Consider the following 57,671-nt stretch of genomic DNA (forward strand, 5'->3'; position numbering starts at 1 on the left):
AAAAAAAATATTTTCCAGAAAATAAAGAAAAAATACCTCAGAATATTGGTGAAAGTTGGGAAGTATCGACAGATGAGCAATTTCCTTCATTTGTTTATTTAAAAAACAATGAAAAAGTAACATTGAAAAGCCTCTTACAAAATAATGCTGAAGCGATATTAGGAAAACATACTTCTTCTAAATATGGGGCGCATTCGCCACTTCTCTTAAAATGGCTAGACGCAAACGATCTCCTCTCTGTCCAACTCCATCCAAATAATGAAAATTCACTTTTAAAAAGTAATGAATGTGGTAAACCAGAAAGTTGGCTCGTCCTTGATACCGATGAAGCGGGTTTTGTTTACTTAGGGTTTCAAGAAAATTTAACAAATGAACAAATTATTCAATTTCTTTTGAATGATGAACCTGAAAAATGCCTCTATCGTTATGAACCAAAGATCCTGGATTATATTTCTATTCCAGCTGGTTGTGTGCATGCTGTTGGTGCGGGTGTATTTGTTGCTGAGCCCCAGTATGTTTTACCAGAAAAATCTGGAAAAACTTGGCGAATTTCTGATTGGCGCAGACTCTACGATGAAAACGGAAAGAAATCGAGCAATGGTTTCCCGAGAGAGTTGCATGTTGAAGAGTCGTTACAAGCAATTGATTGGAATCTTCCGCGCGGAAAAAAATTAGAAGAAAAACTCGTGCGAAATATGCAAAGTAATAATCCCTTTTATGGTGATGATAACAATCCATTTGCTTTGCAAGTTTTTTGTGAAAAGGGTAAATTTCAGTATGACCCGCTCATAAAAGATACATTTTCTGTAGTCACAGTTTGGGCGGGTGAAGTGATTTTAAAATGTGATTCAGATACTCTCATAATGCATGGCGGTGAAAGCGCGCTTGTTTCTTCTGAGGCAAGGCAAGTAACAATACATTTAACTCAAAATAGCAATGATAAGTCTTGTGCTGCTTTTTTTGCTTTCAATGATGAGGTCTTTTGATGGCATTTATTAATGAAGCCACAGGTGATATTCATTTTAAAATTCTTTATATTGGCAGTCAAAGCTCTGGTAAAACAGCAAACATTCAATCACTTTATTGTGAAACTCATGCAGACCTGAGTTTGAAAGATCACTCAACACTGTTAGAAAATATGCCAAGGAATACTTTTTTTGATTTCTTGCCACTTTCATTTGGTGATGTTGCTGGGCGTAACGCAAGAATGCATCTCTATACAATGCCAGCACATTCTTTATGGCCGACTGTTAATATTAATTTAATGCTAGGTGTAGATGGAATTGTGAATGTCATAGACAGTCGCGTTCGCTTTTTAGATAAAAACGAAACACAAATTCAATATGTAAAAAAACTAATTGATTCACTGCAAATCGATTTTAATAGCATTCCATTTGTTTACCAATTTAATCATTCGGATGCCCCCGATGCATTGACTTATACAAATTTGACAAAAAACTTTTTTTTAAAAGAGGAAGATTGTTTTGCAGCTATTGCGCATCAGGGAATTGGTGTAATGCAGTCTTTCCATCGTATTACCAATAAAATCATTCAAAAATTTGTTTAATTTTCGCCTATTTTAAAGGCTGATTTTGTAAAGAAACTTATATCTATGAATTTAGAAACTTTTAACTCAAGGATAAATATCTACTAAAAAAATAGCTAATAGATATTAAGTCTATTTTAAGATGTTTCGCAATAAAATTATCTTGCTTTATCATTGTTATTTTCTTTCATAAATAACTTAATTGTGTATAATGAGAGGAATAAATTAAATATCAAATAAATTGATATTTAATTAAAGCTATTAAAGAATTTTTTTCAATATCACCTTGTTAAAAAATACAATAAATATTATTTTTAATTTGAAAGATTTTATTTAAAAGAATCTTTCTAGGTTACTTTGTTATAACGTAATTTAATAATATTATATAAATTTATTCTTATGTTTTTTGTAATTTTATATATTTTAAATAAAGGAAACAGAAATTGTCATTAGGAATGAGCGGAAAATCTTCTTCGACGGATATTAAATATGATTTTTCTAGAGGATTTGGTGCACAAGATTTTAAAACAATAGATACATCTTTATGGGAATCCTTAATCGATTGGATAAATTCTTTAGCTAAAATAGAGTATAAAGTCATTGCTAAGTATTACAATAAACTTAAAAGATATTGTAAAGAAAATCTTTATTTGGATAAAACTCTCAAGCTTTATTTTTTATTTAGGATAAGATTGGAGTTTGGCATACACCCAGAGAGGAATATTGAAAGCATTTGCTTCAATGTCTATATTATTACGTCTAACTTATCAAAATTAAAATCCATAGATCAAGTTATGACGAATCTTTATAAGTGTTCAAATTGTATCGATCCAATTGATATTCATAAGTTAAACAATTGGGATACAAAATTTTTCACAGATCCAAAAACTTATCTAAGTTTACAGAGTTTAGATAGTTTTATTTTTCTAGTACATCCGATCGATAATGAAAATTTTAATAAAAAAGAATTCATTAAAATTGAGGAAAGTTTTAAAAATAATGATGCTCTATTAACAAGTGTGGTATCTTCAAAACATAGGTTTTTTTATAAAAATGTTTCGCTTATATTAGCGGTCCCGAAACAGAATGTAATTTCTACTTATAATTGTAAAGATAAATCATCAAAACTTATGACTCCTACAGAAGTTATCGATAATACCGTTTTGCAGAATACAGAAGTCATCGTTTGCGGTAGAGTTGGTGTAAGTATTCATCCAAGATTTCCAGTATCGAGTGAAATAAAAGTGATAGGAGTTATAAATGTTATTGATAAAAATTCAGTATTAAGTGAAAATGAATATCAAGCTATTGAAAAATATTCACATAAAATTAAGAGAAAATATAACGTTCCCATTATTAAAATCGATGGATTTTTAGAAAAATCCAAGCAAATTAATTAGAAAAGCCAACCAATTTTTAAAATATTCCAATAGGGTATAGGATATTTATTTAAATTATCTACTAAACTTGATTGAAGTTGATTGCTTAGCGCTATGTACTCTGAGCTAGCTTTAATTGTATCAATGGAACTGGTTACGCCTGGGTCAGTGAATGTAGTTGTTAAAGTAACTGTATTTTTAACTGGAAATTGTAAACCAAACTCGGTACCAACAGCAAACCACCCATATCTTCCCCCCCAAGTTGCAAGCCAACCGATTTGGGGAGTCAAGTAGATTGTAGTGATTTCAATAAGTTCTTTCACTGGAGTCGATGCGCTTAATCCTGAAATGTTTACAATAACGTCGGCATTGGCGTTTAATGAAATGTTGCGTTGTCCATAAGCAACTCCAAGAAAAAATGATGTGCCAAAGGGAAAAATACTCAGTTTTCCTTCTAATTGGTTGTATTTCATCTTTAATGCATTGATAGTAAAACTACTACTTTGATTATTTAAAAGAGATTTTATTTGTGAAATATAAAACAAGTTAATACTGTTAAATCCGCTGTAACTAATCGATAAGCCAATGTATTTAAATATTTTTGATTCAATACTGAAATTCGGACCCATAAATAATCCAAATCCTACCATAGGACCAATGCGAAAAGGTCCAAACAGTCCATTATCAACATCGGGCTTTGATTCTTCTTTTTTCTCCGCAATTTCAGATTTTTTCTCTTCTTTCTTATCGGGCTGTTGCTCGTTTTTTTTGGCCTCTTCAACGGTTTGATTTTTAGTTTCTGTCTCAATTTTTTTCTGTGGATTTAATGTTTCATTCGGTTTTAAATTTTTATTATTTGTCTTTTGCGAACCTTGGGATTGTATAAAAGGATTGTTGCTTGGAATTGGATTTCGAGTTGCATCGTTGATCAATGGATTGTTAAGATATCTTTGCGAAATAGGTACGGTTGGATCTTCCTGAGCAGAAACTTTTGAGAAAAAACATAATAAAAATATGATTATAACTGTTTCCAGTAACTTCCTCATAAGGGCTCAAATCTCCAGGCACTCCCATAAATTTAATTTCTAATAAAGATTATATTTTATTTGTTTATTTTATCAAGCTAATAAATTCACTCACCCATAAATCGCCTCTTATTTTTTCTTCATCAAAGAGAAAAATTGAATCATTTTCTAGGATAATTTTACCCTCTTCTATGCCACGCTTAATTTTAGCATTTGCAAGAATTTCCTGAGAGATTGTTTTATTTTCTGTTACTTTTTCTAACCATGATAAAGAAATTCCATTCGGAGTTCTTAACAAAGTAAAAATCATTTCTTCTAAATATTCTTGTTTAGTGCGCAGTGGTTCAGAGTGAATGGAAAAATTTTTCATCCTATGTTCTTGTTGGGAAAAAATAAGTTCATCGTTTCCAGGAGCATAGCTCTTAATTTTTTCTTCACCTATCCGGTAACGAATGCCAAATGGATGCTCTTCAGAAGGAGGTAACAGTCCATGCGCCCCTGTTCCAATTCCAAGATAAGGCAATCCATACCAATAAATATTATTATGAAATGTTTCCTTTTTGGAAAAATTACTCGTTTCTAATTGCTTAAACCCAAGTGATTTGCACTTATTTAAGATTAATAGATATTCGGATGCAGCATTTTCATCGCAAGCAAAGTCTTTATTAGCAAAAAGAGTTCTTTTTTCTATAGAAAGAGCATAAGCAGAAACCCCTGACGCTCCTGCATCATTTAACTCCTGTATTTCATCAGCAACATTTATTGTGCGAATTTCCTTTTTTAAACCATAAATTAAGTCAACTTGTATATTATCAAATCCAGCTGTTCTTGCCCATTCTATATTGTTGAGAACTGTATCGCGTTTGTGTTTTCGCCCAAGAATTTTTAAAGTTTCTGGGCATAGGGATTGGGCACCAAGAGTTATGCGATCAAAACCTACTGATAAATAATCTGAAAATCTCCGTTTGATATTCGTGAGCGGATTTGTCTCGAGGGTTGTCTCTTCAATAAAGTAACGGTCGCGAATTTTATCTAAGAGTGGTTCATAATAAAAGGCGTCAAATAAACCTGGAGTTCCTCCACCAAAATAAACAGTTGCGTACTCTTTGTTTTGTGAATGAGGTATTTTTTCTAGAAAAAAATCAAGTTGAGCAGATAATTCTGAAAAAAAAGCATTGACATCTTTTTTTGTAAACTTAGATGTTTTAACAAAATCACAATAGGGACAAATATGAGGACAAAATGGAATATGCAGGTAAATACCAATCCTTGATTTTTGCTTGGGAAGAGAAATCATTTTTTTAATAACCACTTTCTTTGTGAAGAATTTTTCCAAATTGTAAATACAGTTGCAAGTGCATTGTAGGTTTCTACTGGTTCTAGAGTTGAAAAATTAATGCGCATTTCATCACTATGAGTTCCATAGGGATAAAAAATATGACCAGGGGCTATGGATATTTGTTTTTCGAGTGATCGCTGATGTACTTTTTGTAAATCTCCACCCTCAGGAAATTTAAACCATAAAAATATTCCTGCTTCTGGATGACTCCATTGAGAGTTTTGCGGAGCAAGTTTCTTTAACATTGCTATAAGTGTATCTCGTTTAGAGCGATATTGATCTCGTGATTTTTGAATATGTTTCTTGAGTACGCCTCTAATAATCATTTCATAAAGGAGTTGTTGATCAAAAATAGATGATGAAATATCTGTTTTTAATTTTGTCAGTATAAATTTTTGAATATTTTCTTCACTGGCTACTATATATCCTAACCGTATACCGGGGGCAAAAGTTTTTGAAAAACTTGAAATGTAAATTGTTTTTTTTAAGCCATCCATAACGGAGAGAAGAGGAGGTAAAAATTCATCGAAATTAAGACCTTTATAAATATCTAATTCGATAATAATAGCATTTATTTCTTGCGCCAGATTTAATAATGAGTGTCTTTCAATTGAACTGAGTATTCCGCCTGTTGGATTGTGGCAATTGGTATAGGTCAAAATTATTTTAGGTTTTTTTCTACGAATTTCATTTTTTTTGTTTTCATCTAAAATAAGTTGCATTTGAGTTCTTTTAATTTCTATTATATCCAAGCTTCGAGCGGATAATACTGGAAAAAGTAAAGCAAAATTAGGTACTTCTATGGCAATGCTGTCACCCGCAGTTAAATATGTGTCTAAGACAATATTTAAAGCATGCAATGCACCATTTGAAATGAGAATTTGTGCAGAATTTAAAACAGGCATACCAATCTGTTCAAGCTCAAATGTCAATGCTTCCCTTAAGTTTGTGAGTCCCTGAATAGATGAATAGGAAAATATTGCAGTGTGTGAACTTGACAGAATAACCCGGGAAATAGCTCTTAAATCTTCCATTACAGTTAGGTTTTTAGGTGGTTCACCATTTCCTAAATACGTTATATTTTCATTCGTTGAGTTGGAAAAGGGCAATATTTTTGGGAGACATTCTTGTATTTGTAATTGAGCCAATGAGATTGTTTGATCTAAAACATTTTCTTTTTCCACAAAAGAAAAGCGCTCATTTGAATTATTTAAATTCTTACTTTCAAAAAAATCATTTAAACTTTTTTGCTCGCTCTTATAGTTTCTTTTCACTTTATAACTGACAAAATAACCGCTTCCACGCTTTGCAGTGATATAGCCTGAATCACATAATTTCTCATAAGCAGAAATCACGCCGATTTTATTTATATTTAATTGAAGTGACAAATCTCTAATACTAGGCAATTTTGTACCAATAAGAAGTGTACCGCTCTTTATTGCTACTTCGTATTGTTCGGCTATTTGGTCAGAAAATGACAGCTTCCTATTGCGATCAATTTGAATTTTTTGAAAACCGACCATCACCTTAAACTCCATATTTTCTAAGGATAATTATAATGAGCGTTCTATTATAACTTGCACCTTGTAGCATTTTTGTAAATATCTGACCAGTACAGTTGCAATAAAGTCATCGGTACAGTTTGAGATTCTTTGATTGAGGTGTATCTAACTCTTTTCTGCAAATAAATTTATTCTATCTTTATGATTAAGTGTCGCCAAAGAATGAAACAAAATTGACTCTTAATTATTGGTATAAAGATATTTTAGGAGGAGAAGAAAATGAAAGAAAGAAATATTTTTGATATACACTCAGTTTACCTAAAATCGCGAGTGAACGATACGTCTCAATGGGAGCGTATTGAAGGGGTGAATGACGGACAGGCTCGTTTGGACAATAAAATGGAGCAAAATATTATTGTCGAAAGTCCAAAACTAAATAAAGCATCCAAAGCTAAATTAAAAAATATAGATTTTAATGGTGCTGTTAGAAGAGTCATTAAATTTTTGAAATAGATTACTATAAAAATTTATTTTCTGATTTAAATTTCTCACTCCGCTCCACTTAGGTCTGTCTAGGTGGTTTTTTTTTGCCTGAGTTTCATTAAGTATAGCATTTGGCTGCATTGCGATAAATTGTGCGATAACCTGTTCTTTTCCATAAATTCTGCATAAGATAAACTAACTTGGGATTGTGCTCTTCACTTTCTTTAAGTGCCCTTGCTATGGTTTCACTCCATTTTGTATTTTCTAAATTTTCCCATGCTGTATCGTATGAATTTTCATAAATTGCATGTAAATCTACTAAATCCTTTCGTTTGGGAAAATCGGCTTTAGAAAATAAAATACAGAGCATTCCTACCCAGTAGTTTTTAATGGCAAAAAATTGATATTCCAGTGTTAGTTCATTAGCAATTTTTTCCATTGCATACAATGAAGTGAGCAGATGGAGAATGACAAAATCACCTGGCTTTGCTAAGTAAACAATTGTCATTGCATAATAAAGCTGCTCCCAAGTTAAAGATATTTCTTGCCGCATAATCCAATCAGGTTCTTGATAGATTAGGGGATGTCCCTCATTTAATATTCTTACAATTCTATATTGCAAAGATTTATCTAGGTCTGGATGAATTTTTTGCGCTGCACGGGAAGATTTATCAGAAATTAAATTTTCTGCCCAATTATGAAGTTCATCATAATTGCTTTCCCATTTTTCTGCTATTCGCAATATGGATTTTATGACGGATTCATCTTTCAGGAGTTGGCTTTGTTTGGCAAAAAGACATTCTGGCCGACATGAGATAAAAGAAAAAGCCATATACGCAAGACCTTCAATCTTCATACAGCGATTGTTTACGCTCAGACCCCACCCCAGGTGAATGGTTGCATGGGCTAAGGAGCCTGCCCAACCTGGCAGTAATTCCGGCAGATATTTTTTTAATAATTGCTCTCTGCCCAATTCTTTTTCTTGTTGGTCAAAAAAGTTAAAATAGGAAGAATAGCTCGTGCGCTGGCCGAAAAAATCTTTCCAATTATTTTCTGAAATAGAATAAAGAGAAGGTTTAGATGTCTCAGAAACGAGATCAGTCTTAGTTATGTACGCTTTAAGGTATGCTTTAATAATTTCTGTATCTGCCCCTAAACCTGAGAGGGCAATGACTGCATGTTTGGCATGATTCGTTGCATATCTGGAATACTCAATATAATATGTCCTGTCATTTAGCAGTTCTTCTATTTCTTTATTTTGTTGCATGTTAGAAACCTTTCTAAAAATTAGAATTGATTATCATAAATATTCAATAGCTATCTAGAACAAAAATTAAAGCTCTTATATTCTTAATTTTTGACTGTGTTTCTTTATAGGCATCATTTTTTGCTAGATACGAAACAAATTAATTTATTGCTACAACTTTTCATAGTTCCAAAATTATATAAAAAAATTTTACTGTCAATTTTTATTATATAATTAATATATTTTCAAAAAATTTACTTTATATTATCTGAATTTTTAGGGTAAGTTTTATGCTAAATTATTATTATAGTCAGCTTTCATCAATAAATATCTCTCACCGCTCCATGTGGTTTTTAACCATGCTGAGTTATTTTTTATATCCCAGACACTCACTAATTTTGCTTGTCTTCTGTCCACATGATCTTGAAAAAAAGCTGCTTTTATATACTCTGGAGTGATTACAATGAGTGGTTCCGTACCTGCTGTTTTGTTTTGTATATTTTGTGTGCTTACGTTTTGAATGTCTAAATTTGGAAATTCAGTATGCGCGGCCATAATTTTTGTTTTTATGCCATTTTCGAAATCACTTTTAACTTCCCAATAAAATATACCTCCATGTTGAGCTTGAAATCTTTTTGATTTTCGCAGCCTCTCGTACAAATTTTTATTTTCTGTGATAAGTGGTTTTTCTCCATTATAATCAGCAAAGCAAAAGAGGTCATGATCTCCGTATATTTTTTTATTTGGAACTATTTTTAAATATAAGAATGGTTCTTTGACGAGAACAATATCTTTATATTTTGTCTTATATTCTCGATCTTCTTCAAAAAACTCATAAGTTCTACTCTCAAAAGTGTTTTTTAATTTCACTGCAAGTTGATTGTCTATAAAATGCTTTTGTTTTATTTTTTTTAAAGTATTATCCCAAATTTCCTCTTTGAGCGGGAGGAATGATTTCTTAAATTCTGCGAGTGATTTAATTTCAAAACCAAACTTAATTCTTTCATCAGCAAAAGGTTTATAGTGCACTACAGCGCCAATATCTAAAGGAAGAATTTTTGGATTGAGAAGAGTATCCTCATATTTGCAGGTTTTATTTTTTATTTCTCTGGGCTTTGTGGGATGACCAACCTCGTTGGCCCAAAAAGCACTGCAAATTGTTGGACGTATGACTATCGATAGTCTAAATTGTCGTGCAATATAATAAGCTTCTAGTAAAGCGCCTTTGACCATATTGTTAATAATATATTCTTGTTCTGCATCTTTTTGTAGTGGGTTCAAAATATTTTTTTTCTTAAGATTATAGAGACGATTTAAAAATAAATCACGGTCATATATTGGTGAAAGATCGGCTTCATTATAAGCAAAAACTTCATCTTTAAAATAATTTTTCCTTAGCAAGAAGTCTTTAAACATTTTTTTTTGTAGGAGGTCAAAATTTTTGAGACGAAGCATAAAAAGATCTCCTTTTTAAGATTTTAATAATAATTATAAATAAAATAAAAATTTATTTTTTTATTGAATCTACATTATACATCATAAAAAACGAATTATGTAGATTCAAAAAAAATATAAGCAAAAAACGTACCATAACTTAACAAATAGAATTTAAGGTTGTTAACTTAGAATAAAATGGGTTTAAAAATTTAAAAAAATGTATTTCACTTTTTAAAAGGCGCCCATAAATATGAATTTTTATGTATTCAATTATGAATACATAAGTTTCTCCTGGGCTTGATTGACAATTGGGGTGAGGCATGACAGTTTTCAACTGTTGATGGTTTTAAGAACTTTAATATTATTTTTGCAAATATTTTAAAGTTACATAAATGAAAAGGGAATTTAGTGCGAATCTAAAACTGTCCCGCAGCGGTATGAAAGAACGAAATCTGCGTTATAGCACTGGATATCTGGGAAGCTGCAGAGATTAGGAATCATATAGAACGTATATGTGTGCTTTTAAGTCCGAAGACCTGCCATCATGCACTCAATGTAGGTGCTTATAGATCAAGATCCGAGGGGATCTTACTGTAAAAAAGAATAAAGTTATGTTCAAAATAATAAGTGTATATTGTTGCACTTTGTCATTTGCTGTTTTGGCGCAAAATTCAATTCCGCATCCTTCTGCTTTTGAAAGTTCACAAAATCCAAAAGCTATCTCTGATACTCTTGAAAATAAGCAAAGCTCAATAGTGATCCCTGTCATTCCTGAAAGTGACAAAACGGAAATATTATCCGAAGCACAGAAAAAAAATCAAATTGCGCAGGAGTCTGTTGAAAATCCTGCGCAATTAAATGTCAATCAAGAAAATGTTTCGTCGCAAATCGTGCCTGGCAGTGCTGCAGTTCCTAAATCTATTTCTGACCTCGTTGATAAAGTAACAACTGCACAGGTGGAACACTTTGGTGGAGAAGCAGGAGCACTCAGGGTTCGCTTACGCGGTGCACGTGCTTTTGAACCGACTTACTATTTCAATGGATTTGTTTTAACAGGGGCTGGCAGTGGGGAACAGAATTTAAATTTATTGCCTGTTACCTTTATTGGTCGATTGAATGTTTATCCCGACTCTCCACCTTTTTGGCTCAGTTCAATGGGCATTGCAGGAGATATCAATGTTCAAGCATGTCGTAGGCTAGATTGTTTTTTTTATGGGAAAAGTAATATTAACAATTTATACAAACTTGAAACACGTATAGGTTCTTTTGGTTATAAAGAAGTATCCACCTCACATTCACTTAAGCTTGGGCAGAAGAGTGAAATATATTCGACGCTCGATTATACAACCAGCCAAGAAAATTACTCAGTATTTAACAATAGAAATTCTAATTTAAATGCAGATGTTGGAACTTATGAAAAACTACAAAATAATGATTTTTCAAAAACAAGCGGTGGTTTAGGCTTTACGAGTTATCATGATTTATTTGGCAAAATAAATTATGATTTTATTTTTGGCTTGCAGAATAAAGGCGTACCCGCTCCTGTTGGCAGTCAAGCGGGTATACAAAGACTTGAGCGCAATATATTTTTAGGTTTGCTCCGCACTGAAAAATTTTTCGCTGAAAATGGTTTGCTGTGGAATAGCCAAATTGGTTTCCTTTACAATACAAGTGAAAATAAAAGTTTTAATTCTACCACAAATTACGTTGCTCAGGCTGAGTCTTCATCTAATACTTCTTTGCAAGCAAAAACTTATTTTATTTTACCCTCAAGTCTTATCAGCCAAGAGCAGACAGGTCTGAGTTTAGATATTATTTATGCGACTCAATCAACAAATACGACCGTGCCGAACTCTGCTTCTTCCATGAATAGTCATGTGCAGGTTGAGCGCGCTGAAATTCGTCCAGGTTTGTTTGAAGCGGTTATTTTTCCAATGCATAGAAATTGGACTCTGTCAGTCAATGCCAATACATGGATCTCAATGGCAAATTCCAATGTGAATATGAATTCAAATTATCCAAGTATAAGTAATATATCATCATATGAAAACACAGAGCGTGAAAAGCCTACTGTGGGGTATACTTTTTCCTTGCAAAATAAAATTTTTAATACCGTTCAATATATTCGTTATGTTAAGTCACAAAGAAGACCTTATTTATCTGAAATATATGGCTCACCAGAGGGAGTTATACCCAATGTCAATCTCATAGCAGAAAGCAGTCAGAAAATAGAAACGGGATTTAATTTTCCATTGGGCGAGTTTGGTTATTTTTATGCAAAAGATAGCGATCTTATTTTTCTTATTCCTGTTTCCCAAATTTTTTTTCAATACAATAATATTGAAGACAGTTCGCGCAATGGATTCTTTTTAAATCTAGACACGAACTTAACTCGTTACTGGAATATTGGTTTTTCCTATCAATATTTGCTTGCAAAAATGCTTTATAATGGCGAAGAAACCGACGTTCCTCGTTCTGCAATCCATTCTGTAAATACCGCAACTGCAGTTGAAAATATTCCACTTGGGTCGATTTTTAATTATGAAACGCAATTGGGTGTTTATGCAAATGTTAATTGGCAGAGTTCTTTTTATTTGGATTACACCAATGGCAGTCAGATGGATATACCGCCTATTTATAACTCTGGTTTGGCTTTTTCTTTTTATAATTATTTATCTGCGCAAAAATTATCTCTTTCCTTTGATATTTATAATTTAGCCAATGAGTCATTTGCAACCTTAACAAGTTCTTCTGGTTCAGTGCAAAGTGTTCAGTCAAATGGTTATCTTGGTTATCCTCCCCCTGGTCGGCGTATTTATTTAACTCTTTCGGGAGAATTTTAGTATGAAAAGATATTCATTTTTAATGCTCATGTTATCTTTTAATTTAGCTATTGGCTGTGGTACGAAAAAACAAAATGTTGTTCCCACTATAAATTTGACTTCGGATCAAGTTTTTTTTACGAGTTATGATTATACTGCTAAATTTAATGAACTTTACTCAATTGATTTGATGACAAAAAAATTTAAAATATTGCGGCACATAGATGCTTCCTCCGATACAGAAGCTTATCAAATAAACGATGGAGCTGGAAACTTAGAGCATTTTTATCATGTGGAAAAATTTTCTCAGAAGTTTAACACGCGGGTGACAAATTATACAAGCATTTATCGGCAAAATGAAAATGTTAATTTCCCTATGAATAATCGAGATATTATTCTCCATAATGGAAAACTACTAGGGATTGGTTATGATGATCAAAAAATAATTAAAACCGATTTGAAGTTAAATGAAGAAATTCGAGCTACTTTTATCAAAGGACTTGAACGGGGGACTGAAGATGTTGCTTCAACCGATAAAAATATAACTTCAATTTTGATTGCTAGAGAACGTGTGTTTATCGTATCTGGCGGTTCTTATGACGATAATGATATAGGAAAAGAAGATAAAAAACCAAAAATATACTTATTAAACGAAGAGTTAAATGCTGTGGAAAAATCATGGTCCATGCAGCATTGTTTTAATGCATTTTCTATGCAAAGAATCGAAAATAATAGTAAACTATTAGTATCATGCAATCCTGATTATGGAGCTAACAAAAAAATTCCGTCCTTTGTCTTAATTAATGCTAATGAGATTGATTTTAACATTCCAAAACTTTCAGATCAGGCAGAGAAAAAAATTCTTACACAACAGTATAATTCTGCAGAAAGCTATATGATTTCTCTTAATGGTATTTCTGCAGACAAGAAAAGTGTTTTAATTACAGAATATAGCGCTTGGCAAGTTGTTAAAAACTCCTACTGGTATAACATCGAAACAGAAGCAATTTCACCCACTAAAAATGTTGCTGGTCACGTTATTTATAATAAAAAATACAATTCATATTTATATAGCTGTCACCTTAAGGGCAAGGAGTGTGAGAACGGTGTGTGTAAAACTGTTGAATGCGAAAAAGATAAATTTGTCCTCGCAAAAGATATGTATGGAACGGACCCAGAATTAATCGACGTGAAGGTAAAAGGAAGTTTTTCTGGCTTTGCCAAAGTATTGAACTGATCCTTTGTGCAGAGATATTTTAAATCCCTGCGTGCAGCCGATTTTGCTTGCTAAGGGTGCTTAAAAGCAGGTAATCCTGAGCACGGATATCTGCCATCGTGCAGGACGTGGGTTTTATTTAAAATATGAAAGTTTAAACAATGTCTTTATCTCTCCTTTTTTACTGTCGTGCAGGTGTTGAGAATGACTGCGCTGCGGAAATCATGGCCTACACAGCCGCTAAGAATGTACAAGGCTTTGTTAAAGCTAAACAAAATACTGCACACGTGTTATTTCAGGCACACAGTCGAGAGGAGTTGATGGCTCTTTGGAATGACATTCAGATTCGCGATTTTATTTTTGTCAGACAAATCTTATTGGCATCTGAACTTATGAGCAATCTGCCAGATAAAGGCAGAACTGTGCCTATCCTACAGGCTTTTGAAGAAAATTTTTCTTCTGTTTTAGCAGGTAAAAAGTATTTAGATGATCTTTTTGTTGAGGCTCTTGATGTTGAAGTGCATAAAGAAGTTTTAACTTTTTGTAAGAAATTTACGAGTCCCATGCTCTCGGAGTTGCGCAAAAATGGATATGTGATTGGCGACAAAATGCAGAGAGCTCTTCGCTTACATTTGCTTTTTTTAACAGGACAATCATGCTATATTGCACTTTGTGCGCCGAAAAAGGCCTCTCAATGGTTTATGGGTATACCTCGCCTTAAATTTCCAGCCGATGCCCCCAGTCGTTCAACTCTGAAACTGGAGGAGGCCTTCTTTGCTTTTATCAACGAAAATGATCGGGAAGAACGATTGAAAGCAGGAATGACAGCTGTTGACTTAGGAGCTTGCCCAGGTGGCTGGACTTATCAGTTTGTCCGTAGAAATATTTATGTTTTCGCAATCGACAATGGCGAAATGGATTCAAAGCTGATGAGAACAGGGCTAGTAGAACATCTTAAAGAAGATGGCTTTAAATTTAGAACGAAAAAACCTGTTGATTGGCTTGTCTGCGATATGGTCGAGCGACCTTCTAAGGTAACTGACTTGATGATTGAATGGGCTACTTTAAAATTAGCCAATGAATTTATTTTTAATTTAAAATTACCTATGAAAAAGAAGTACCAAGAAGTCACGGCATGCCTTGAAAAAATTCGCTGCGAACTTGATCAAGAGGGTATTGCTTACGAGCTGAAGAGCCGCCAGTTGTATCATGACCGTGACGAAGTCACAGTTTGGTTAAAACTTAAAAGAAAGTAAGAAATTTTATTTGCTAGAAAAAATAAAATATGTCACTTTGCTTTAAATAAAAGAATTTTGCAAAGGGGTTTTTATGTTTTTGCGAGTGAATGAAAGTATATATTTCGATCATTTAAATTTCAATTTAGCGAAAGATCTTGCAGATATTATCGAGAAAAATCGCAGTTATTTAAAACAGTGGCTTCCTTGGCTTAACCATTCAAATTCAACATCTGACAGCGAACAATTTATTAAAAAATGTATGCAGGATTACGGGGACAAGAAATCATTAACTCTCGCTATTTTTTATGAAAATACCTTGGTCGGCCTAATCTCTTTTAATGAGATTCATTTAGAAAAAAATACAACTAAAATAGGTTATTGGCTCGTTGAAAGTCATATGGGACAAGGGATTATGTCAGCCGCTTGTAAAACATTTATCCAATATGGTATGGCGGAATTAAATTTAAAAAAGTTTATCATCTGCTGTGCAAAACAAAACCATAAGAGCAATGCAATTCCTTTGCGCTTAGGATTTACAAAAGTTGAGGAAGTGAAGGATGCTGAATGGCTGTATGATCACTTTGTCGATCACAATGTGTATGAGCTGCAAAGCTATTAATATATTAAATCTCCGAATTAAACCCGTTTAAATAATTTTAACGGGCCGGTAATAATTATTTTAAATAATGAATTTCAGCTTTCTTTAATTCAGAAATAAGTGCTTCAACGTCATCAGAATTGGTATTAAAGGAAGTAACCAAACGAATGAGTGAAGTTTTTTCCATTAAATCTTCAGCAAAGACATAGAAATAATATTTTTTAGCGAATTCATCTTTCATGGATGTTGGTAATTCAATAAATATTTCATTAGCATCGACTGGGTAACAAATTCTTAAGCTTTTTATTTCTTGAATTTCATTAACAATTTTCTTTGCCATGTTATTTGAATTCTTTGCGCATTCCAGCCAGAGATCATTTTTTAAATATGCTAAAAATTGCGCAGGAATAAAGCGCATTTTTGAGAAGAGTTGCATAGATTGCTTATGAATATATTCAAAGTCTTTAATAAGGGATTTATTAAAAATAATAACCGCTTCTGCAAGCAGGGCACCATTTTTTGTCGCACCAAAAGAAAGGATATCGATACCAACATCAGCAGTTAATTCTTTTAGGGATTTATTTAAGGCAGCTGCAGCATTGGCTAAGCGTGCTCCATCCATATGGACAATCATGGATTTAGCATGGGCAAAGTCACAAATTTCTTTTAACTCTTCGGTGGTGTAAACAGTGCCATATTCTGTTACCTGAGTTAAAGAAACAATCTTAGGATAATTGTGGCGGATCGGATGTATGGAATTAAAGTATTTTTTAAGACTGTCTAAACTTATTTTTCCATTATCATTCTGAATAGTAAAGAGTTTTGCACCTGTAAAGTTTTCAAAAGCTCCGCATTCATCTTGGGCAATATGGGCAATATCCGAGCACAAAACGCCATCTATAGACCTGAGTGCAGCCTGTAAAGCAACGACATTTGAGGCGGTTCCAGTGGCAAAGAAATAAACTTCACATTCGGTTTGAAAGATACGTCTAAACTCTTCTTTTGCATGGACTGAGTATGTGTCTTTTCCATATGGAAGCTCAGTCACAAGCATGGATTCATTAATAATTTTAATGATTTCAGGATGAGCTCCAACGTAATTATCACTCGCAAATTGCGTAATTTTGTATTCTTGCATGAAAAAACCCTAATATATAAAGAAGCCGCTTGCCAAAGTGAAGTCAAATTTGCTAGCTTCATTTTTGGTTTGGGCATCTTAAGCACAAATCATATGTAAAGGAAACTCTTTTATAGGAATTCCCTCATGAATTTCACTCTAAATATTAGCATAGTCGAAAAGTTTTCAAGATTAATTGCAAATCGTGCGTTGCCATCCTGCCATCCTTCTTCTGCTCATCATTCTTTCCATCATTAAAATACTTTCTGTTAAAATTTGATTGAATTATAAATAAAGTCTTTTAATATCTGTTTCTTTTTTAAGTCTGAAACTGTATATACAAAAAAGTATTAAATGTTTAAAAAATAAATTGCTAAATATTTTATTTTTTATTTTATAAAAGGATGAAATCTTATGAAATTATGTAAAAAATTAGCTACTGTCCTCATCTCACTTTCTATGTGCGGAGTATCTTTTGCGGATGAAAAAAAAGACAATAGTTTTTTAAATATTCAAAAAAAAGGAGAAATTCGAGTTTGTTCTCAAGCGGGTTTCATTCCATTTGAAATGAAAGATAAATTAGGTGAATGGAAAGGTTTTGATGTAGATATTATGCGGAAATTTGCTGAGTTACATTCAGTAAAGTTAACAATGCTCGATACAACTCTTGATGGTCTTATCCCGGCATTGATGACAAATAAATGTGATCTGATTGCTTCGGGTTTGACTGTTACCGAAAAGAGAGCCAAAGCTGTTCTTTTTTCAAAACCTGTTTTTAAAGTGAAAATCACTGCAGCATTTTTAGACACTGCTGAGAATAGGGTCAAATTTAAAAACTTTTCAGATATTGATAAAAGCGGTATTAAAATCGCCTCACACACCGGTTCAGCAGCAACCTTGTACTTAAGAAAAACAATTAAAAATGCAAATCATTTACAATTTGATAGCGAAAGTGCTGAAGTCGATGCTCTCAAGCAAAAGAGAGCGCATGTCTTTGTCGATGATAATGTTTTTATCGAACAAGCTTCGAAAGAAATGAATATTAAATTTTATACCCTTGACTCGCAGCAGGAAGGAGATCTTGCAATAGCAGCAAGAAAAAATGATGTTGCACTCATTGAGAAGTTTAATAATTTTTTAGAGATGATTGATAAAAATGGACAATATGAGAAAATCAAAAAGGTCTACTTTAACTGATTCTGCTTTTTTGGAGAAATCTATGACTACAACTCATTTTTATGAATATCTTTCTCAACCGCCTCAATCGAATGAGCAAGAATTTGCAATAAAAAATTTGTTTCGCATAGCTCGTACTAAGAACCCCTCCGATGCGGAAGGTATTTTGCAAAGTTTAAAAGCACTTGATTTGAGTTCTTTTCCTGAAACAAAAAAAAATTTAATGGATTCATCTTTTTTTAAATTCATGCCCCATTTGACTTCTTTAAATTTAGATTACCAAAGTATTACAAATGTAAATGATATATTATTTTTAAGCTCTCTCCAAAGAATCTCATTTAAGGGAGTAGGGCTTAATGAATTTTCATTTTTATTTCCCCTTGAAAATATAGAAGAGCTTATTCTCGAAGAAAATAATATAACGAGTTTAATTGGTATTGAAAAATTCACAAACCTTAAACTTCTTTCTTTAAAGAAGAATAAATTGCGGAAGATTGATGAAGTCGCAAAAATAGAAAAATTAGTGAGTTTGAATGTTTCAGAAAATGATATTTCAGATATTTCTTTTATTAAATTAATGTCACATCTGAAGTTTTTCTCTGCGAATAAGAACATGATTGAGGATGTGAGTTCTGTTGAAAAAGTTAAAAATTTAAATACTTTGAGCCTGGCTGAGAACCAAATTAACAACGTCGAACCCTTGCAATATTTAATTAGTCTGACAAAACTTGATTTGCGCAAAAATAAGATTAGAAATATAAAATGTCTCAAAGAACTGAGGAATTTGTTTGAACTGGGTTTATCAGGAAATCCTCTTTATGATGATGACTACGATTTATTTCCGAGATCATTAAGGATTGAATAAATATGCATGGGAACAAAGTCATTAATCATAGGATTATTTTTTTGGTTATTCTCTTTTTAGTTCCCATTTCACAAGTCTCAATAGATATATACTCCCCATCTTTGCCCAAAATCGTTACATCTCTTTCTACAGATTCAAGTGCAGTGCAAAAAACGGTTTCATTATTTTTAATTTCTCTTGGCTTGGGGCAATTTTTTTATGGACCTATTTCAGATAGGTTTGGTCGCAAAAAAGCACTGCTGTATGGTATGATTATATTCACTATCAGTAGTATTATGTGCGTATTTGCAGAAAGTATAGAATTTTTAATACTTGCTCGATTTATTCAAGGCTTTTCCTCTGCCTCTATTGCTGTGCTCTCAAAAGCAGTTTCAGTTGACTTGTATACAGGCGTTGAGCTTATGAAAGCGACAGCATGGGTCGGATTGGTTTGGGGCGTTTCACCCATTATTGCTCCTGTCATTGGTGCTTATCTCGATAAATTTGGCGGATGGCGTTTGCCTTTTATTGCCCTAAGTATTTATGGTTTTATTTCCTGTATCGTTATTCTTTTATTCATGCAAGAGACGAACACATCGCCGCAAAACTTAAATATTAAGAAAATTCTCATTAATTCTCTTAAAGTTGTGAAGAATAAAGATTTTTTATGTTCAACTATAATTGTGGCTGCAACAAATTTAGGGATCTTTTCATTTACCATGATGGGCCCCTTTCTTATTCAAGATATTATGGGTAAAAGTGAGGTTTTTTATGGACAAATGGCTTTATTAGTTGGCCTTGTATATATGTTAGGTGCATTTGCGAGCCGTTTTGTGATAAAGTATTTTGAAGGGCAAAAAATCATTCATTTGATTTCAACCCTTTTGCTCATAATGGGAATATTAATGGTTCTTCTTTCGTTTATTTTTCCACTTTCCATTTTTTTATTTATGCTTTCATCTTGCATGGTCGCATTCGCTTCAGGTATTCTATATCCCTATTTAGTTTCGATTATGTTTGCTCCATTTAAAAATTTAGCTGGGACAGTCAGTTCAAATTATGGAGTTATCTCATATACATTTTCAGGACTTGTCACAATATTTACAGGTTATCTTGTCATCACATCCATTCGTGAAATTGCATATACTTATGCAATGGTTGGAATTATAACTTATATCGCTATGAAAGTTATGTATTATTTACCTTCAAGAATTTAACAGTTTTATAAAAAAATTTATTTTTAATATAGTATATTAATTAACGCTGGGAAAGAAAAAATATATGTGTAATTATATAAATTTTCGCAATCTATCGTAAATAAATTTATAATTTCACAAATTTTTTAATAATTATTACTTTTTGCGCTGAATCTGAATCTAATACAAATAATAGTTTTTCTAAACTTTATTTTTCAGAACAAAATGGATTGCATATTTTGTCAGAAGTGGAACAGCAAAATGGAAATAAATATTTCATTTTGTCTGCCGAAGTGAATCCTTACAAACGCTCCATATCAATCGTTCGTTCTGAGTATGATTTTTCACGTAGCTAAAAAGTTTCTGTTGCGGCAAAAAGTGAAAATGCCATGTTTGCTATTAATGGTGGTTTTATTAAAATATTTAATGAACAGAGTCATTCTCTACTAAATAAGTATTTACAAACGAATAATTTAAATTCAAATAGATTTTCATATTATGCATTGCCCAAAAAAACTTTAAAAATAAACAATACTTGGTATGGTACGAATACATCTTGGCACAGTGCGGTGGGGTGGAATATTATTGAAAAATATTAAGTTCTTTTCCAAATAAATATTTCTTTGTGCAAAAATTTGCACGCAGCGCTATGTGCCAACTTAAAAATTGTAATATTCTATTTGTGACATTGGGTGAAAGAGATGTGACAGAAAAGGAAAACATGGTGCTTCCATTCAGACTTGGGCAGAAATATTACACCAAAAAGGCTGCGAGAATGCAATTAATTTAGATGGAAGCGGCTCTTCCGCGCTTTATTTTTAGATGTTATTGTTGTTAAATTATATATTAAACTTTAATTAAGTTTTTATTTATATTGGATTATGTTCAAAATTATTGAACATATTTATGCTCTTTATCCAGTGCCTTGATATCGGATCATCAAAGGCACATAGATTAGGATGAAAATAATTAAAATTAAATACGCGACCAATCATATTTAACTCTTTACTAAGGGCTATAGATTGAAAACTTTGTTGATTACAAATAATTTGAGTTGGTTTTGGTTCAACCTGGTATTTATTATCAAGTGCACTTAAAAAACCGGGAATATTTGGATTGAAATTTATAGTGCAAAGAGCATTTAAAATTGCGCTTTTAACAAAATATTCCCCTGAAATTTTTTCTTTGGCAGGATCAAAACCAAAGTCATAGGGTTGAGTTGGAACAGTGTTATATATGCTTGCTGGGATAAATAAGAATTTATCATTCCCCATATTTTCTGCTTGAATTATGCTTTTAATTGAATAAACTTTTCTTAGATTTCCTTCGTTTGCAAAATTCTGGTGAGCTATTTTCACTCCTTCAACAAAAGAGAGGCATTTTTCATTAGCATCTCCATTAAAGCAATTACTTAAGCTTTTTGTACTGTAATCCATCAGTTTTTCATATTTTGAAATTAAAGTTTTTATATCTCCTCTGAGCGACATAGGAACAAAAATTTGTAATTGTTTGTCAGAAATTACATTTTCATAAAATTTGGTTAAATAGATTTTATTTTCTAAGTCCTGATGATATTGATTATTAAGATAATCAATGGCGTTTTTTGTTTCAGGAGTTAAAGGTTTTGTCCCATCATTTATCCCGTAGGAAGAATACTTTTCGATAGCTGGGTTAAAATAATATAAACTGTTTTGATTGTTGATATCGATTCCGCTCTGGAAGTCTCCCTGTGCATAAGAAATAATACTATCGATGATTTGATTGCAGGCTTGAATATTGTCTTTGCTGCAATTGTTAATGGGATATCCTGCTTCACTAGGCTTACCAAATATATGTGCAAGCTTTCTTGGGTCGCCGCCATTTTGTATGGCTCTCACAGTTAAGGTTGCGGATATTCCTTTTTGGGAAACGGCACTCTTAAATGCTTGAGTTATGCTTGCAATTCCAGATATACTTGCCTTAAAATTTGTATCAAACTCTGTTTTATCTTGAGCAGAATTGAAATTTAGCGTTACAGTTGTGATTAAACTAGCGCCAGCCTTACTATTTATTATAAATGAATCTCCACATATTTCAATAAATTTTTGTTGCGCAAGCGCTTTTGCAGCAGTCTGATTTAATAGATCGGTACCGTAGTCATCGGGTAGATCATAATTTGCATCTGCGGAGTAAGTTTGAATAAATGTAAAATTGTCTGTGTAACGTGAGTCAGTAACATCTTTTAAATAACTTGCATTTGCAGTTGCTGAAAACGATGCGTAAGAAATCTCAGCTCCAGCAGAAATATTAAGTACGGAAGAGAGATCTTTCAGTGAAACAGATCTTGAGAAATTAATTTGTCCTGATAAATTTCCGAATTTTATATTTTTGGGATCTTTATTGTTTTTAAAGCAATTAAACGACATAGGCATGCCAAAAACTTTTATCATACCGTTTCCAGGGGTCGAGTTATCAGTATTTGATGCTCTTATTTCCCCTATTTTTTTTATTTGTGTTTGCTCTTTTGCTAAAAGGGATAGTGGCAGAAACATGCAAACGGGAATATAAAGCTTTTTAAGCAGCTGCATCGCTATAATTCCTTTCAATATTTAAATTCAAGTTTGACGCTTGCTCTATTTAAAATTATTATTTGCCATGTGTCCAGAATTGTATTAATAATAAACAAAGTTTTATTTTAATATAAATTACTTATATATTGGTCGCTTTATATAAAACATATTTATAAATCAGAATTAAATCTGAAAAATGTTGCTTCTTTTTTATATATAATGTATTTAATTTATCTATTTTTTATTATGAAGGGGATTCTCAGTGAATGTGTCTGCTCAACTTGAAGTTTTAAAAAGACAAAAACAAAACCTTATCCAGAAAATTCCTGTAATAAAACATTTTTTTGTCGATCTTCAGTTTCCGCAGTCTGGTGAAAAAGTTTCTTTTTTGCCTATCCGCTGTTTTAGAGATTTTATCTTACATGAGCAATATTCGCATGAAAATTCAAATAATTTTAAAATATTTAACTCGAGCGGGAGTACAGGCAATAAGCCTTCACAACATATCTTTTCACATAAAGCATTGATTGATTATGAGCAAAATACCTGTGAAGGTTTTTTGTCTTTTTTAGAGCGAAACAATTTAAATAAAAACACGCCGATTGTATCTCTTGTACCATCTGTAAAAGATTGGCCGAATAGTTCTCTTTCTGCAATGATAAGTATGTTTGAAAGGAAAGGGCTCAATATCCTATGGTGTGATCTTGAGGAGTCTTTAGAAAATATTGTAAAATGTTTAAAAGATATTCAAACCCACTCTGCATGCGTTATTTTTGGCACTTCTTTTCATCATTTTATGCTTGCTCACCTGTCAAACTCTGAATTGAAAGAGCGTATGCAAGTTGAATTCTCCCGCCTTAAGCTATCGATCATAGATACAGGTGGAACCAAAGGCAGAACGCAGGCATTTACTCTCGAAGAAGGCTTAGCCATTCTAAAGAGTTTTTATAAAACCGAGACTCTAGACATCTTTTCTGAATATGGCATGTGTGAGCTAGGCTCTCAGGCTTGGTCGAGTCAAAAAATTCATGATGGGTCATTTCAATGCAATGAAACTTTACAACCATTTGCAGTTTCAATTGAGCAGAAATCAATTTTACCATTAAACGAAACTGGATTTTTGGCTTTTATAGATTCTGTTAATTATGAATCTTATGGAGCCATTATAACCGAAGATATTGGTTATTGTTTTGCGCATAATGCATTCAAGCTAATAGGTCGTGGTCCCGACTCCACTCTTAAAGGTTGTAGTTTGAACTTAAGAGCTATTTACAATTTTGAAAAGAAATCTCACAAACTTTTGATAGAAAATAATAACTTTAAAAATAAGCAGTTCGTTCTACATGAAATAATATCCCAATTAACAATGTGTGAATGGAATAGCACTGTCATCAACGATTTAGAACAGACTCTTGCCAGTATCGAAAAAGGTATCCCCACAGACAAGAATTATAAGAATAAAGATATTCTTATTATTTCAGCAGCAAATACTCCAATTGCTTGGGTTTATCCTTATCTTATTGCAGCTGAAAGTGGGGCGAAGTCAATCGTTATTAAGGTACCAAGCTTGCGTTTAGATGATTATTATTCTGGAGTTGTTTTAAAATATACTTACGATCTCATACGATTGATTGCCAATCTTTATGCTCAGGTTTATACTTATATCGATCAAGGTAAATCAATTGCCCATACTTTCAACGAGTATGATTTTGTTTTAACTTTTGGTAGCGAAGAAACCTTAACAACAATTTCAAAGCAAATTGATCCTTATAAAACAAGCTTTATTGGCAAAGGAGATATTAAAAACTCGTTGGTAGTAAATACTGTACTCCACGCTCCTAACTTGATTGCGCAAAACTGCAGCGTTTGGAATGGACGTGGGTGCTTAACTCCTGTTGCTTTGTTTTTAAATAGCGAAACAACTTGCTTTGAAAAGTGGGTAAAACTATTTGCATTTGATTTTGAAAATACTTTTATAGAGCGCGCAAAATTGGGGGAACCAGAATTCATCCGACAATTTTGTCATTCACACAATCTTTTATATGTATCTAGCCAAATACGAAATATTGGGATTGATATTCAAAAAGTTATACATAGAGGAAAAAGAACCTGTGTTATTGATTTATCAAGCTATACAGAAGACGAGTTGAATTCTTTTCATCCGGATTTTAGCTTTGGAGGGTGTGGATTTATATATATTTTTAATGAAAAGCTAAAATCTAGATTTACTGAGCTTAAAAGTTTAAATATTTTTCCTGAAATTCAGAATTTTTCTTTTTAATTTTTATCTTTTATATCTGGATCCTCGATGCCATATTTGGTTAATAGATTTTTATAAATTTCACTCTTCTTAAATTCTATGATATTATCATCAAATATTTTTTTATACTCTCCCGCTTTTTTACTTTTCATTGAAAATCCAACGTAATTTATATCTAAATTTAAAACTCCGGCTTGTTTCAAATTTTTTTGTAATTTTTTGTTCTTGATAAAATGCATTATGACGCCTTCGTTGTCACAAATGAAATCTAATCTATCCGCTAAGATCATCTTAATAATTTTTTCAGTAGCGTCTTCGCCAGAAATAATAGATACTTTACCGCTTTTTTTCTCTGTCTCGTTTTTAATATATTTGTCAAATTCAGGATTTATACTGGAATAGTCAAAGCCATTCTGAACTCCGAGTCGAAGATTCCCTATTGATTTTAGTCCGTTGAAACTCCACGGAGTGTTTTTTCGGGTAAAGCAGCTTATTTTGTACTTTATAAAAACATTATTTGAAAGAGTGATTTTACTATATTGGTTAGCCTCTATGATTGGAGTTAAATCATAACTTCCTCGTTCCAGTTCATTCACTGCTCTTTGCCAGGGCATGTATTCAAATGTCAACTTATGGCCGAATTTTTTATATATTTCAATTAAAACATCATTATTTAGTCCCTTAAGACCTTTGTTTTTTTCTGGAATGCAAATATAAGGGCAATACTCAACTGCAGTGACTTTAATAACGTCCGCAAAAAGATTAAAATGAAAGATTAAAAAGATAGAATAAAATATTATTTTTTTCATTACTCATTTATCCTTTTTTGATTTTAAGGTTTATTTTTTGCATCTTTATTGAACTTATTAAGTAATTGATTAATGATATTGTGTTTTTGTGACTCAGTAATACCAGTGTCTAAGATTTTTTTTATCAAATTTGCATTTCCAGTCTTTTTACTGATCATTACAAAATAATTTTGTTTTGGCATAACTACGTTTGGGATATAAGCAAGGTCATTTAAACTGATTAATCCTTTACTTGCTATGAAATTTACAACTTCAAGTTGCTCAATCGCAAAATCAAATCGGCCTATTTGCAGTTTTTGAAATAATAATTCTCTATTTGTGGAGCCTGAATCCATAATCACTTTATTTTCAAAATATTTGTAATTAAAACCTAAATATCCTCCAACAGTATAATTTTTAAAATCCTCTAATTTATTAATAATAGGTTTTTTCTTGAAACGTTTTTTTACATAAAATAAAACCATATTTGTTGAATAAAGCGGTTCTTCAGTGAAAAAGGCATACGCCTGTCTCTCTGGATTGATTGAAGCATTGGGAACGACATCGATATTCCCATTTTGTATTTCTGCCAGACACCTTTTCCAGGGAAGAAGAACATTTTCGGTTTTTATATTATTTTTCTTAAAAATTTTTTGGATTGTCTCAACTGCTACGCCCGTTATAGAATCTGTCCCTTTAGAATTGCCATTCTTGAGCATTAGATAGGGAGGTTTTAAGCCGTCTTCCCAACAGATAGTTACTTTTTTGAGCTCTGTCGAATAACATATGTTCGTTTGTATTAAAAAATATAGTATTGTGGTAAATTTTAAAATTGAGAAATGAATCATAAAGAAAATCCTACTCAAATTTAATACGAAATTTTCTTTCTATCATGTTTCTTATAAATGATTTTAATTTAATCTTGCACAAATGCGAAGATAAGAAACAAAAAAAGATCATACCTGTGATGATATGATCTTTTTTTGACTCTATTAAAAGTTTTGTAATTATGCCAAGTGCCCTTCAAGTGCGGTGAGATTGGCAGCAGTAATTTTCACGGGTAGAATCAATCCCATAATATTTCTCGGAGAATGTACTTTTACCAAGCGTCCTTCGTTAGAGCGGCCATACCAAGTGTTTTCATCTTTTCGATTTTTATAAAGAATGAGAACATCTCGAACTTTACCAATTTCTCCAAGATTTTGTCTTTCCGTTTCTTTCTTTTGGAGATCAAGTAAGATTTGCAGACGTCTGTCCTTAACATCTTCCGGAACTTGATCTTTAAAGCGTGTGGCAGGAGTCCCTTTACGAATTGAGTATTTAAAAGCATAAATAAAAGCATATTGCATTTCTTTTACGAGACTGAGTGTGTTTGCAAAATCTTCATCTGTTTCACCGGGAAAACCAACAATAATATCTGTGCTAAAAGCAATTTCAGGGCGTACATTGCGGATCCATTGTACGCGTTCAAAATATTCGGCCCGGGTATATTGGCGATTCATCCTGTCAAGAATGCGATCACTGCCTGATTGAACAGCTAGGTGAAAAGAATTTGTTACTTTAGGTAATTTTGCAAAGGCATCGGCAAGCTGCGGAGTAAAGTCGTGTGGGTTTGAAGTTGTAAAACGAATACGCTCTACTTCAGGAATATTGCTGACAGTGTGTAATAAATCCGCAAATGGGAGTTTTCCATTTGATGAATGAACATCTGCAGCACCAATAAGGTCAAGTCCGTAAGAATTTACATTTTGCCCTAGCAAAATAATTTCTTTAACTCCTTTTTTAACAAGGAAATTAATTTCATCTATAATTTCATTTTCAGGACGGCTTTTTTCTCTCCCGCGCGTATATGGTACAACACAGAATGTACAAAAGTTATTACAACCTTTTATAATGTTAACGTAACGAGTGACTTCATTTTTGTTTTCATCATAATAAGGAGGAATTACATCGATTGGAATGGAATAGCCTTGCTCTTTATTATCAAATTTAGTTAACACATAAGGTTTGTGCTTATGTGTTGTATATGTTTCTTCAGTTTTGCATTCAAGATCGTTTTTTTTAATTATTTTTTCAATTAATTGAGGCAATTCTTCAATTTGATCGGGACCAAAGATCATATCAATATAAGGAACTTCTTTGGCAAGGGCTTGTGACTCTGCTTGAGCCACACATCCTGCTACAGCAATAATAATATTAGGATTCGCTTCTTTTAAAGGTTTGATTTCGCCGAGACGACTGACCACTTTATGCCGTGCTTTTTCACGAATATGGCAAGTATTTAAAAGAATAAAATCTGCATCATTTAGGTTTTCAGTTGGCCTATAATTTAACGTACCAAGAAGTCCAAGCATGCGCTCAGAATCGGCAACATTCATTTGGCAACCCCAAGTTTGCATATATACTTTCTTTAAATAGGTCTCATTTTTTTCACCAACATTTGGATAATTGACTTGCGGTTTGTGCATATATTTAGCAAACAATGCTTCAGGTCCGCTAGCTATGGAGGTATCTAATGTAATTTTATTTTTAATTCCAAACATGATTGATCCTATTTAAAGTAACAAAGCAAAATTAACGTTTCTTTTGTTTTTTTAATTTTTCTTCTTTTTTTCTTTTCTTCATCCGGTTGATTTCCGCAAGATCGGCTGAGCTCAGTCCACCGCCCATTCCGCCGGGCATAGAAGGCGAGCCACCGCCACCAAACATATTTGCCAATCCGCCCATGCCTCCACCAGGCATACCGCCGCCACCCATCATCTTTGCCATTTTCGCCATATTTGCCATTTGATTTAGCTGTCCAAGCCCTGGAATTTTAGAGAGTATTCCCCCTCCACCGAGCCCCATACCGCTCATCATCTGCATCATTTGTCGCATTTGCATGAACTGATCGACGAGATCTTTTACTTCTTTTTCACTGTGCGCAGAGCCTTTGGCAATACGGGCAATACGACCGCGTGCTGATTGTGATTTTTGTATAAGGAGAAGATCTGGGGTTTCACGTTCTTGTACAGTCATCGATTGAACAATTGCACCTTTACGAGTCAGATCTTTATCTTTGACTTTGTCCATATCCTTCTCGGAAATTTGTCCAGCAAGAGGGGTTTTGGCAATTATGTCTTTAATAGGACCCATTTTTCCAATTGTCCCTATCATTTCAAGAAAGTCATTGAAGTCGAAATGACCTTCCATCATGCGATTTGCACTTTTTTCGGCTTTTTCAACGTCAATAGCTTTGCCAAAATCGTCCATCAAACCGACGACATCGCCCATGCCTAGGATACGGCCTGCCATACCGTCTGGACGGAACTCTTCGAGTTTTTCGAGGGATTCGCCTGTACCGACAAATAAGATGTTTTTACCGGTGACTTTCTTTACAGAAAGAGCTGCTCCGCCGCGGGTATCACCATCTAATTTAGTTAAAATAACTCCCGATAAATTGAGGCGTTGATCGAACGATGAAGCTGTGCGTACGGCATCTTGTCCAATCATAGAGTCAATCACGAGAAGGATATTTTGCGGATTGACTTTCGCTTTTATGGATTCGAGTTCAGTCATGAGATTGTTATCGATTGCAAGGCGTCCTGCGGTATCGATAATGACAAGATCTAGCCATTCGCTGCGGGCAAATTCAATTCCTTTTTCTGCAATTTCAACCGCATCATTGGTATCTAAGGAAAAGACGGGGACATTGATTTTATCCCCTAATATTTTCAACTGATCGCGGGCTGCTGGGCGGTAGACATCGGCGGCAACAAGCAGCGGTCTCATTTTGTGACGCTCTGCTAATAGCTTAGCTAATTTCGCTGCATGGGTCGTTTTTCCTGCGCCCTGTAGGCCAACGAGCAATATAACTGTTGGCCCTTTGGTGTTTTTAATAATTTCTGTTTGATTACCGCCTAAAAAGTCAACGAGTTCGTCATGACAAGTCTTTATAAAATGATCTCCAGCTGAGACCTTTTGACCTGACTTTGCCTTGAGTTGAACGACTTCATCGAGGGCTTTTCCGCGGACGTTTTCGAGAAATTGTTTAGTTACTTTAAGATCGACATCAGCATCGAGAAGCGATCTTTTAATTGCATCAAGCGCTGGCGATATATTTTCATCAGTCAAGCGGGTTTGCCCCTTAAGCTTGAGAGATGCGTCTTTAAATCCTTGGGTGACTAAGTCAAACATTTTTGTAACCTTTCCACAAAAAATCAACTACAAACGTGATTCTATAACTCTCGCAATAGGCAAAGGTCAATGTAAATTCACGCATACTCTTAGCAGTGGTTTTGCAGCTAGAGCTTTGCTAGGCTGAACAGAAATCGCACTGGAGACATTTAAAAGACTCTGGTATTCAGAGCATGTGCAAAGACAACGCACTTATTAAGGAGAATGAATTATGTCTGATATCGTATTCGTATTTCCAGGGCAAGGAAGCCAAACCGTTGGAATGGGTAAAGAAATCTCAGAGCAATTTCAGGAGTTTAAGGAGACATTGCAAGAAGCTTCCGATTCACTTGGTTTTAACATGGAACGCCTGTGTTTTGAAGATCCTGAAGCGAAATTAAATTTAACTGAATTCACGCAACCCGCTATTTTGGCAATTAGTATAGCTACATTGCGTGTTTTACAAAAAAGGGCAGGAGTCAATCCCACTCTTGTTGCTGGCCATAGTTTAGGTGAATATTCGGCTCTTGTTTCTTTAGGTGCCCTTGATTTTTCCGACGCCTTGCGTGCTGTACACTTTAGAGGTCAAGCGATGCAGCGTGCTGTTCCAGTGGGTGTTGGAGCAATGGCAGCTTATTTGGGCAATTCTGGCGAACTTATTCCTGCAATTTGTAAAGAAGTTTCTACGAATGATTGCAAAGTTGAAGTTGTTAATTTCAATTCCCCTGGGCAGCTCGTTTTAAGTGGACATAAAAATGCAGTGGCAAAAGTATGCGAAGAGGTTTCCGCAAGGAAATTAGGAAGAGCAAAAGAGCTCCCTGTCAGTGCGCCTTTTCATTCCTCTCTTATGCAACCGGCAGCAAATGAAATGGCTGTGTTTCTGTCTAAAATTCCATTGCGCGCTTTTTCTGGAAAAATCGTTGCAAATGTGGATGCAAAATTACATACTGCGCAGTCTTATTCTCATGAAACGCTTGTAAAACAAATAGCAAATGCTGTTTTGTGGACACAATCTTTAGCAATATTACAAGACGCTGCGCCACAATCTATTTGGGTAGAAGTGGGCCCAGGAAAAGTCTTACAAGGACTCACTAAAAAAACTTATGAGACAGTCAATTGCCTAGGAACTCAAGATTTAACTTCTCTTAAGTCTACAATTGAAACTCTCTCAAAATAAACTTGGAGTAATAAACAAAGTGCCTAAATTAAAGTCACAAGAAGATATCTTAAAAATGCGTGAAGCAGGCAGACTTGCTGCCCATACTCTTAAGCATGCTGGTTCAGTTATTAAGCCTGGTGTAAGTACAGAAGAAATAAACACAGCAGTGCATGAGTATATTATTTCTCATGGTGCTTATCCAAGCCCTTTGAACTATAAAGGATATCCTAAATCCGTTTGTACAAGTATTAATGATGTTATTTGTCATGGAATACCAAGTAAAACTGAAGTTTTAAAAGAAGGCGATATTATAAACGTTGATGTCACAGTTACTTTAGATGGATACTTTGGTGATTGTTCAAGAACTTTTTTTGTTGGTGAGCATATTTCGGAAGAGAGTATTAAAGTAACAAATGTTGCCGAAGAGTGCCTGGCTCGCGGCATAGCAGTCGCTAAACATGGGAGTCGATTGGGCGATGTGGGTTGGGCCATTCAAAGCTATGCTGAAAAAGAAGGATGTGGAGTGGTAAGAGATTTTGTTGGGCATGGAATTGGAAAAGTATTTCATGAACCCGATTTGCAGGTTCCACATTATGGTCGCTCAGGAACAGGCCTAAAAATTGTCAGAGGCATGATTTTTACCATTGAACCTATGATCAATGCTGGGGACTGGCGCATGAAAATGATGAAAGATGGCTGGACTTCTAAAACTTTGGACGGTAAACCATCTGCACAATTCGAACATACTATTGCAATTGTTGGAAATGGCATTGAAATTCTAACTGCGCTTGAGGATGACCCTATTGCTATCAGAGCAAAGGCTTTGGGAGCAAATATTCTCTGGCCTGAATTAAAGGTTTAATAAATATTTATGTTCCATACTGAGAATCTAACTATAATAAATATCATGGCTGCTTCTGTAGATGGTAAGATTTCTGCTCATAAATTGGAGTCTACGGAAGATAGAAATCAAAGTGGTTTAGTTTGTAATGAAGATTTTTTGCGTATGAGAAAATTAGTAGCAACTTGTGATGCTGTTTTTTTAGGTGCAAGAACATTATCTACAGAAAAAGGTGCTTTTAGAGTTGCAAATTTAACACCAAAACAAGCAGAACCAGAGTGGATAGTTTTTACACGCAGCGGAGAAATTTCATTTTCTCATGAATTTTGGCAACAAAAAAATATACCTAAAAGTATTTTTTTTGTGTCTTCATTCAATAAAAGCGATGAACCATTTCTTAAAATTGAAGAGAAACAATTTCCTTTTGCAACTATTAATTGCTATTTAGGCAATATTATAGGACTTCTTCAGTATTTAAAAGAAAAAAATTATAAAAAGATTGCTTTATTAGGTGGTGGAGAGTTGAATGCTGCTTTTTGGGAACAAAAACTTGTTGATGAGTTATTTATAACTATAAGCCCAATAATTATTGGAAATAAAAACGCTCCTGCATTGATAAGTTCTGAAACAATTTTAAAAAGCATACTTGAATGTGAAAAAGTTTCTCAATCTGGTGACTTTATTTTTATTGACTATAAAGTTAAGAAATAATATACCGCATTATCTTTTATTTTTTAAACAAAATTATATGGATATTAATTTATGGAACATGATATTTTAGTGCAAAGAGAATGTGAAAGTTGGGGAAAAATAAGGACTATTTTTTTTGTTTCAGCCATAATATTTATATGCGCAATTGGTTTTGTTGCATCTGATATTTATTTACCATCGTTGCCAACGATTGCAGATTACTTTAAAAAAGATGCTGCCTATGTTCAATTAACTATGAGTTTATTTTTATTAACAATGGCTGTTTTTCAAATATTTTCTGGATCACTTTCGGACAAATATGGAAGAAAAAGAGTTTTATTTGTTTTTTCTCTTATTTTTATTTTTGCTTCCTTGGGATGTTTTTATTCTTCAACTATCAATGAACTCATAATATATCGCTGTTTTCAAGCTCTCGGCGCATGTGCTGGCATGTCTATCGGACAGGCGATGGTTGCAGATGCATTTGGCGCAAAAGATACGGGTAGAATTCTTTCTATCACAATACCTCTCGTAGCTTTTTCTCCTGCAATAGCTCCTGTGCTCGGAGGTTATATTGAAATATTATATGATTGGCGGGCAATATTTTTAGTTCTAGGTATATACGGATTCATTATTTTATTCTTACTATGTTCACCTATATTTCCTAAAAGTAGAGCCATGGCAAAAAAACAAAAATCAGCCTTTGAAATCCTTTCATTTTTAGCAATGCTTAAAAATAAAAAATTTGTTGGTTTTGCCTTATTTATGATGACTTCTAATGCAACATATTTTTCCTTTTTAGCGGGTGCTCCTTTTCTATTGAAGAAGTTTGGTTATTCACCTTCAGCCGTAGGTTATGCTTTTTGTATCGCTTCCTTCCCATATATGTTTGCTTCGCTATTAGGACGGCGGCTTTCTTTTAAATTAAGTAATATGCAAATTATATTTTTAGGCTTGATTTTAAATATCATCGGCGGAATTATTTTTCTTTTAATGTATTATTTTTCTTGGCAGCATATGGCCGCACTTATGATTCCTATTTTTGTTATAACCATTGGGAATGGATTTTTAATGCCCTTTTCTTCTGCAAACGCGATCGCTCTGTTCCCTAAGAATTCAGGGTTAGTGACAGGATCTTTGGGTTCTGCCCAACTGACAGCGGCTTCATTAGGAACAGCATTGATGGGTTTTATAGAAAACGGAACATTTCTTCCTTTTGCTGCGATCGTTTTAGGTTTTTCTTTATTAACTATTTTTTATTATTTAGCTGTATTTGGTTCTCCAAAAGCATATTTAAAAAGTCAAATCGATTATTAATCCTGCCATTTTAAAATAAGGTGATTGCCTTCCCGTAGTGAGTAAAATGGGTGTGGGTTCAATTTATCATATTGCTTGCAGTCTTTTAAGTTGCCATTGGTAGGATTTATTTTGCATTCCGTGAGACTTTGATTAAATATATTAGTGACATTTGACGTTCTCCCCTCCTTAAAAATCTTCGAATGGCGATTTTTTGAAGAAGTGGATCCCCTAGATACAAAGAATAACGAGCTAGAATTTTTCTTTCTTGCTTTGCTTTTGGCAATGCATGATACTTTTTAGTTTTGACTATCAGCAATTTATAGAAGACGAGTGTTTAATTTAAGGGGCCATTTAAAGTAATGGTCAATAAAGGGTTTTGTATCCTGGGAAAATTTTTCCATTTTGTGCGGCAAAGACAAACCAATTGTTGAAGATGCCACTAGCTGGTTGTGGATATGGATATGTATTTCCAAATTCTTCCGCACATTTTTCAGCAAGATAAATATAAGCATTTTCTCCACCCGTCAGGATAAAAACTACGAAAGAATTTGCATTATTCATTGGATAAAAGCGCCATTTACCTGGAACAGTTATATTTCTATTATTAAGCCACTCCCAATCGTTATTATCATTGCTGCAGTAAATATAAGCTTCAGCTGCAGTGGAATTATTTTGTGGAAAAAATGCAGCAGTTGCAGTGGAATTATTTTGTGGAACAAATGCAGCAGTTGCCAGGATTGAAATTAGGAAATGACTAAGCTTCATATAAAACCTTCCAATGTTAAATTTTTCAAACAATTTTTATACTATATTTTAATATATAAAATTCAATAAAAAATTATTATTTTTATTTAAAAAATTTAAATATTTATTTCGAAATATGGATATTTAGATTGAAAGAAAACATGAATCACTTCTCTGACAAAAAGAGAAATTTTAGTTACTTGGGGAGTTGCTCATAAAAGTGAAATTTTTTTCTCATCAAAAAATATAGAATAAGGTAATATTTGCTTAATTTGGTCATAAAATAAGTGTTAAAGTGTAAAAAAGCTAATTTTATGACAGGGAATAAAAATGCTAAAAAATGTGTATGCGCCTCTATCAGGTGGAATTCTCCAAGAAAGAGTTATGGAAATTATTTCTAATAACTTAGCAAATACTAATACAACAGCCTTTAAAGAAGATGAAATTTCATTTCAGGAACAAGAGGCAAATCCCTGGCCCAGTTATGCATTCCCACATCCTCCAGCCCCATTCAAAATAAATATGCAAGAATTATGGCCTCTCAAAGGGAATGAGATGAATTATGTTACTTTAAGTGAGATAAAAACTGCACATACACAAGGGCCTGTGAGGAAAACATCGAATTCAACCGATATTGCGATTCAAGGTGATGGTTTTTTTGAAGTGATGACACCTTTTGGTGAAAGATTGACCCGCGATGGCGGTTTTAGTATTAGCAATGATGGAATTTTGATTACAAAAAATGGAGCCGTAGTGCAGGGAGAGAATGGGGCCATCTCTGGACTTGGAGGAAAAGAGTTAAGCATATTGCCCACTGGTGAAATTTATGTGGGAAAAAAATTCATAGATAAATTAAAAATTGTTTCTTTTGAGGATACCAAATTACTTGAGAGGCTTGGCGAAAATCTGTGGATCCACAATGGAGCTCCTGAAAATTTAAAAGCTCCATCAGGTGATATTGCTCAAGGATATTTGGAAGGAAGCAATGTTAATCCAATGCGTAATCTTACAAATTTGATAATTGCTCATAGAAGTTATGAAGCATTGCAAAAAACTGTAAAAGCCCATGATGATACAATGCAAAATGCAAATAAGATTTCTGAAATATAATTATTCTTTTTCTTACAAAATTATAGGTTAAAAAAAGATATTTTTTAAAACTTGAAAGGCCTTCTAATTTGAGTTAATAAGTCTTTACTTATTCAATAGTTTTTGGAAGGTCAAATATGAATCTTATATCATTTCGATCAATTCGTTATTCAATGTATTATACAATTTCAATTGGTATTAGTTTCTCCTCATTTTCAGAAGATTTTCTAACACAAAATCAGAACTTTATTCAATCTAATTCACTTGCCACGACAACTTTATCTCTGGAAAACGCCATGGATATGTCTGAACAATATTCATTTGCGGCTAAAATGGCTGAGCAAGACGAGAACTCCAGTGAAGCACAATATAATGCATCTATAAGAAATATGTTTCCCACTTTAAGTGTGAGTAGTACTTATTTACAAAATAGTAATCAAGTAAATAAGCTTGTTGGGACAACGACGGGTGCACAGTACGGATTTCCGGATACAACATCCATGACTGGGACATTGAATGTTACACAACCGCTTGTAGGTTTGATTCCTCTTTTCCTTGCGGTGCAAGCAAATGCAGCACAAGCAAGAGCTGCTATGCAAAACAAGAATCAAAGTCGAGTGGATGCGCGTTACAACGGTGCGAGCGCTTTTATCAACGCACAAAAAGCCGATCAATTGCTTAAGACTGCGGAATCTTCTTTAAAGTTATCAGAAAAAGAATTGCGTGACTCCGAAGCTCAATATAATGCCGGGAAATTAACCAATGCAGACTTATTAAAGTTTAAATTAAATCTTGAGAATTCGCGATCGACCTTAATTCAAGCACAAACAACATATAAAATAGCTATGTTAACATTGGCAGAAGCGATCGGAGTGAAAGATTTTAGAAACATTTCTTTACAAAGTGGAGACAAATCTGTTTTTGAAAATAAATCGGTAAAAATACCAGATTTAAAAGCAGACTTAACTCCTGCATTTGCTCTTAGGTTCGATTTAAAAGCAGCGCAAGAAAGCGTAGAAGCTAAAAAACTCTCCAAGTATCAAACCATGTCTTCCTATCTTCCGTCACTGAATTTCATAATGAATTATACAAGAAATTTTTTCATAGATGATGTTACAGTCAGTAACACAACATATAAAAAGCAAGATATTCAAGATACATTTTCATATGGTTTGCAATTAAATTGGGTGTTAATGGATTGGGGGGTGAGACAAGCACAAATAAGCAATGTGGCAGCTCAAGAACAAAAAGCTAGGTATAATTTAGAAAATTTGAATTCCCAGGCAAAAATTGATATCACTCGCTCATATTTGCAATTGAAAGATGCTGTACAGGTTTTGGAATCTGCAGTCGTCTCTGTTCAGTATGCTCAAGATGTTTATGATCAAATGAAAGCTCGATTTGACAATGGGCAAGTCACAGCAACAGATTTAATAAATTCATCCAACGACCAAACGAGTGCAAGAGCAAATTTAGCCAATGCTCGAGGTGGGATTGATTTGGCATGGATTGCATTTCAAAAAAGTACAGGTGCGAAATTAACAACTATAAATTGAATTTATCATTTATTCAAACTCAATTAAATCTTGCAATATGTGAAATTAGTCAATAAGCTTCATGCTAAATTGATAAAAAGTTCTATAACTTATTATCAAATTATACTTGAGGTGTGAATGCTTGAAAAAAAAACTGTGACTCAAGAAGAAATCAATTCTATTTTGTGGCAGGCATGTGATACATTTAGAGGAATATTAAACTCCGCTACATATATGAATTATTTACTTCCAATGCTATTTCTTAAATTTATTTCTGATTCTTGGGAAGTAAAATATGAAAAAATAAAAGGTGAAACATCTCTTCAACGTGATAATAAAAATAATCTCCAGAGTGAAGATAGATTTATTTTACCTAATAAATGTCATTTTATAGATTTATACAAACAGAGAAATTCAAGAGATATTGGTAAAATAATCAATGAATCTTTTCGTAAAATTGAAGAAGAAAATAAAGAAAAACTCAGTGGAGTTTTTCGTAGCATAGATTTTGATTCAGAAGCTTTATTGGGGCAATTGAATGAAAGAAATAATCGTTTAAAAAATTTATTAGAAGACTTTAATAGTCCAAAGTTGAATTTAAGAAATTGTCTTATTGGCAACGATGATATTATCGGGAATGCTTACGAGTATTTGATTCATAAATTTGCAGCAGGTGGCGGGCAAAAAGCGGGTGAATTTTATACTCCCTCAGAGGTTTCAGAACTCATTTCGCAATTGATTGAACTTAAGGCAGGTGAAACAATATGTGATCCAACCTGTGGATCAGGCGCATTGCTTATAAAGTGTGCAAATGGTCTGGTGAAAAAAGGGTTTACTGATTTTAAAATATTTGGGCAAGAAATAAATGGACAAACATATGCATTAGCAAAAATGAATATGTTTTTACATAATATAGATCATGCACGTATTGAGTGGTGCGATAGTATTCGCAATCCTAAATTAATTGAAAAATATAAGGTGATGAAGTTTGATGTTTTAGTTGCAAACCCTCCTTTCTCTCTCGAAAAATGGGGGGAGGAATCTGCGGCAAACGATATATACAATCGCTTTCACAGGGGGATTCCACCGAAATCAAAAGGGGATTATGCCTTTATTTCACATATGATTGAATCTATGAAGGATATCACAGGCCGCATAGCAATGGTTGCTTCGCATGGCGTTCTCTTTAGAGGTTCGAGTGAGAAAAAAATTCGCCAGGCACTTATTGAAGAAAATTTATTGGATGCTGTTATCGGTTTGCCTGCAAATTTATTTTATGGAACTTTAATCCCAGCAGTGATTTTAATTTTTAAGAAAGCAAAAAAAAATAATACAGTCTTTTTTATTGATGCAAATAAAGATTTTTCTGGGGAAAAGTCTCAAAATTTCTTAAGGGTACAGGATATTCAGAATATCGTAACGACATATAAAGCAAGAAAATCAGTTAAAGGTTATGCTTATGCAGCAAATCTGAGCGAAATTATTGATAATGATTTTAATTTAAGCATTTCAAGGTATGTGGAGAAAAATGATATTATTGAGGAATACGATATTTTGACAATACAAGCTGAAATCAATCGTCTTGAAAAAGAAATTTCTGTGTCGCATGCAGGACTAAATAAAAAATTACAAGAATTAGGTTTTAATATATGAATCTTTATAATGACTAACCAGACCTACTCGCTAAAAAGTTTAAGTGATTTAGATATAAAAATTATAGATGGGGATCGGGGAGCTGAATACCCAAAAAGCAATGAAATTCTAAAAAATGGATATTGCGTTTTTTTAAATGCAAAAAATATTTCAAGTGAAGGTTTTGTCTTTAGCGATATAAAATTCATAACTTTCGAAAAGCATACTAAACTTTTAAAAGGGATTGTTAAAAATAATGATATTGTATTAACAACCCGAGGAACTGTAGGTAATTTGGCGTTATTTGTTGATAAACTTTCATATGATGCTGTTCGTATCAATTCTAGTATGGTCATAATTAGAAATGAAAATCCTAATATAATAACTGACTTTTTATACAAAGTTTTAAACTCTGATTTTGTAAAAAATCAAATTAAAAAAATATCTTATGGGAGTGCACAAAATCAAATAACCGTGAAAGATATAAAGAATATCATGCTTCCTATACCCACTCTTGATAAACAAAAAGAGTTTTTAGAATTGATTTATCTATGGGATAATGCTGTTAATCAATATAAAAAATTGATCGAATATTTAAATAAATATAAAAGAATGACTTTGCAGCATCTTACTGAATCTAATGTAGATAATAATAAAATAATATTTAAGCAAAAACTATTGGAAGAAGTTTGTATTGTAAATATTGGAACAAAGTTTGAAGGTAATTTTAAGTACAAAGTTAAGGCGGAAATTCCATTTATTAAAATAAATGACCTTAATATTCCAGGAAATGAAAAGTATATTATTAAGACAAAATTATCACTTAATAGAAAAGATATAAAAAAAATTAATGGGAAATTATTTTATAAAAACTCAATTATTTTGCCTAAAGTCGGCGCGAGCGCCTTGCTGAATAAAAGGGGAATTTTATCCAGAGAGAGTGTGATAGATAATAATTTACTGTGTTTAACAGCTAATGAAAAAGAATGCAATTCTGAGTATTTGTATCAGATATTACTGACTTTGGATTTATCTAAAATTTCCCAAGAGAGTGCGATCCCTTTAATTAATAAGAGAGAATTATCAAACATAAGAATTTTTATTCCAGAATTGGATGTACAAAATAAAATCGCAAATATTCTTAAAAAATATGATGAATTAATTGAAAATAAAATAAAAATTTATAAATTATTAATTAAGCAGAGATTATTAATATCGAATAAATTTTTCTTGTAAAAATAAAAACTTCCGGGATTTTTCTTGCTAACCGCTACCTTAGCTGATAATAAAAATTAAATTAATAGATTCTAAATTTTCGTGCCAAAATTTGTGCATTGTGTGCAAATGAAATATTATGGAGAATTTTATGAAATTTTTACGTAAATTTATTATTGGTGTTTTCGGAATATCCTTTGCTATGAATGCATCTGCTGACCTTCCCCCATATGTGACAATTCCACCGAGTGTAAATGGTCAGGCAAATCCATCATACGGTGGAACAGGTTGTCCAGCAGGAACAGCCCGTGCTGCAGTTTCTCCAGATTTAGGCTCATTTACAATGATTTTCGATGAATATGTTGTTGAAGCTCTAGGATCTAACAGCACTTCACGTAAAAATTGTCAAATATTAGTTAACTTTGATTTCCCTCAAGGCTGGTCATACTCTTTAGTACGTTTGGACTATCGAGGATTTTATTCATTGAGTGCAGGCGCTACTGCTAAGCAACAATCTTTGTATTATTTTCAAGGAAGCTTACAGCAAGGAAGGCTTTTCACAATGTTCACTGGTCCAGCACAAGGGGATTATACCATCAGTGACACTTTAGGAATCAATGATCTTGTATGGTCACCCTGTGGAGAAAAACGTGCATTAAATATTAATAGTTCTTTACTCGCTCAGGTTAGTTCAAATAATCCTAGTGGATTTGCACAGTTAACTACAGATTCTATTGACGGAACAGTAAAAACCACGTATGCATTAAAATGGAAAAAATGTGAACAATAATATTGGAGGACTTATGAAATCAATTTTTTTAATATCAGCTTTAATTTCTTCTTCTGCTTTTGCAATTACAGAAGTACCTTTATTAACAAAAACGTATCACTCAGGTTATGTTGCTCCTGGTTATAGAACGAGTTTAAATTGTGAAATATATAGTAATAAAATAGTATTAAAACAAGAAGCAGAATTTATTGGTGCAGAACAAACTCGGCAATATGTTTTGTCGGGTGATCTTAAAAAAGTAATATACGCAGCGAGTATGGGGCGGATTGAAGAATCGCCTGCTCCTGTGGACGCACCAGTGACAATTTATAAGGCCTATAATGTTTTGACTAATGCATCTGTTGAACTTTCAAGCTCAGTAAATTATAGGGGTAACAAAGCTGTAAATCAATCACAAGAAGCGCGTGGATTAATAAACTTAATGGATATGCTTTGTAAATAATTCTAAGCTTATTCATTTAAATCATGTGGCATAAAGTCACGAACGGCTCTGAAGTTTTTATGTGAGCCATAGTGCCTTAAATTACTTAATTTACTTGTATAAAGACAGGCATAGTTTTCTACTTGGGCGGCAAAGCGTGAATTTTGCCGCCCTGTCTTCATCAATTCTCCCCAAATAGGGTGCAATTTTAAGTGATAATTTCTAATTTCTTTTTTCTCGAGTTCTCTAAGCTTAAGTAAATCATATCCAGCTTTTTTGACATTTCTATCTGCATCTTCAACATTTTTATTTTTCGATTTTTTTTGTGAGTTTTCTAATAATTGCAAACGCTCAAACTCTGCTTCTAAATGAACTTTTTTAGAGTTCAAAATATCACAAAGTTTATATTGATCTTTCAAAGAATGTGAAGCAATGATTTCTTTTTCAAGTTCTTCAATTACAAGCATAGTTCTCCAGCCGATTTCTTTTTTACTTCTCAATATATCTCCATAAATATGATCCCCAACATAAAGAATTTCTGAACCTGTTTTAGTGCCTAATATATCATAAAGCAATTTAAAATGCCCTCCTTGATATACTGTAGGATATTCCTTATTATTTTTTTTAAAATGAATAAGATCCGTATTTATAAGGTGACCCGACTTCAACTCAACTTCATAAAGAGGATTTTTTGCCATGAAAAATGCTGGTTTATGCGCTCCAGTTATGATGACATCAAAATAGTTTGTCCAGCTGTGATTCAATTCTTTTTTATGATTGCCTAATAAATAATTCATGACAATATTTGTATAATCCCAAAGGCTATTAGTGACTATAAAAACTTTTCGTCCTGATTCTCGCAAATCTTTTAAAATTGAAGATAAATATTTATCTAGAATAATATATTTTCCAGGATTTTCTGCGACACGGTGTTTTATACTTCCATCTCGGTGGCATAAATCAATACATTTTCTAACATCATTATAAAAATCAAGAAAACTTTTGCTTTGTAATTTTGTATTTTTATCCTTATAGTCAACGAGTTGGGCAAATAAAAAGGCCTCGGCAAGTGAAAATAACGTGTCGATCAAGGCAAAATTTGGTTCCTCATAAATAATCACGTTTTCGACATCATAGAGTTTGCGCCTTTCATCTCGCGTTAATTCGCGAAAACCATGATAAGCGACTTTAACGTAACGATGTCTATCCATTTTTAAAATATTGCCACGTATTTTATCAATTACAAGACCACGAATCATATATGTATGATCAAATTGCCAGTTTGAAATTTCTTTCGGATAACCCATCTCAACAAGTTTTTTTAAGGTTTCTTCATATGCGAGTTTTTCAAATGTTTCGGGTTTATAAAGCGCAAGGGTATAATCCATGTCAAACCCAACGGCTTTTATTGATTTCATATTTAAAGAGCGATTGCAAAATATCTTTTCATGAACAGGAATATCATCCAAATTTTCGGGAAACATTCTAACTTCTCCTTGTGATATGACAACATCTCAAAGAGAAGTTGTTCATTTAAGAGTAATACTTTCCAAAGCGATTGCCTATACACTTGTTATAAGAAATATCTTCTTGACGGATGAATCCATGCGCGGGAAGTTGGGCTGTCGCATGAATATCGAGGACAGAACAAATGCCTGCCGCAGTCGTTATTTGAATTGCCCCCCAATGTTCCCCACCAATTTCTGCATGATAAATTTTCTTAGCGTAACTTTGTTGTGTGAATCGCCCTTCTTTTTCTCCTGTTACTGTAACAAAAATAATAACTACGTCTTGAGAAGTGTGTGGCAAAGAACGTTCAAAAACTTTTTTTAAACCTTCTCTATCATCAATAAACTTTAAGTCATGAAGGAGAGTGCAAAGGATATCACGATGGCCTGGGTAACGAATAGATTTATAATCCATGTGTGTTACTTTACCCGCTAAACTCTCTGCCAAAGTACCAAGTCCTCCAGATGTATTAAATGCCTCATATTCTTCTCCATCAATACTTAAGTATTCTAATCCTTCAAGAGCTGGAACGTCTTCTAATTTGCTATCTGAAATGATTTCACAAGGATTACAATACTCATTGATAAGACCTTCCGTGCTCCAAGTTAAATTATATTTTAATCTATTGTGCGGATACATTGGTAAAGCTCCCACTCTCATTTTAACTGTGTTTACTTTATCAAATTGATTTGCTAAGTGATTTGTTACAATTGTGATAAACCCAGGAGCCAATCCACATTGTGGAATAAATGCACTCTTGGCTTCTTTTGCGAGTTCTTTTATAGCTGCAGTGGTTTTCACATCTTCGGTGAGATCTAAATAATGAACTTTCAATTTTTTAGCGACTTCTGCGATACCAATATTGCAATAAAAAGGTGCGCAGCTTAAGATATAATCCTTACCAGTTAGGACACGTTCAATGTCTCTTTGTGACATGAAATCTGCTGTGTCATAATCGACATTTCTTAGTATTTTTCCACTTGTAGGAGATGTCGCTGCAATCTGAGCAGCATTTTTATTGGAGTCTATGACTGTGACGTGATAATCGTCGGATTGTGAGAGCATGTGAACTACCAATTTTCCAATTTTGCCTGCTCCAAAAACGGCAACATTTTTTTTCAACGACATTGTCATTCTCCTCTAATATTTAAAATGGCTCTTGATCAGATCTATATGATCCGTGGTAACTGTGAATTGGTATTTTTGTCATTTAGCTTTGCATTGGTCAAGGAGTTTAACAGTGAAAGAGGAGTTAGATTTGAATAAAGGCAGTCATTTTCGCTTTTGGGATTCTTTGTCTGAAGATAAGAAAGCTGAAAATATTAAGAAAATTCAAAGTAAAATTGGTGTGCATTCTGAAATAGGAAAGTTACGCAAAGTATTTTTGCACAGTCCGGGGCAAGAAGTTGAGTCAATGACTCCTAAAAGTGCTTCTGAATTATTATATAATGATATTATTTATTACAAAAATATTGTTGCAGGGCATGCACAATTAAAATCCGTTTTATCTTTAGTGAGCGAAGTTTTTGAAGTTTCAACATGTTTAGAGGAAATTCTAGATTTACAACAAGCTCGCAACGAATTGCTTGACCAAGTTTTATATTATCAAGGTTGTCCTGAATTAAAATTTGAGCTGAGTGAAATGCCTTCCGATGAATTGGCAAAAACTCTTATAACAGGTGTATCTTTAAAAAGAAATTCCCTTGAATCATGGCTTTCATCAAAAACATTTTCTCTTGTTCCCTTACCAAATATGTATTTTATGCGTGATACAAGTATGGTTGTGGGAACTCGAGTGATTTCATCTAGAATGGCAAGTTCTGTCCGCTTTACTGAATCTTTAATTATGCGTGCAATCTACGAATATCATCCTGACTTGACGGGGCATGGTTTATTACTTGATGCTTGCTATAAAAATAATGATCCCAAATTTACTATTGAAGGCGGGGATATAATTGTAATAAATGAAGACTTACTTTTAGTGGGGATAAGTGAAAGAACAACGACCAAAGCAGTTGATGCTTTGGTTGACTCAATTTTAAGTGCTCGCACACAAGAGGGTAAAACTGAGCCATTTAATATTTTATGTGTTATTTTACCGCAGGAAAGAAGCACAATCCATTTAGATATGATCTTTACTGTAGCAAATAAAGAGCAAGCTGTTGTCTATTCCCCTTATGTCTTAGGAAGAGAAAGAGCGCGAGTCGTACGTATACGGGTTAAATCCGATGGAGACAAAAAATTTAAGGATGTGGAAGACCTTATTTTAGGTTTACGCAGTGTTGGCGTGCGCATGGATCCCATCCCTTGCGGTGGCGACAATCCCTTGCATCAGCAGCGGGAACAGTGGAACAGTGGTGCAAATCTCTTTTCTTTTGCTCCTGGAAAAGTCATTAGTTATATGCATGAGCACACTCTTCAGGCTTGTGAATCCGCAGGCTTTAAAATTGTTTCTGCAAAAGATGCTATTAAACATCCCGCACTTTTGAGTAGCGAGTCTCCTTTGGTTGTGACAGTGGAAGGCAGTGAACTATCCCGTGGAGGAGGAGGGCCGCGCTGTATGACTTGTCCTGTACTTAGGGATCCAGTCTAAATATAATTTTATTCATTTTTGCCCTTTGCTTTGTGAATCGTCTCAAGTCATAATAATTATTGACGATATATTATCTTAAAGTGAAGGGGGTTTTTGCGAATGCTCAAATTCTTACGGGAAAAAGTAGAATTTTATTTTAGAGCATTCTGTTTACTTATTCCCTATATTTTCTTATCAAGTTGCTCTAGCAATGAAATATTAACAGAAAATTTAGAGCTCACCTTACCGGATCAAAAACAGATGCAATCAAGGATTGAGCGCAATACGAGTGATATCTATTTATCCAATTTAAATTCTTATGATCCTCCTACAGAAAGTCAACTTATTGAAGAAGCAAACTTTAAAAATTTAAAATTATATAATGAAAATGCACGTATCTTATCTGATTGGGTTCTAAAAATTATATCTCAAAAAGAGAAAACTCAAATATCCAAAAACTGTGAAGCTCTTATTGGAAGTTTTAAAAAAGAATTTCCATTAAATGAACACTCATTAGCATGTGTAGCATGGTGGCTTGAACGAAAAAATAATGAAGAACTTAATTCGCTACAAAGGAATTCATACTCTGCAACTACTATTACAAAAAGATTAACAAGTAAACAAAGACATGAATGGGAAAATTTTAGAGGAATGAGTTTTAGCGATTCATTTTTACAAATTGATCCAGATAATCTAAGACAGGCTGTAACACTCTCAACAAAAGCATTAGAATATTCTTCAGATTGTGATTTTGCAGGTCCAACCTCGGCTGTGATTTTACGCTTAGAGTCATTTTTACCAAATCATTATGCTTATTCAAGTATAGAAAAATTATATTCTAAAGTACAAAAATGTCTTTTACCAAATTTAGAAGGAAGTGAAAAAGTACATTTAAGAGTAGGATTATTCCGCTTAATTTCTGGATTTCCTAACTCTGCATCTCAAGCGCTAGAAAAAGTATTACTTGAAAAAGAACCTCAAGAAAGTTCAAGAAGTCTTTTTTGGCTTGGGGCAATATATCAAAAAAATAATAAAAATTCAGATCCTGCAAAAAACCCTTACTGGCAAAAACTGGTTAAAGATTTTCCAATTTCTTTAGCAGCAATTATATCTTCTCAGCAAATGGGTATTGATCCTATGGAAAATTTAGTGCCGGACGATGAAATTTTACTGCAAAGTAGAGAATCACTTGCATGGAATGATAATAACCTGGAAGCATTTATTTTTGATTTATTTCGTGCTCGCAAGAATATTTCAGCAGCAACTGAGTGGGCTGGGTACGTTGCTAGGACAACCTCCGTGGGCAATTCTAAAATGTTACTTTATTGGGCGATAGCGCAAAATTCAGTTTATAACTATCGCTACTCAATCGCTATGCTTGGACGATATGGCAAAAATGAGAAAACATTTAAAGTGAGTAAAAATCTATTACGTATATTTTTCCCTAAACCATATCTTCACGAAATCTCAGATAAATCAATGGATATAGATCCTATATTTGTATTATCAGTCATTCGCCAAGAGAGTGCATTTGATCCCTATGCGCGATCGAGTGCAAATGCGCGAGGACTCATGCAAATACTTCCATCAACTGCAAAAAGTATTAAACGAAGAGTCAGTGCAACTCAGTTGTATGATCCTTTGACCAATCTTGAAGTCGGTATTTTATACTTAAGTAAACTTTTAAAAAGGTATGATGGGCGGATAGAATATGTTTTGGCCGCTTATAATGCGGGCGCATCGAATTTAGATAAATGGCGTGATCGCGTCTCCAATGACAACATGATGCTTTTTAGTGACTTTATGCCATTTCGTGAAACACGTAGCTATGTTTCTATCATACTTAGAAATTATTATTGGTATGGCAGAATACTATCTGAAAAAGATGATTCATTAGCAAGAAAAATAAAGCAACAAAGCAAACAAGCGAGATGGAAATCAGAAAGCATACTTGCTTTATTAGAAGGGTCTTGGAAAGGAAATTTAGATGCGCAAAAAAGAGCCATTCTAGATAAAATATATATATTTGGAAATAATAATTCACAACTCAGCGCACAATCAAAAGTATGGAAAGATGTTTTATTGCCAAATGATAAAACTTTTGCAGGCCAAGTTAAAGGTGATGAGAATAAAGATAAGGTTTTTTTAGAGCCTGTGGTTGAGCAGGAAAATAAAGATAAAACAGTATTAAGGCCATTTCGCTAGGGTATATCGCATAAATTTTAAGCAAATAAATTATAAAAATTATTTTAAAAGCAAGACAAAAGAAAACCTTTGTGTTATTTCTTCTGAAGATTTTACTACGAATATTTTATTTAAAGATATGTTATATGGGAGTTTAATAATGAAGAAAAAGTTGATTCAATATTTATTTATTTCATTATCACTGTTTTATTTAATTTCCTGCACCTCAAAAAATAAAAATGATAAAGCACAATTGCCTCCTTCCGGGACAATGCCTCAAGTTAATTTAGAACAAAATAGCCTTAAAGTAGAAAGTTCAAACAATGCAAATAATAAAAATGTATATCTAGAAGAAAACAAAGAATTGGTTTTGAATAAAAGCGAAATTATATATGAAAATGACAATAAAAAATTGGATGAATCTATAAAAAATGTTTCTATACGTAAAGAGAATAGCGATCTTGGATTTCGAGTCAATGGAAATGTTTTATCTTTAAAACAAGGAAATTTAAGTTTTCAAACACGTGGATTTATTTCGCAACAATTTGTCAATGTGGGTGATAAAGTTAAAAAGGGACAAATTATTGCAATACTTGACGATCGAAATCCAGTCTTACAAAAAAAGTTGCAACAGCAAAATTTACAATTAGCAAAGGTAAAATTTGAGCAAGCAAAAAGAGATTTAGATAGAACTACAGAGTTAATAAAGAAAAATGCAACAACTCCCTATGCATTGGAACAAGCTCAAGATATTTATTCATCTTCACAAATTCAGCTTGCGCAAGCAGAAACAAATTTAACTATTGCTGAAAAAGCTTATAATGACACTCGTCTCGTTGCACCCTACGATGGGAAAATTTCTGGAAAATTTAAAGACATTGGGGAATTTATCTCGGAAGGTGTTGCTGTTTTTAGTGCATTTGAAGATAAAGATGTTGAAATATCTTTATTAATTAATGAAGCGCAAATTTCGAAAGTTAAAATTGGTATGAATATTGATATCAATGTTCCATCGATAGATGTCAGTTCTAAGTTAAAAATAACAAAAATTGTCGACTTGATTTCGAAAGAAACAAGAATGTTTGAAGTTCGTGGAAAGTTAATGACAAGCGATATTAATCTTGTTCCTGGACAATTTGTAGAGGCGGAATTCTAATGTTTTTATCTAATTTAGCAATAAAAAGACCAGTATTTGCTACGATTTTGAATCTTTTATTTATCGTTTTTGGATTGTTTGCGCTTTTGAAACTGCCAGTGGAAAATAATCCTAATGTCGATTTTCCAATCATCATTGTGAGTTCTGTATGGCCTGGTGCAGATGCGACTTTAGTTGAAGAAAAACTTCTAAAGGTCATGGAACAGAATTTAAATGGAATTGAAGGCCTTGACAGCATAATGGGCACAGCTTCGCCGAATTCTGCGCTTGTTGTTTTGCAATTTAAATTGGGGGTTGAAACTTCAACTGCAATGCAAAATGTGCTCAATCAAGTCGCTATTATTCAAGGGGATCCAATTTATCCTAGCTCATCAGGAGCACGTGCTCCACAGATAAGAAGACTACAAATTGGTGAAATGCCGATTGCAACATTGGTGCTAGAAAGTGATGGTAAATATCCATTTGGAGCTCTGTCGACCTTAGCAAATGAAAAATTGGTTACGAGTTTTCAGCAAATAAATGGCATTGGCCAAGTCAATGTGATTGGGGATCGTGAAAGAGAAATTCAAGTTCTTCTAAATAAATCTAAATTGCAAAGTATAGGTTTAAGTCCAACACTCGTCGCAAATTCTATTCAAAGTCAAATAATTGAAATGCAAGGGGGTTCCCTCGAAAGCAATTCCAATCAAATTCAGATAAAAACCACTGGAGTTCCTTACTCTGTTGAGCAAATAGCCCGAATTGCCATACCTGTTTCAAGTCAAAGTGGAAATATGATTCGAGTCAGCGATGTGGCAGAAGTGACTGATGGTTTAGCATATGAAAGCACTTATGGACAATACAATAATAATTCAACAATAATAATGCTCGTAAATAAACAAGCAGGTGGGAATATTGTTAAAAGTGCTCGTGAAATAAAAGAAAAAATCAATATAATTAATAAAACATTACCTCCTGGTGTTTCTTTAAAAATGATAAAAGATAGTTCTGTTTATATAAAACAATCAATGAATTCCGTTTTTACAGATATGGTAATAGGAGCTTTCCTTGCAATATGTATTATTTATATCTTTTTAAGAGATTGGCGCTCCACAATTATAAGTGCTTTGGCATTGCCAACCGCGATCATTGGAACATTTGCCGCATTTTCAATATTTGATTTTTCTATCAATAGCATGACTCTTTTAGGCCTCACATTATCAATTGGACTTTTAGTCGATGATGCAATTGTGGTTATAGAAAATATAAATCGCCATTTAAATATGGGTAAATCTGCATTACAAGCAGCAAAAGATGGAACCGCGGAAATAGGTCTAGCTGCAATCGCTATTTCTCTGTCCGTTTGTGCAGTGTTTATTCCTGTTGCGTTTATGGACGGAATTGTCGGTAAATTTTTCTTTCCCTTTGGCATTACAGTGTCTATAGCAGTTCTTATTTCCCTTTTTATTGCTTTTACATTAACTCCAATGATGTCAAGTAAAATATTAAATAATTCACATGATTTTGATCCAAAAAAACGACCAATCAGCGCAAAATTCGAAATTTATTTTAAAGCGACTGAAAGTTTTTATAGAAAAGTATTATCCTTTTGTTTATTTAGTTTTAAGCGGAAGCTATTAACAATTTTATCCGGAATTTTCGTTCTGATTTTAAGTTTTATTATGCTTTACTTTGTTCCAAAAGCTTTTCTTCCTGCGGATGATTTAAGTGAATTGAGTGTCGTTTATCAATTTTCACCAAATACTCCTTTAAGTTATACAAAAGAAAAAGCAATAAAAATGAGTGAGCAGATACGTGCTTATGCAGGGGTAAAAGATGTTTTACTCACAATCGGGAGCGAAATGGACAAACCCTCTTATAAAGCAAATTTGACAGTTCTATTGGTGGATAGGGATGAGAGAAATTATGGGGTAGAAGAACTTATAGAAAGATTAAGAGCAGACTTAAATAAAACCTTCTCTGAAATGGGAACTCTTATTCAGGTTGATATGCCAGGTATCGGAGGAAGAGCTCAGCTCATTCAATTAAAATTAATTGGAAATGATCCTGAAAAATTGCAAAAATGGTCGGATCATATGAAAGAATTTATTGAAAAGAAAGTACCAGGTGCAGTTGATACATTTGTTGATCCTCCGCCTTTTTATAAACAAATATCGATAAAACCAGATGCCGTGCGTTCTGCTGATTTAGGCATAAATGCGAATGATATTGGACAGACAATTAATATTTTGTTTAATAAAGAAGGGATGAAGCTTGGTGAAATGCAAGATGAACTTGGCAATCGTAATGATGTCAAAATAAAAATCAATCCAAAAGATTCACAGAAAGTAGAAGATATTTCAGGTCTATACGTGCAAAATAATAAAGGCACACAAATTCCATTGTCTGCTTTGACTGATATTAATTTAAAGGACTCTCCTTCAAAGATAACTCACTCAGGTGGTATTCCCTTTGCCTTTGTTCTTGCCAATTATACAGGAAAAGATTTAAGCAAAGCGCTCGATCTTATTAAAAAAGAAGCTACAACAACTAATCCAGAGGGTTTCATTTATGAATTTGATGGTCAAGGAAAATTTTTGGGAGAAACAATTTCAGCTATGCTTATTGCTGTAGCGCTTTCAATTTTGTTAGTCTTTATGACATTGTGCGCTCAATTTGAAAGCTATGTTTATCCTTTTGTGATTATGACTTGTGTTCCCTTAGCATTTTCTGGTGCATTTGGCTTTTTGCTTATCACTGGCAAGCAATTAAATCTGAATGCGATGATTGGTTTAATCATGTTAATTGGACTTGTAGTGAAAAGTGGAATCTTATTGATAGACTTTACTTTGCAACGCATGCGTCAAGGATACAATGTCAATGATGCCTTGTTAGAAGCGGGTCCTTTGCGCTTACGTCCTATTTTAATGACGACTTTTGCAATGATTTTTGGGATGCTGCCTATTGCATACGGACATGGTGTCGGAGGTGAAGGGCGTTCGCCAATGGCAATTTGTGTTATTGGGGGACTTGTTTCTTCAACCATTCTGACTCTCGTAGTTGTACCGTGTGTACTAAGTGTGATCGATGAATTACAAAGAAAGCTAAAAACTAAATTCAGTCTTTCTAAAATTAAACAGACTTCAGTGATGTCAGATCAATAATTTTATCGGCAAATTTCAGAATACCTGCACGATGGGAGACAATCACTGTCGTGCATTTTGATTTGATTTCAGCCAGAATTTTAGCAATTAGATATTCATTTTCTTCATCCAAATTTGCTGTTGCTTCATCTAGAATAAGTAGGGCTGGTTCGTTTAGCAATGCACGGGCTAAACAGATTCTTTGTTTTTGTCCGGCAGATAATCCAGACTGATCCTCAGCTATTACATAAGACAATCCTTTTTCTTTAATTATGCTGGATAAAGAAACTTTATCTAATATATTTAGAATTTCTAGATCATTTATTTCTTTAGATACACCATAACAAAGATTATCTTTAATTGTTCCCTTTATAAGGTATGGTTCTGCACCAACATACCCGATTCGGATGTTTTTTTGCGATACATATTCCCAAGGCGGCATATTATCAATCGAGGCTTGTCCTGAGTTAGGCTGTAAGAGTCCTGTTAATAAAAATAACAGAGTGGATTTACCAGTTCCACTTGCGCCAATCAGGCCAATTTGACTGCCTTTTTCAAAGGTCATAGTCAAATTTTCAAAAATAGGCAGGGAATTCGGATATGCAAATGTTACATTCGTAAAGGTAATTGTTGGAGAAGGCTGGAACTCAGATTTTTCATTTGCTAAGGAATGATTTGTGATATTTTTTTTAAAACTTTTCCTATATCCATTTAGGCGAATTCTATCAAATGATTCCTTCGTTGCTAGATTAAAATTACTATTAATGGACATGAGTGACAGTTTATATTGAGGAAAAAAAGTATTAGCATTGCCATAGTATCCAGAGAAAATAGATAAACTTTGGACAAAGCGTGACAACAAATAAATAAAAGAGATCAAGGTTGCTCCATTTGTATGAAATAGACCAATACTGATGGATATTATACAAACAAGAAGTAAAATTCCTAAAAAAGGCCCCGTTTGCGTTGCTAAATTACTATAAAAATAAGCGCTGGTTGATTTTGCCGAATACTCTTTTAAAGCTTCAGCTATTTCATTATATTCTTCATCCCTTTTCTTCATTAGTTTAATAAACAGAAAATTTCTGGAAATTTTTTCAATACCTTCGTTTAATTTGATTTGTTGGGTAGGGACTTGTTTGGCATTTTTTGCAACAAGATGATTTATTTTAAAGACAATTAAACCAATAAGGGCCACGCCAATTGTTGCTATAAACGCCTCTTTCCAGGCTACAAGATATAAAATGCAAAGTAAAATAGATGTCTGAACGAGCATACATAGAGCATTTGTAAAAAAAGCGATAAATTCGGATGATTTGCTATATAATTCAGATATTTTAAAATTAATAGCGGATGAATTTTTAACTTCTTCGCTAGATTCATATAATATTCGATAGATAGAAAATCTTCTTAGCTTTAAAAATATATATTCTTTTAAAAATGAAGCGGTCTGAGTTGTCGTGAGTTGCACAATAAAGCGAATTATAGCAATTACAATTAGGATTATAGAAATATTAAGTAATGAAATCTTTGGGGTCGAGAAAGTTAAAAATTTCACTTCTTCACTTAAAAGACCAAATGAAATTAATAAAAGTTGAATAATAATTGACATGCTGAGTTCAATAATAGCAATGACTATTGAAGAAACAACGGCAAATATTAAATACTTTACCCCTCTTGTACCTAAGAGTTTAATTGTTTCTTTTATTAATATCTTTTTTTTCAATGGAGTCTCCAAGATATTTATTATTATGATTTATTTTTTGGATTTTCATAATATTTTAAGTATTTATTTTCTATATAAAATCCAACTTCAGTTAATTTAGATAATTTCCAGGCGGGAGCGACTTCGATTTTAAAATAGCAATAGTTATTAATGGAAATTTTACTTAAACAGGATGCAAATTTTCTATCGTTTGGTATTTTGATATTGACCCATTCTGATTTATTCAAGACAAGATTTAAAAATTCTGTTTGATTTTCTTGATTATAAAATTTTAATGTTAAATACGTTGGTTGATTTTTTAATTCACTGTGTACATATAAACGTAATTGATCTTTTAAGAGAATAATCTCTGTCTTTGCAGCAACCCATATTCCGTCTTCAGATAATTCTGGTTTATAAAGCTTATTTATTCCACTTAATTTATTGCGAATAATTTGAGAAAAATAGACACGCTTAGTATCAGTTATACCTTCTGGATGCGGCAATTCTCCAACAGCTTGAGGAAATTGTGGTTCATTTCTTTCTTTCCAGCGAAAGTTTGGTATGGACGGAGCTGAATATATGAGATACGAACAAGAAATAATAAATAAAAGACTACAAAAATTTAGGATGCTCGATATGAGAAGTTGTGCTTTGCTCTTTTCTTCAATTGTTAGAACAAGACCTGCTGAAATAGCTATTGCCGCGAAAAAAGCTGTTGTGGCATTTGAAAGTAGGTGACTGATTAACGCATATATGAGCAGTGGTGGCAAGATCCATTTTAAATAAATATTTTTAATAAGTAATGATTCATTTGTGAGTATACGAAATATATTTAATTTTCGAATAAAATTTATTAGCATAAAAATAGTTATTAAGAGTAATAAAAGTCCTACCAGACCTAAATCAGAAACGATTGAAAAATAAAAATTTGAAGGCACATCGAGTTGAGTCATTTCATCAGGTTTTTTATATTGAAAAAAGTTAACGGCAAAAGAACCAAGACCAGTCCCAATTGGAAAATGATCTAAGATAGATCGCAACATGATTTTTAAATGCCCAGCTCTCTGTTCATCAAATTGATTGTAAAATGTGAGAAAATCCGTAGAGAAATTATTATGAAGCATTCCATTGATTATTCTATTAAAACCTTGTAACTGAAGTTTTCTTAAAATAAGTAAAATAAATCCAAAAACTAAGATTGCTGAAGTGTTTATAAAAATTAGTAATTTGTATTTTTTATTTATATATAATTTATATGCATTTATTGATAAATAAAATAAAATAGAAATTCCAGAAGATATATAAAATCCCCTTGAGTCATTCATGATACCAGCTAAAAGAGTGACTGCTATAAGAAATGCTAGATAAATTTTGGACTTTAATGAAAATTTATTCTCAAAAAATGCTATAAAAAATAAGATAAAATTCAATGAAAAGTAGAGCCCAGCAATACCGGAATCTTCTAAGAGTCCTGGTGGTCTGTTTGCATCGACAGAAGTTCCACTCCCTTGAGCTAAAAAATGTATATTGGCGAATCCCTGTAAAATAGCGACAAACGAATTTATGATTGCACTTAAAATAATAATAATGAGAAAAGATTTTGCAAATAAATCTCTGATTCTATTGTGTAAAATATCTGAAAAAAAACTAAGCGATGGGAAAATAAACAAGACAAAAAAAAGCATGTAAAGCCGAGTTTGTGTTATAGCAAAATCAGCAGTTATATTATTTTGTAAAATATAGTTTTGAAAAGAAACCCCACTTTTAAAGGATGGTTGATAGAATAGTATGAAAGCGTGCAGAACGACCATTATAATCAGTATAAGTAGACTAAGTGTGAGTGTTTTATATTTTTTATAAGTGGATACTAGGCCAAGGATAAAACCAATTATAAAAATAAAATATAATAAAAATCTTAAAATATTTATCGTCAAAATGTCTGGTAATCTGATGAATAAATTTATTACAGTAAAATTTATTAAAAATAATATATGCGACAAATTTGTTATTTTATGCTCACTTTTTTTTATACTAAGCATCTTTTATCCTATGAGTTAAAATTAAGTCAAATTTATAATCTTGTCTGCATTATGTAAATAACTTTTTTCTATATTTATTAAATCACTTTTTATAAATTTTCTATCAAAATAATTTGGATTATTCCATAAATTCAACATGACTTCAGAATAATTTTCTTCAGTACATAAATACCCACCATATCTTTCAATCAATTCTTCAATAGGTTCACAACCTCTCAATGCAAGGACCAGACATTTGTACTTGATGGCTTCAGCGGTGATGATTGAATAAGCTTCTCGCATAGAGACCATTAGCAGTGCAATCGATTTTTCTAAAAGAAAAAATTTTTCTCTTTCACTGACACGTCCTAGATAAACAAAGCGTTCATCTTTTGGAAATTCAATTTTTAGCTCACCAGCAAAAACAACTAAGCAATTTTTAGGTGTGTTTTCAAAAATAAAATTTACGTTTTTATTTTTATCAATACGCCCTATATATGTGAAAAATTTTTTATCTGAAAGATGCAATATTCTATTGTCAGTGTCACTTTGCACTGGTATTTCATTATTGAATCCAGGAGGTAAAATTATATAAGGTTTTTGTTGCGAAAATGGTTTTAAAGTGTAGCACAGATTTTTTTCTGCAATAGAAACAAAGGCTAGAGTATCCGAATTTTCAATCATTTTATTTACAAAATTTAAATTGAATTCAGGCTCATTGTGGGCTGTGACTATAAAAAGAACTTTTGTTTTTTTATGTGATTTCCGAATAGCATAATAATTGGGAGCATATAAATAAGATTTTACAATAATAAGGGAATACGATTGCGCATTGTTTTCTAAATATTCCCATAACTTTGGGCACCAAGGTCCTTGCGATTTCAAAAAAATATAATCTAGTAATGGTGATAATAATTTGTAAGCAATGGAAATATATTTTTGCGTAAAGAAAATGAATCTTTTGACAACACCAAATACAACTCGTTGTCTATCGTGCTGAACAGGAAAACGTTTTATCTGAAAGTTGTTATTTTCTATTTGGCAATCTTCATACGTTGGAAGCTTATTATTCCAGGATATATAATCATCGCTTTGGCTTGTTAAAATTTCAATATTTTGCTTTTTTAAGGCAAGCCCTTCTGCTAATTTTAATGCGTATACTTCTGCGCCTGCATTAATATTTATTCCACATCTTTGCACAACTATCGCTATTTTATTTTGACTCTTCATTTTTAAAGAAGGAAAGCCTTCCTCCCCTCCACTAAGGGTTTTTTCTGTTTTGCATTCCATATTGTTTATAGACTGCAAGAGGAATTTCTGGAAGATTAATATGCGATACTACTGGAGAAATGACTTGATGTTCTTCAAAAATATCGTGATTGCTTTTTTGTAATATATCTGCTTTAAATTCAAGACAATCTGTATAATAATATCGACAATGAATTCCTTCTTTTCTTTCCTTAAAACTATGTGTAAAGTATGACATTACTTTAAGCAAGAGGGACTGACCTTTATTTAAAGGATAGCAATTAAAAAAATCCATTCTTTTAGAATTTATAAATCCGCTTTTCTTTAAAACTTCAAATATCTTCTCAATATTTTTATTGCCTAAAGAATTGCAATTGACCATCATATAGAAATTAGAATTTTCATATTTTGTTGCTTTTAAAGCGCATTTTAAAAATACATTAAGATCTTCGTAATTTTGTGGAGGATCAAAACAGACGACATCAAATATATGTTGTAAAAATTTAGGTAACCCGTCGTATAAATCCACATGAAAGAAAGTGACTTGATATTTTGCATCCTGAGTAAGCACTTTTAGCTCTTCAAGTAGACGCATATCGCAATCTAAAACAGTCACATATTTGAAATTTCGAGCAGCTAATTCTACTGAAACATGATCATCATCACCCATAAGTAAAATACTTTTATCTCTGAAGCCATTTCTTTCAAAGAGATCAGCTCTTTTTTTTCGAGTTTCTATTGTACAGGGGAGTTGATTATAGCTCTGAACAAGTTTGAACTTTGATTTCGTGTGTTGGAGAAGATTCGTATTTTCATGAAAATT

Annotated in this window: 45 protein-coding genes, 1 pseudogene and 1 riboswitch (2 of these 47 only partly in view); of the genes and pseudogenes, 28 read left to right on the forward strand and 18 right to left on the reverse strand. The window is 33.0% G+C overall.

The window, feature by feature from the left end:
• From EZS29_RS02900 to EZS29_RS02910, 3 genes are all read left to right on the forward strand, one after another.
• A protein-coding gene (locus EZS29_RS02900) for a type I phosphomannose isomerase catalytic subunit (protein WP_130606348.1) crosses the window boundary here: on the forward strand, window positions 1–986 show its 3' portion. The gene continues 88 nt to the left of window position 1, outside the view; only the last 986 of its 1,074 coding nucleotides appear in the window; its start codon lies off the left edge, out of view; the stop codon is at window positions 984–986.
• Complete coding sequence (locus tag EZS29_RS02905; protein ID WP_130606350.1) at window positions 986–1,567, forward strand: hypothetical protein; 582 nt, start codon at window positions 986–988, stop codon at window positions 1,565–1,567. Before EZS29_RS02900 ends, EZS29_RS02905 begins: the two co-directional genes overlap by 1 nt.
• A 422-nt stretch (window positions 1,568–1,989) precedes the next feature.
• On the forward strand, window positions 1,990–2,946 hold the full coding sequence (locus tag EZS29_RS02910; RefSeq protein WP_130606352.1) for a hypothetical protein: 957 nt from the start codon (window positions 1,990–1,992) through the stop codon (window positions 2,944–2,946).
• Here EZS29_RS02910 and EZS29_RS02915 read toward each other — a convergent pair.
• The 3 genes from EZS29_RS02915 to EZS29_RS02925 all read right to left on the reverse strand — a co-directional run bounded on the left by EZS29_RS02915 (window position 2,943) and on the right by EZS29_RS02925 (window position 6,812).
• Window positions 2,943–3,971: a cell envelope integrity TolA family protein gene (locus tag EZS29_RS02915; protein WP_130606354.1), complete on the reverse strand. Its 1,029-nt coding sequence runs from the start codon at window positions 3,969–3,971 to the stop codon at window positions 2,943–2,945. The two genes, EZS29_RS02910 and EZS29_RS02915, sit on opposite strands and share 4 nt — an antisense overlap.
• A gap of 64 nt (window positions 3,972–4,035) precedes the next feature.
• On the reverse strand, window positions 4,036–5,247 hold the full coding sequence (locus EZS29_RS02920) for a coproporphyrinogen-III oxidase family protein (protein ID WP_130606356.1): 1,212 nt from the start codon (window positions 5,245–5,247) through the stop codon (window positions 4,036–4,038).
• Window positions 5,244–6,812 (reverse strand): aminotransferase-like domain-containing protein, encoded by a 1,569-nt coding sequence (locus EZS29_RS02925; protein ID WP_172603743.1) that lies wholly within the window; start codon window positions 6,810–6,812, stop codon window positions 5,244–5,246. Before EZS29_RS02925 ends, EZS29_RS02920 begins: the two co-directional genes overlap by 4 nt.
• A gap of 258 nt (window positions 6,813–7,070) precedes the next feature.
• On the opposite strand from EZS29_RS02925, the gene EZS29_RS02930 reads away from it, so the two are divergent.
• Window positions 7,071–7,304, forward strand: a complete 234-nt coding sequence (locus EZS29_RS02930; RefSeq protein ID WP_130606360.1) for a hypothetical protein — start codon at window positions 7,071–7,073, stop codon at window positions 7,302–7,304.
• A gap of 88 nt (window positions 7,305–7,392) precedes the next feature.
• Here EZS29_RS02930 and EZS29_RS02935 read toward each other — a convergent pair whose 3' ends face one another.
• A complete protein-coding gene (locus EZS29_RS02935; RefSeq protein WP_130606362.1) occupies window positions 7,393–8,541 on the reverse strand; it encodes a questin oxidase family protein in 1,149 nt (382 codons plus the stop codon).
• 267 nt (window positions 8,542–8,808) lie between these two features.
• Window positions 8,809–9,975, reverse strand: coding sequence for a hypothetical protein (locus EZS29_RS02940; RefSeq protein WP_130606364.1), 1,167 nt, complete (start codon window positions 9,973–9,975; stop codon window positions 8,809–8,811).
• Between the two features lie 336 nt (window positions 9,976–10,311).
• Window positions 10,312–10,511: riboswitch (cobalamin riboswitch) on the forward strand.
• 57 nt (window positions 10,512–10,568) lie between these two features.
• Between EZS29_RS02940 and EZS29_RS02945 the strand changes: the two genes are divergently transcribed.
• The 4 genes from EZS29_RS02945 (at window position 10,569) to EZS29_RS02960 (ending at window position 15,852) form a co-directional block, all read left to right on the forward strand.
• Entirely contained in the window at window positions 10,569–12,800 is a 2,232-nt protein-coding gene (locus tag EZS29_RS02945; RefSeq protein WP_130606366.1) for a TonB-dependent receptor plug domain-containing protein, read from the forward strand.
• A 1-nt stretch (window position 12,801) separates the two neighbouring features.
• Complete coding sequence (locus tag EZS29_RS02950) at window positions 12,802–14,016, forward strand: hypothetical protein (protein WP_130606368.1); 1,215 nt, start codon at window positions 12,802–12,804, stop codon at window positions 14,014–14,016.
• 140 nt (window positions 14,017–14,156) lie between these two features.
• A complete protein-coding gene (rlmM, locus tag EZS29_RS02955) occupies window positions 14,157–15,251 on the forward strand; it encodes a 23S rRNA (cytidine(2498)-2'-O)-methyltransferase RlmM (protein WP_130606370.1) in 1,095 nt (364 codons plus the stop codon).
• Between the two features lie 73 nt (window positions 15,252–15,324).
• Entirely contained in the window at window positions 15,325–15,852 is a 528-nt protein-coding gene (locus EZS29_RS02960; protein ID WP_130606372.1) for a GNAT family N-acetyltransferase, read from the forward strand.
• A gap of 55 nt (window positions 15,853–15,907) precedes the next feature.
• On the opposite strand, the gene EZS29_RS02965 is transcribed toward EZS29_RS02960, so the two are convergent.
• On the reverse strand, window positions 15,908–16,969 hold the full coding sequence (locus EZS29_RS02965) for a threonine aldolase family protein (protein ID WP_130606374.1): 1,062 nt from the start codon (window positions 16,967–16,969) through the stop codon (window positions 15,908–15,910).
• Window positions 16,970–17,362: 393 nt separating this feature from the next.
• On the opposite strand from EZS29_RS02965, the gene EZS29_RS02970 reads away from it, so the two are divergent.
• The 5 genes and pseudogenes from EZS29_RS02970 to EZS29_RS16310 all read left to right on the forward strand — a co-directional run.
• Complete coding sequence (locus EZS29_RS02970; protein WP_130606376.1) at window positions 17,363–18,145, forward strand: transporter substrate-binding domain-containing protein; 783 nt, start codon at window positions 17,363–17,365, stop codon at window positions 18,143–18,145.
• Window positions 18,146–18,167: 22 nt separating this feature from the next.
• A complete protein-coding gene (locus EZS29_RS02975; protein ID WP_172603744.1) occupies window positions 18,168–18,989 on the forward strand; it encodes a leucine-rich repeat domain-containing protein in 822 nt (273 codons plus the stop codon).
• Window positions 18,990–19,030: 41 nt separating this feature from the next.
• Window positions 19,031–20,185, forward strand: coding sequence for a multidrug effflux MFS transporter (locus EZS29_RS02980; RefSeq protein WP_172603745.1), 1,155 nt, complete (start codon window positions 19,031–19,033; stop codon window positions 20,183–20,185).
• Window positions 20,186–20,553: 368 nt separating this feature from the next.
• Entirely contained in the window at window positions 20,554–20,763 is a 210-nt protein-coding gene (locus EZS29_RS02985) for a hypothetical protein (RefSeq protein ID WP_130606382.1), read from the forward strand.
• Between the two features lie 115 nt (window positions 20,764–20,878).
• A pseudogene (locus EZS29_RS16310) lies at window positions 20,879–20,986 on the forward strand (phosphodiester glycosidase family protein); the annotation flags it as partial.
• 47 nt (window positions 20,987–21,033) lie between these two features.
• On the opposite strand, the gene EZS29_RS02995 reads toward EZS29_RS16310, so the two are convergent.
• Window positions 21,034–22,731: a hypothetical protein gene (locus EZS29_RS02995; RefSeq protein ID WP_130606384.1), complete on the reverse strand. Its 1,698-nt coding sequence runs from the start codon at window positions 22,729–22,731 to the stop codon at window positions 21,034–21,036.
• 244 nt (window positions 22,732–22,975) lie between these two features.
• Here EZS29_RS02995 and EZS29_RS03000 point away from each other — a divergent pair, with 244 nt between their 5' ends.
• On the forward strand, window positions 22,976–24,994 hold the full coding sequence (locus EZS29_RS03000; RefSeq protein ID WP_130606387.1) for a hypothetical protein: 2,019 nt from the start codon (window positions 22,976–22,978) through the stop codon (window positions 24,992–24,994).
• Here the strand turns inward: EZS29_RS03000 and EZS29_RS03005 are convergent.
• The 4 genes from EZS29_RS03005 to ffh all read right to left on the reverse strand — a co-directional run bounded on the left by EZS29_RS03005 (window position 24,991) and on the right by ffh (window position 29,937).
• Entirely contained in the window at window positions 24,991–25,782 is a 792-nt protein-coding gene (locus EZS29_RS03005) for a substrate-binding periplasmic protein (protein ID WP_130606389.1), read from the reverse strand. The two genes, EZS29_RS03000 and EZS29_RS03005, sit on opposite strands and share 4 nt — an antisense overlap.
• A 23-nt stretch (window positions 25,783–25,805) precedes the next feature.
• Window positions 25,806–26,609, reverse strand: coding sequence for a substrate-binding periplasmic protein (locus tag EZS29_RS03010; protein WP_130606391.1), 804 nt, complete (start codon window positions 26,607–26,609; stop codon window positions 25,806–25,808).
• Window positions 26,610–26,768: 159 nt separating this feature from the next.
• Entirely contained in the window at window positions 26,769–28,304 is a 1,536-nt protein-coding gene (miaB, locus tag EZS29_RS03015) for a tRNA (N6-isopentenyl adenosine(37)-C2)-methylthiotransferase MiaB (protein WP_130606394.1), read from the reverse strand.
• A 31-nt stretch (window positions 28,305–28,335) separates the two neighbouring features.
• Entirely contained in the window at window positions 28,336–29,937 is a 1,602-nt protein-coding gene (gene ffh / locus EZS29_RS03020) for a signal recognition particle protein (protein ID WP_130606396.1), read from the reverse strand.
• A gap of 211 nt (window positions 29,938–30,148) precedes the next feature.
• Between ffh and fabD the strand changes: the two genes are divergently transcribed.
• From fabD to EZS29_RS03040, 4 genes are read left to right on the forward strand one after another with little or no spacing between them, the layout of a single operon-like run.
• Window positions 30,149–31,093: an ACP S-malonyltransferase gene (gene fabD / locus EZS29_RS03025; RefSeq protein WP_130606398.1), complete on the forward strand. Its 945-nt coding sequence runs from the start codon at window positions 30,149–30,151 to the stop codon at window positions 31,091–31,093.
• A gap of 19 nt (window positions 31,094–31,112) precedes the next feature.
• Entirely contained in the window at window positions 31,113–31,937 is an 825-nt protein-coding gene (gene map, locus EZS29_RS03030) for a type I methionyl aminopeptidase (RefSeq protein WP_216678710.1), read from the forward strand.
• Between the two features lie 9 nt (window positions 31,938–31,946).
• A complete protein-coding gene (locus EZS29_RS03035) occupies window positions 31,947–32,627 on the forward strand; it encodes a dihydrofolate reductase family protein (RefSeq protein ID WP_130606400.1) in 681 nt (226 codons plus the stop codon).
• Between the two features lie 51 nt (window positions 32,628–32,678).
• A complete protein-coding gene (locus EZS29_RS03040; protein WP_130606402.1) occupies window positions 32,679–33,923 on the forward strand; it encodes a multidrug effflux MFS transporter in 1,245 nt (414 codons plus the stop codon).
• Between the two features lie 345 nt (window positions 33,924–34,268).
• Here the strand turns inward: EZS29_RS03040 and EZS29_RS03045 are convergent, their stop codons facing one another.
• Complete coding sequence (locus EZS29_RS03045) at window positions 34,269–34,670, reverse strand: hypothetical protein (protein ID WP_130606404.1); 402 nt, start codon at window positions 34,668–34,670, stop codon at window positions 34,269–34,271.
• Window positions 34,671–34,979: 309 nt separating this feature from the next.
• Between EZS29_RS03045 and EZS29_RS03050 the strand changes: the two genes are divergently transcribed.
• The 6 genes from EZS29_RS03050 to EZS29_RS03075 all read left to right on the forward strand — a co-directional run bounded on the left by EZS29_RS03050 (window position 34,980) and on the right by EZS29_RS03075 (window position 41,352).
• Complete coding sequence (locus EZS29_RS03050; RefSeq protein WP_130606406.1) at window positions 34,980–35,759, forward strand: flagellar hook-basal body protein; 780 nt, start codon at window positions 34,980–34,982, stop codon at window positions 35,757–35,759.
• A 116-nt stretch (window positions 35,760–35,875) separates the two neighbouring features.
• Entirely contained in the window at window positions 35,876–37,294 is a 1,419-nt protein-coding gene (locus EZS29_RS03055; RefSeq protein ID WP_130606409.1) for a TolC family protein, read from the forward strand.
• Between the two features lie 117 nt (window positions 37,295–37,411).
• Entirely contained in the window at window positions 37,412–38,926 is a 1,515-nt protein-coding gene (locus tag EZS29_RS03060; protein ID WP_130606411.1) for a type I restriction-modification system subunit M, read from the forward strand.
• Between the two features lie 9 nt (window positions 38,927–38,935).
• A complete protein-coding gene (locus tag EZS29_RS03065; protein WP_130606413.1) occupies window positions 38,936–40,141 on the forward strand; it encodes a restriction endonuclease subunit S in 1,206 nt (401 codons plus the stop codon).
• 130 nt (window positions 40,142–40,271) lie between these two features.
• Entirely contained in the window at window positions 40,272–40,910 is a 639-nt protein-coding gene (locus EZS29_RS03070; protein WP_172603746.1) for a DUF4360 domain-containing protein, read from the forward strand.
• Between the two features lie 13 nt (window positions 40,911–40,923).
• Window positions 40,924–41,352, forward strand: coding sequence for a hypothetical protein (locus EZS29_RS03075; RefSeq protein ID WP_130606417.1), 429 nt, complete (start codon window positions 40,924–40,926; stop codon window positions 41,350–41,352).
• 8 nt (window positions 41,353–41,360) lie between these two features.
• Here the strand turns inward: EZS29_RS03075 and EZS29_RS03080 are convergent, their stop codons facing one another.
• Together EZS29_RS03080 and EZS29_RS03085 are read right to left on the reverse strand one after the other, a co-directional pair.
• Window positions 41,361–42,815, reverse strand: coding sequence for an HAD-IG family 5'-nucleotidase (locus tag EZS29_RS03080; protein WP_130606419.1), 1,455 nt, complete (start codon window positions 42,813–42,815; stop codon window positions 41,361–41,363).
• Between the two features lie 49 nt (window positions 42,816–42,864).
• A complete protein-coding gene (locus EZS29_RS03085) occupies window positions 42,865–43,968 on the reverse strand; it encodes a saccharopine dehydrogenase family protein (RefSeq protein ID WP_130606421.1) in 1,104 nt (367 codons plus the stop codon).
• A 112-nt stretch (window positions 43,969–44,080) separates the two neighbouring features.
• On the opposite strand from EZS29_RS03085, the gene EZS29_RS03090 reads away from it, so the two are divergent.
• The 4 genes from EZS29_RS03090 to EZS29_RS03105 all read left to right on the forward strand — a co-directional run bounded on the left by EZS29_RS03090 (window position 44,081) and on the right by EZS29_RS03105 (window position 51,895).
• Window positions 44,081–45,433, forward strand: coding sequence for an arginine deiminase (locus EZS29_RS03090; protein ID WP_130606423.1), 1,353 nt, complete (start codon window positions 44,081–44,083; stop codon window positions 45,431–45,433).
• A gap of 99 nt (window positions 45,434–45,532) precedes the next feature.
• Window positions 45,533–47,617 (forward strand): lytic transglycosylase domain-containing protein, encoded by a 2,085-nt coding sequence (locus EZS29_RS03095; RefSeq protein ID WP_130606425.1) that lies wholly within the window; start codon window positions 45,533–45,535, stop codon window positions 47,615–47,617.
• A 139-nt stretch (window positions 47,618–47,756) separates the two neighbouring features.
• Window positions 47,757–48,752: an efflux RND transporter periplasmic adaptor subunit gene (locus tag EZS29_RS03100; protein WP_172603747.1), complete on the forward strand. Its 996-nt coding sequence runs from the start codon at window positions 47,757–47,759 to the stop codon at window positions 48,750–48,752.
• On the forward strand, window positions 48,752–51,895 hold the full coding sequence (locus tag EZS29_RS03105; protein ID WP_130606429.1) for an efflux RND transporter permease subunit: 3,144 nt from the start codon (window positions 48,752–48,754) through the stop codon (window positions 51,893–51,895). Before EZS29_RS03100 ends, EZS29_RS03105 begins: the two co-directional genes overlap by 1 nt.
• On the opposite strand, the gene EZS29_RS03110 is transcribed toward EZS29_RS03105, so the two are convergent.
• The 4 genes in view from EZS29_RS03110 to EZS29_RS03125 are tightly spaced (at most 31 nt apart) and all read right to left on the reverse strand, a layout consistent with a single transcriptional unit that may run on beyond the window.
• On the reverse strand, window positions 51,864–53,600 hold the full coding sequence (locus tag EZS29_RS03110) for an ATP-binding cassette domain-containing protein (protein WP_130606431.1): 1,737 nt from the start codon (window positions 53,598–53,600) through the stop codon (window positions 51,864–51,866). The genes EZS29_RS03105 and EZS29_RS03110 overlap by 32 nt on opposite strands.
• A 23-nt stretch (window positions 53,601–53,623) precedes the next feature.
• Complete coding sequence (locus tag EZS29_RS03115) at window positions 53,624–55,621, reverse strand: O-antigen ligase family protein (protein ID WP_130606433.1); 1,998 nt, start codon at window positions 55,619–55,621, stop codon at window positions 53,624–53,626.
• 21 nt (window positions 55,622–55,642) lie between these two features.
• Window positions 55,643–56,830, reverse strand: coding sequence for a glycosyltransferase (locus tag EZS29_RS03120; RefSeq protein WP_172603748.1), 1,188 nt, complete (start codon window positions 56,828–56,830; stop codon window positions 55,643–55,645).
• Window positions 56,831–56,861: 31 nt separating this feature from the next.
• On the reverse strand, window positions 56,862–57,671 hold the 3' portion of the coding sequence (locus EZS29_RS03125; protein ID WP_130606437.1) for a bis-aminopropyl spermidine synthase family protein. 147 nt of this gene lie beyond the right edge of the window; the window shows 810 of its 957 coding nt (coding positions 148–957); its start codon lies off the right edge, out of view; it ends in the stop codon at window positions 56,862–56,864.

Source organism: Fluviispira sanaruensis, assembly GCF_004295685.1.
GTDB lineage: Bacteria > Bdellovibrionota_B > Oligoflexia > Silvanigrellales > Silvanigrellaceae > Silvanigrella > Silvanigrella sanaruensis.

Bases quoted from the DNA above. Each gene is read 5' to 3' on its own strand.
- EZS29_RS02940 (WP_130606364.1), bottom strand. From the start codon at position 9,975: ATGCTTCGTCTCAAAAATTTTGACCTCCTACAAAAAAAAATGTTTAAA.
- EZS29_RS02905 (WP_130606350.1), top strand. From the start codon at position 986: ATGGCATTTATTAATGAAGCCACAGGTGATATTCATTTTAAAATTCTT.
- ffh (WP_130606396.1), bottom strand. From the start codon at position 29,937: ATGTTTGACTTAGTCACCCAAGGATTTAAAGACGCATCTCTCAAGCTT.
- EZS29_RS03120 (WP_172603748.1), bottom strand. From the start codon at position 56,830: ATGAAGAGTCAAAATAAAATAGCGATAGTTGTGCAAAGATGTGGAATA.
- EZS29_RS02915 (WP_130606354.1), bottom strand. From the start codon at position 3,971: ATGAGGAAGTTACTGGAAACAGTTATAATCATATTTTTATTATGTTTT.
- EZS29_RS03115 (WP_130606433.1), bottom strand. From the start codon at position 55,621: ATGCTTAGTATAAAAAAAAGTGAGCATAAAATAACAAATTTGTCGCAT.
- EZS29_RS03010 (WP_130606391.1), bottom strand. From the start codon at position 26,609: ATGATTCATTTCTCAATTTTAAAATTTACCACAATACTATATTTTTTA.
- EZS29_RS03050 (WP_130606406.1), top strand. From the start codon at position 34,980: ATGCTAAAAAATGTGTATGCGCCTCTATCAGGTGGAATTCTCCAAGAA.
- EZS29_RS03095 (WP_130606425.1), top strand. From the start codon at position 45,533: ATGCTCAAATTCTTACGGGAAAAAGTAGAATTTTATTTTAGAGCATTC.
- EZS29_RS03035 (WP_130606400.1), top strand. From the start codon at position 31,947: ATGTTCCATACTGAGAATCTAACTATAATAAATATCATGGCTGCTTCT.
- EZS29_RS02965 (WP_130606374.1), bottom strand. From the start codon at position 16,969: ATGCAAGAATACAAAATTACGCAATTTGCGAGTGATAATTACGTTGGA.
- EZS29_RS03055 (WP_130606409.1), top strand. From the start codon at position 35,876: ATGAATCTTATATCATTTCGATCAATTCGTTATTCAATGTATTATACA.
- EZS29_RS02985 (WP_130606382.1), top strand. From the start codon at position 20,554: ATGTTTGCTATTAATGGTGGTTTTATTAAAATATTTAATGAACAGAGT.
- EZS29_RS02920 (WP_130606356.1), bottom strand. From the start codon at position 5,247: ATGATTTCTCTTCCCAAGCAAAAATCAAGGATTGGTATTTACCTGCAT.
- EZS29_RS03100 (WP_172603747.1), top strand. From the start codon at position 47,757: ATGAAGAAAAAGTTGATTCAATATTTATTTATTTCATTATCACTGTTT.
- EZS29_RS02925 (WP_172603743.1), bottom strand. From the start codon at position 6,812: ATGGTCGGTTTTCAAAAAATTCAAATTGATCGCAATAGGAAGCTGTCA.
- EZS29_RS03080 (WP_130606419.1), bottom strand. From the start codon at position 42,815: ATGTTTCCCGAAAATTTGGATGATATTCCTGTTCATGAAAAGATATTT.
- EZS29_RS02950 (WP_130606368.1), top strand. From the start codon at position 12,802: ATGAAAAGATATTCATTTTTAATGCTCATGTTATCTTTTAATTTAGCT.
- EZS29_RS02935 (WP_130606362.1), bottom strand. From the start codon at position 8,541: ATGCAACAAAATAAAGAAATAGAAGAACTGCTAAATGACAGGACATAT.
- miaB (WP_130606394.1), bottom strand. From the start codon at position 28,304: ATGTTTGGAATTAAAAATAAAATTACATTAGATACCTCCATAGCTAGC.
- EZS29_RS02975 (WP_172603744.1), top strand. From the start codon at position 18,168: ATGACTACAACTCATTTTTATGAATATCTTTCTCAACCGCCTCAATCG.
- EZS29_RS03065 (WP_130606413.1), top strand. From the start codon at position 38,936: ATGACTAACCAGACCTACTCGCTAAAAAGTTTAAGTGATTTAGATATA.
- EZS29_RS03005 (WP_130606389.1), bottom strand. From the start codon at position 25,782: ATGAAAAAAATAATATTTTATTCTATCTTTTTAATCTTTCATTTTAAT.
- EZS29_RS02945 (WP_130606366.1), top strand. From the start codon at position 10,569: ATGTTCAAAATAATAAGTGTATATTGTTGCACTTTGTCATTTGCTGTT.
- rlmM (WP_130606370.1), top strand. From the start codon at position 14,157: ATGTCTTTATCTCTCCTTTTTTACTGTCGTGCAGGTGTTGAGAATGAC.
- EZS29_RS03085 (WP_130606421.1), bottom strand. From the start codon at position 43,968: ATGTCGTTGAAAAAAAATGTTGCCGTTTTTGGAGCAGGCAAAATTGGA.
- EZS29_RS02995 (WP_130606384.1), bottom strand. From the start codon at position 22,731: ATGCAGCTGCTTAAAAAGCTTTATATTCCCGTTTGCATGTTTCTGCCA.
- EZS29_RS03105 (WP_130606429.1), top strand. From the start codon at position 48,752: ATGTTTTTATCTAATTTAGCAATAAAAAGACCAGTATTTGCTACGATT.
- EZS29_RS03045 (WP_130606404.1), bottom strand. From the start codon at position 34,670: ATGAAGCTTAGTCATTTCCTAATTTCAATCCTGGCAACTGCTGCATTT.
- EZS29_RS03040 (WP_130606402.1), top strand. From the start codon at position 32,679: ATGGAACATGATATTTTAGTGCAAAGAGAATGTGAAAGTTGGGGAAAA.
- EZS29_RS02970 (WP_130606376.1), top strand. From the start codon at position 17,363: ATGAAATTATGTAAAAAATTAGCTACTGTCCTCATCTCACTTTCTATG.
- EZS29_RS02930 (WP_130606360.1), top strand. From the start codon at position 7,071: ATGAAAGAAAGAAATATTTTTGATATACACTCAGTTTACCTAAAATCG.
- EZS29_RS03070 (WP_172603746.1), top strand. From the start codon at position 40,272: ATGAAATTTTTACGTAAATTTATTATTGGTGTTTTCGGAATATCCTTT.
- fabD (WP_130606398.1), top strand. From the start codon at position 30,149: ATGTCTGATATCGTATTCGTATTTCCAGGGCAAGGAAGCCAAACCGTT.
- EZS29_RS03075 (WP_130606417.1), top strand. From the start codon at position 40,924: ATGAAATCAATTTTTTTAATATCAGCTTTAATTTCTTCTTCTGCTTTT.
- EZS29_RS02960 (WP_130606372.1), top strand. From the start codon at position 15,325: ATGTTTTTGCGAGTGAATGAAAGTATATATTTCGATCATTTAAATTTC.
- EZS29_RS03060 (WP_130606411.1), top strand. From the start codon at position 37,412: ATGCTTGAAAAAAAAACTGTGACTCAAGAAGAAATCAATTCTATTTTG.